Raw genomic sequence first — 57,671 nt, 5'->3', positions numbered from 1 at the left:
TCGATCTTCTTGTTCTGACCATCGTTGCTTCGCACTGTGATGCCCCACACAATCAACCAAAGCCCTCCTGTCAGAACGGTCAGGATCAGGTGCAGGATGTGGTTTGTCTTCTTCTTACGACTGGTCAGCACGAACAGTTTTTCGTTCATTTCGTTGGTCTCTCAGGACTAGGAGTTCGCTTCCCCAGCGTATGGGGCTTGAGATCATTGTATCAGTTAGTGTGTCATCATTTGGAGTGTAATCACTCAGTGTGTTCACGATCAGGGTGCATCCAACCATCATGCTGGCATGCAGACAAACCAACACCTCCGAAAGGCCTTTGGCCAACGAATCCGAAACCTACGCAGCAGCCAAGGCTTCAGCCAAGAAGCATTCGCTGACAAGTGCGGCTTTGTTCGCACCTACATGTCTCGCATTGAGACGGGTACGGCCAACCCCAGCCTCGAAGCGGCCAAGGTGCTTGCTGACGGGCTGAGCATGTCCCTATCAGAGCTGCTTGAGGGTCTGTAGCCACATAGATCGACGCTACACTCAGGCTCGCCCCCTCACAGGACCTACATACATGGATGACCGTATTCCAATCACAGCTGACACGCTTGAATTGCTGCACCTCAATCAAATCGCCATACGTGCAGCTTTGGAAGAGGTGAGCCTATGGATCAGTCAACGCGGGTCAACCCAAGTGCATGACAATGTATTGAGTGCACTGGCCACTCTCGATGCGAATGCCGAAGGCATCACCAAGGGAATCGATTCGCTTCGATCCTGACCTACCCTTACTATCTAAGAGGTCTACCCAACTGGTAGTACGGAGACTGCCGCATTGGCGCTATCAGATATCTATTGAATATAGCTATATGATTCAATTATCATTGACCTATCAAATTCAAGAGTAAAGGATAGTCAGCGATGAATTCCCACCTCTACCTTCGAGCATCAACCAAAGACCAAGACGCTCACCGTGCAAAGGCCGCTCTAGAGTTGTTCGCCGTCGAGAAGGGATTGAGCATCGTTGGTGTGTATGCTGAGAACATCAGTGGCACCAAGCTTAACCGCCCTCAGTTGCTTACCTTGCTCAACACCGCCCAGAGTGGAGATGTGCTATTGGTCGAGTCTGTAGACCGCCTCAGTCGCCTCTCACCAGCTGACTGGGACACTCTTAAAGCTACTATCAAGGCCAAGGGGTTGCGTCTGGTAGTGGCTGATCTACCCACCAGTCACATGCTGGTTGAGGCAAAGGGAATTACTGGCCAAATCATGGACGTGATCAACAGCATGCTGATCGACCTGATGGCAACAATGGCACGACTGGATCAAGAGAAGCGTGTGGAACGAATCAAGCAGGGCTTGGAAAACAAGAAGGCTGCTGATCCAGAATGGAAGCCATCAGGTAAAGGACGGAACGCTGCCAAGTGGGAAAAGGTACAGACGCTGATGCAGGACCATCCAACCATGTCTGCTGGCAATATCGCTAAGCTGGCTGATTGTGGTGTCGCTACGGTGTACAGGATCAAGAAAGAATCGAAAGTGGCGTGAAGGATGCACGCCTTGTAGCTGTTGTTCTGATTAGCAGCTACAGGGCAAGAGCAGAAGATTATTTTCAAATTGCGACGATTCTCATTTCGCCCCCTCGTGCTTGGCTAAGCACCTAGGACAAAACTGACAGATTATTTTTCAATCGGAGAATCCCAACGAGTATTGAAGTGTATCATTATTTTTGGCGGGGGCTTGGATATGTTCCAAAAACGCCCCTCGTCCTATCTGCTTGGGTCGTAGAGTGCCATCCTTGAATCGGATATTGTTCTATCCCATCTTTCAACGAATATCAAAAACTTATCGTAGCTATCAGCATACGTTTGAAGCCACTTGCCTATCCCTTCACACACAGCAAGATAGAATGAATGTAAATTGAAATACCACACATTATCGAATGTGCCTTGTGCGTCTTCTGGAACATTTCCTATGGAGATTGAAATTCGCCGCGTCTTTTTCTTTAGCACTTTATTTGAATCTAGATTCGACATATGCAGCATGCCATTCCTCAACTCCCAAAGTTCATCGGCAGTGACGCCTATAGGCTTCAAGTCAACGTACGCGTCAAGCCACTGGCTGAAAACTGCTCGTTCTGACCGTGTTTTTTCATATCCGTACTCCACGTGTGCAATGCTGTCGATACAGGACATTAATAGCTTAGCAGCAGATGCGTAGTGCTTGTTATTGAAGAGGAGTTTGTAGGCCAACAAAAAATCGTCATTGATAAGATCGGCATAGTTAAACGTATCGCCTCTTGTATATTTTGCCAACCAATCATCCATGACACTTTTCTCCCCCATGGTTTGATTCACATTATCCATGTCTAACGGAGAATGATCAGAGATGTAGTTTATCGCGGGTTTGCCATCCATGATGATAGTGATCCCGAATAATGGAGTTCGCGTTGCGTGCGACTCAAACGCATACTCAAACAGCTCAAGAGCTGTGCCCAACCGACAACGCGCGGTATATGCACCGATTGTCAAATCCGCTGGAGCCTTTGTGAATGTAGCCTTTTCGAAATCTTGTTCTGCCGCTACTTTCAAGAAAGCTAACTTCTCTTCATCTGTACCATCCACCTCATAGAGTATATGGCCAAGGAGGCTAACCCGCTCTTGTGCATCCGCAAACAGGAAGAAGTTGAAGATTGTTTCTTTCATTTGATGCTCCATGCTGATTTTGGTAGGGACACATTAGAGGGCTTCGTACCCTGCGTGGTAGTGAGTTCAACGCTACTGCTGTACGTCGTCGAATGCTTTCTCTGAACGTATCATCCAAGCAAAAAAGATTTATAAAACAGAATGTTATTTCTTTATTTTGGCGGTTTCGGTTTGCCCGCATCCTGTTGCGCTAAGCGATCCGGGCCGAACTCCGGCCAAATGTTATACTTTATTTATGCCCCCAAAAGCTGGGGGCATCATCGAATGGGGTCCTTTTTCGGAGCAAATCCAAATTTCAATTGCTCTTAACTCTCGCTTTGCTAGCTCTCACTGTTTGACGGCGTGAATTCGCCATCCTCAAACTCGTCTTCAAAAAACAAAAAACCTTCCATTGCTCTGACTGAGAACAATACCCCCAACCTGCTCAGTTTTTCGTTGTAACCCAAGTCTCGATGACTCATGAGCACATCAATTCCTTCACTTACCTTCGGTGATAGCAGTGACATAAGGTAAGTAATGAATGTCTGCACAGCTGAATAATTGCTCTCAATTCGCTCAAGCTTAACGCTGGCAATTGTTACGCCGATAGTATCCCCCCACAAATCCTCATACTTTTGCTTAACCGGCGTTTTTCCATTGAAATATACATCTCCAATCTTCAACCTATTAATATTGAAATTACCGTGCAGCAAGTCGTTTCGATCAGCCATCAGTTGGTAGAAGTTTCTACATGCTTCATGGGCGTGGTCTACAGGTTTGTCAAAGCCTATGCAGTTCGTGTGTAAAAGGTTCAGTCTGCCTGTGATTGTGTCTGATACGAAGGCTCTGTACTTAGACTCATTATCTCTTATATCTTTTTTTGCAAGCACGAATATCAACAGATTTAGAAATGTTTCAGCCAACACAGGCATCATACAACGCAGGCCGAAAGCGAGCCCAGTTCCAAATGTGTACTTCTCAGCCATTACAGAAAACCGTTCTGCGTAGGTGGCCATTTCATCCCTTGACGTAGGGGTGTGTACCTTATCTTCGGATGGTTGTAGATTGAGTTCTCGCAGCTTCTTGATTTGAATATCAATAGTAGATTGGATGGTTTGAAAGGGATTGACAAACTCAATCCATTTTTCAAGCTGCAAACGAATATCTTTCATTTGCTTGCCGTATTTCTTGAGATCGCTGCGAAACTGCTCGATAAGCGATTGTTTTGTAATAGCTGGACGATTGAATACCCCAAGAAGATGGATTTCTGTTTTATATAATTGCCCTTGTATCTGAATCAACCCATCATCGTTTATCAGCGTCCACTCCCAATGGACCAGATTGTCAGACGAGTTGCTTTTCAAAAAATTCATGAAGCCATTTGGCGGCCCATACTTGGCATAGAGATAGCAATACATATCCACTGGTTTAATCTCATTCTTGAGAATCCAACCCTTGAATCCTTTTGGATATTTCTTTTCTAAAAAAATCTGAGCTACAATTTTTGGATGTACATAATCCAATCGAAGAAAATAATTGGCATCATCAATTGGCATTAAACGGTGTCCTTGTCCGCTAGGTTACAGGCGGCTTTACCAGCCTTCATCAACTGCATAGAATAGCCATTTGCCATGCTTGGGGATAGCAGATGGACGTAAAGGGTAGCTTAGGACAGGTGCGAACGTGGCTGTGGCTTGCCCTTGGTGGCTCTATGCTAACGGTTTTCAAGTACACCCTTGAGAATAGCGCCCCCCCCAAATGGGTTTCTAAGCTGTTTGGCGTGTCTGGTGCTGCTTTTGACACATTCGCCGCAAAGGCTGTCCCCCTATGGTCTGTCTTAGTAGTAGGCCTGCTGGTGATTCTGATTGCAGTGTCCTCCATACTGATACTGATCTTGAGCGTCAGGTTATATCGAACAAATAGACAAATTACTAGCTTGAGCAGTACCAGCCAAGAAATTCGTCTGTCTCGTGACAAGTTAGAGCAGATTGACAATGAACGAGCACCCCAAAGAACCGTGCTGTCCAAAGATTTGGCCTCTGCTCATAAAGCATTGGATGAAGCTAAGGAGGAACGCGATAGTGCCAGAAAAAAGCTTGATCGGATTACTAGTGATGCAAAGAAGCTTGTCTTTACGCTTGAAGGATTAGCCTCCGCTGGCGCCTTTAAAAATCCGAGCGGCTCCAGCCTACTTCCTAAATTTGCGAAGCTTTTTTCTAATAGTGAAATCGTGCTGAAAACTAAAGCTGAAATCCTCAAGGCTGTAATGCTACTTACCAAAACAGAACTATCCGCCGCAAAGGCGACGCAAATAGATGATTTGATAGGGCTGGGAAATGAACATATTGAAAGATATGCAAACCCCTTAGTTTCCGATGGATACTTAACCCTGTCGAGAGTTGGACTTCAAGCAACCTATAAGCTCACGCCTAAAGCCAATACGTACTTCAAGTGCGTGGGAAATAAAATTCCGTCAGAGTTGCAATTCAACTAAGCTCTTTGCATAGGTGGCACCATGGGAGATTTCGCCAAGCGGCTAACTGAGCGACGCATGCACACTGAGATTGTCCAAGGTCACTGCTTGATTTGTGGCAGCTATGGCAGGCTCAGCTGGGATCATGTGCCGCCGCAAGGCAGCATCACAATCTCGAAGGTTGAGCAAGTCCATTTGACTGAGGTTATGGGTGTTGATGCAGTGCCGATTAAAGGAGTGAAGTCGCCTAACGGCAGTAAATTTAAGACCATTTGCAAAGCCTGTAACAGCAATCATCTCGGTGCAAATGATCAAGAGGTAGCGAGAGTTTATAAGGGGATAACACAACTAGTAACTCATTACTTCACTTACGCTAATAGCCCCCTCAGCTATGTAACAATTCCATTTAATGCTGTTCGATTCTGCCGGGCAATGATAGGGCACGTATTATCAGCCACTTCGGTAAACGAGTGCATTAGAACGCCAGTAGAAACACCGTATTTCACACCATTGCAAAACTTTGTGATGGGTGATGATGCTGCGATAGAGAACACTCACGATCTCTACTGTTGGTTTTTCCCACATCGTCATCATCTGAGTGCAAAGATGTTTGCGTGCTGGAATAAAGGGAATTTATGTACCGTTAGCGTGCTTTCGTTCTTCCCACTGGCGTTTTCCATCACTGAAAAGGGTAAGGGAATCTTCCCATCTGGGGCCACCAAAGTAGAGCTCACAGACGATAGACTATTTGTAAACCTTTCATCCGGGCACCTCCCATACTCGGGATTCCCACTCATTGGTTTGTCAGGCGATCAAATGATGGCCATGGCGAGTTCTCAAGCGATTATAAGCTATCCAATCAATAGCTAGTATTATATGAGTAGCAAGAGAACATCTGAATAATGCTTAAACTATATCTAGCCCCCACGCAAACACTGTAAACCGAAAGGAGCAACGCAATCCGAGCCGGACGTTACCGAATCATTGACATGAATTCTAAGCCCTAGAGGAAAAAATATCCCGAAAATACCGCATAAGGCCTTGCAGTGGCTGGTATAACGGCAGCCAACAATACTTGTATGGCGAATCTGCCCCCTGCGGACAAGTACTGTAGACAATGATAGTATCCATCTGCCATCATCGCGTGCGCGTAGGTCATGCAGTTAATATCAGGAGATATCAGTTTTGAAAACGCTTTTGGGTGTGGTGTCTGTCTCTCTGCTGCTGGCAGGGTGTGGAAAGACTACAGATCAGATTTGTAATGAAACCAACCTAGCATTGGCTCAAGCCACTGGACAAGGCTTCGTTGATGTTGGTTGGATTGGGTGCCTCAAACAATCTCCATCCGAGGCTCAGAAAAGCTTGGACGGCCTAAAGAAGGAGTTGGCAGCTAAGGGTATCCATACTCCGAAACCAATTTCTCATGATGAAATGCAGGCGTTTGTTGACTCTGCAGACCCATTGGAAGTGATACTTAAACTTGGCCCGGCAAGCAGTGCAACTTGGGTTGCTAAAGACGCACAGGGTAAGAACATCCCAGTGAAAATTGAGATTACCCCCGGTGTTGAGCGTGATGGAAGCTTGATGGTGTCCTACTCGTCTGGCCGAAATGCACCTGCAAACGAGCGTCGTCCAGAGCTGCTTAAGGAAGTCGAAGGAAAGCTAGCAATCCGTGAGAATGGTGATTACCACTTCTACTGGTCTAAACCACTGACTTATGGCCTTCTCGGTATTGAAGATGATCATATGAGCTTTCATTTCCAAGTTAGGAATGGTAAAGCTCTCAATACATCCTTGCTCTTCCCAAAGCATCTTTGGCAGAACTGGTTCTAATTAAAAATTTGGGACGCCACTAGATACTGGTGGCGTTTGCCTCTTAACTATGGTAGCGGTATGGACTTCCCTACACCTTTTTGTAAGCATCTCAGCTTTTGTGAGGAGCGCTTTTACCATTTTCCGTCAGCTTGATATGGTTTTTCATGAGCTGAAAGAATCGGTTGCTTTCTGCTGTTATCGGCGTCACATCCCAGAGCGTATCGTAATGGAGCCCGACAATCTCACGGATTTCATTCAGATCGCGGCCTTTGCCATACTCAGCTTCTAAGCGTTCGCGAAATTCAGCATGCGACATTTTAAGCTCGATTGCACCATGAGCCATCATAATTATTCTTTGTAAAGACTCGGCAAGTACAGGTTCAAAATAGACTGAAAACAGGGCAAACGTGCTGCCCAACTCAACAATCAACTCCCTGAAATTAGAGTACAGAGCTGCTGCCTTGTCTTTGTGCTCAAGGTACTTATCCCAGCTCGCCTTCTCTACCTTCTCATTTCCTTTGTCATGGGCCATTTGTGCAATCGCAGAATCCATCTCGCCACTGGAAGAGTGCAATTGGTAGATGTTGATGAGGTCAGTGAGTTTAGCCACATCCACTACGGCCTTTTTGAAAGTGTCCATTTTCAACTTTGTTTCTTCCTGCATTTGCAGGTATCGCTGTTGTGCCTGCCAAACATTAGACTTGTATAGCTCAAGCTGCTTGGCATACTCTACTTTCACTTGTTCAATCTTGTGTGTGATCTCAGCAATGTCTTCCTTCGTCGCTAGATTCTTACCTTTCTCCCCCATGTATCTTGGGAGGTAGAATCTGATCAGCCAACCCACGACAACAATTGAAATAAACAATCCAAGATTAGCCGTTAGATAAATATCCATACCTATCACTCCTTCGTCAAATCTGGTTTGGCAAGGTCTAATGCAACATGGCCAACACCGATAGCCAGTCCCGTAGCAACATCAATAAACTCTTCGCCATTCCATTGTAATGACTGTCTCAACAGCTCACCAGACTCATACTTAGCTTCTTGCTCAAGTTGTGCAGCGATTTCCGCTTTCTGCACTTTGGAATCAAGGTTAGGTAGGTCAGCAACCCGCTCATCGTTGATAGCTAGCTTGTACGTCCCAATGACACGGTTTGGGCCAAGGTACTCATAAACCTGAGTTGTAGAATCGCTATAAACACTGGTTTCATTCACAGTTATCTTACGGTCATCTACAAGCATTGTATAACCAACACCCTGTAGAAGAGCGTTCAGCTTCACAGTGTCACCTTCGTTAATCATGTCATCCTCGATTGACACCATGTCATCAATCGTCAGCTTTACAGGTGTTGTTTGCAATAACACTCTCTCTGCCTCCAACTGATCAATCTGAGCTGTCACGCGATCTAGAACATCTGTGATGGATTTCACCATGCCATACCTCACCAGCCCCTCAGCCGCGTGCTCAGATTGCTTTCGTAGCTCTGCCAGCTCTCCATCAATTTCAATCTGACGCCTCTCGTTTGCAGTCAGGTTCTGGCTTTGTGAAGCCCTTATCAGTGCGGCATGTGCAGTCTGACTCCTGATGAAGTCAAACACGGCATAGGGAATTGATCGTTTGTTCGTACATCCACCAACGCCAGCCCCAAACCTATGACGGCTGACACACAACATTACTAATGCTCCTTTCTGACCGCCGACGCAGTAGTTCTTGCCACACCTCGCACACTTCACCAGTCCTGACAGCAGATACTTGGATGCTGCTAGGCGTGGTGTATGGTTATCGTTCAACCGCTTCTGCACACGAAACCACAGCTCCTTGCTAATGACAGCAGGCCAAACATCTTCAATATCATTCCATCGACCAACAGCAACAGGGTTTCTCAGCCACCGGCGAAAGGTCGAAGGGCTGATGGTTTCGAAATCTGGATGCTGACCTTTAAGCCTTCCAAGGATTCGACGCTCACCAATACCAGCAGCGAAATCTTCAAATACCTGAGCCACGAAAGGTGCAATGTCATCCCGCAATTTCCCGTCACGAATCCACAAAGGCATCCGGCGTGTGGCACCTTCACCAGCAGCAGCTCTATCTCGTTTGGTCTGATAAGCAGCTTTTAAGCGACGGCTCAGTGAGTCTGAATACTGGTGTGCTTGTTGAACCTTCGCAACCAGCAAGAACAAGTGGTTACTGTTCAATGACGCCCTGTCGTAAACGATTCCATCATCCAGTGTCACAAGGTCAACACCAGAGTTCACAATACGGGAGAGCAGCGGGAGCATTTCCATCGGCTCCATCCGTCCTGCACGGTCGATTTGCTCAATCAGAACGGCAGAACCTTTAGGAATCGTGCCATTCTCAACAGCAGCTAGCAGCCTGCCAAACGCATTGTCCAAGTGCTCCCCGCTGTACCCCGATTTGCCCAAATCTTGGTAGCTCGCCTCGCTCAGCTTGTACTCTGGGTGCGTCAACAGCCACCTAGCAACCATACCCTGCTGACGCTTGAGGCTATCGCCATGCCTCTGCTTGAGACTCGAAAATCTGACGTATGAGAACGCTAACCTCGGTTGCTTAGCCACTTTGAAGCCCTTGAAAATTGAATTCCCAAAATTGTGCCACTAATCGCGGTGATCGGCATGCTCGAACTGGCAGTGAAACGCGCCGATCAAGGCCGCGTCGACCGCAACGCCCTGGAGCTGGCCTACCACTCAGCCAAAGACCTGCTGGGCCTCATTGGCGATATCCTCGACATCATACGGATTGAATCCGGCCACCTGACCTTGGTGCCCGAGGCTGTCGACCTGGCCGCACTGGTCGAGTCCGTGGGGCGTATATTCGAAGGGCAGGCGCGGCAAAAAGGGCTGGCACTCGAAGTAATCATCGAGCCTGGCGCACGCTGCCACGCCCTGCTTGATCCACTTCGTTTCAAGCAGGTCTTGTCCAACTTGGTCAGCAATGCCATCAAATTCACGGAGCACGGCCATGTACGTATTCGTGTCAGCCTGCAAGACGGCGCCGACGGGGCTAGTGTGCTGGACCTGGAAGTGCGTGACAGTGGCATCGGCATCCCACCTGAGGACATCCAGCGGCTGTTCAACCCGTTCGTGCAGGCCAACCCTCACAGCCAAGGGGCCCGCGCCGGGACGGGCCTGGGGCTGACCATCTGCCGGAACCTGTGTGAAATGATGGGCGGTGACCTGGCCATCAAGAGCCTGGAGGGGGTGGGTACACAGGTACGGTTGAAGATGCCGTTGCACAGGGTTGACGCAGCAGTCCAGCCGGCCCCTGTCAGCGAGCCGCTCGTGGTACCAGACCCAGGCTTGCGCGTGCTGGTGATCGATGACCACCCAGCCAACCTGCAACTGATGGCACAGCAGTTGGGGTACCTGGGCATCGACCACACCAGCGCGGGGGATGGTCGTGAAGGCCTCGCCACCTGGCGTGGAGGCGACTTCGACGTGCTGGTGCTCGACTGCAACATGCCCCACATGAACGGTTACCAACTGGCAGCGGCGGTACGCAATGAAGAACGCACTGCCGGGCGACCGCGCTGTACCATCCTTGGCTACACCGCCAACGCGCAACCGGAGGTGCGGCGCAAATGCCTGAGCGCGGGCATGGATGACTGCCTGCTGAAGCCGATCAGCCTGGGCACCCTCAGCCAACGCCTGGCCGGCATCCGGCCGCTTGACCGAAAAAAAGCACCCGCCAAGCCCTATCGCCTGGACGGGCTCACGGGCGTCGTGGGCCATGACCCAGCAGACCGCCTGCGGTTCATGCAAGCGCTGCAGCAAAGCCTGCAGGCCGACTTTGCCACCTTGATGGCGGCAGACCCTGAGCACGACGGCCCTGCCATCGCGGCGCAGGCACACAAGGTGCTGAGCGCTGCACGCATGCTCGAGGCCTGTGAACTGATGGAAGCCTGTGAAGCGCTGGACCACCCGGGCATTACGCCTGTGCAGCTGCGGCGCAAGCGTCAGGCGCTTGCGCGCCATATGCGAAGGGTTGAGCGAGCCCTCGCACGGGATCTGGAAACCTGTACGCAGGCAGGCACCTGAGCGCGTTAACTGATAGACTGCGCGGCGTTATTACCTAAGAGGATTGTTTCATGGCCACAAACCGCTCCCGTCGTCTGCGCAAAAAGCTGTGTGTCGACGAGTTTCAGGAATTGGGCTTCGAGCTGAACCTGGAATTCAAGGAAGATCTGGATGACCAGGCAATCGATGCTTTCCTCGACGCGTTCCTGGCAGAAGCCATGGACGCCAATGGCCTGGACTATGTAGGCGGTGACGATTTCGGCCTGGTGTGCTCGGTCAAACGTGGCTCGGTCAGCGAAGAACAGCGTGCCGCCGTAGAGTCCTGGCTCAAAGGCCGCAGCGAACTGACCAAAGTCGAAGTCAGCCCGCTGCTGGACGCCTGGTACCCGGAAAAGCCGATCAACAAGGCAGAATAATCCCTGCCTGACGTGATCGCAGCGCACGACCTGTAGCAACATCAAGGTGTGCATGTGGGGCTGCTTTGCAGCCATCGCCGGCAAACCGGCCCCCACGGGTTCCCCACGAACCTTGCAGGGGCTGGCTTGCCGGCGATGAGCCGCGAAGCGGCCCCAACTCGTTTATATGACGCGACTTTGCATACAGCGTGCATCGAACCTGACCCAACCAGGCAACGCTTGGGGCATAATGCGTATTCTTTAATCCTGGGGCCATCATCTTCTTATCGCCCCAATGCCCTTTCTCCTCGTTGTAGGGTATCCATCTATCATGATCAAAACGCTTCGCCCCCTCGTTCTCGCCGGCTTGCTTCTGCCGTTTGCACTGACCAGCCAGGCTGCTGCCGTCAATACCACCCTGCCCGCCAAAGTGCAGCAGGCCCTCAAGGCCAACAAACTGCAGGACAATGCCCTGTCGCTGGTCATGCTGCCGCTGGATGGGCCCGGTACCGCCACGGTGTTCAACGCCGATGTGTCGGTCAACCCGGCATCGACCATGAAGCTGGTCACCACCTATGCAGCCCTTGAGCTGCTCGGCCCCACGTACCAGTGGAAAACCGAGTTCTACACGGATGGCCCTCTCAGCAATGGCGTGCTCAACGGCAACCTGTACCTTAAAGGTGGCGGTGACCCGAAGTTGAACATGGAAAAGCTGTGGCTGCTGATGCGTGACCTGCGTGCCAATGGCGTGCGCACCATCACCGGCGACCTAGTGCTGGACCGCAGCCACTTCGTGCAGCCTAACCTGCCGCAGTTCAACGACGACGGTGGCGATCAGAACAAGCCGTTCCTGGTCAAGCCCGACTCGCTGCTTATCAACCTCAAGGCGCTGCGGTTCGTGGCCCGCAACGATGGCGGCAAGGTCACCATCGCGGTTGAGCCGCCCATCGCCAGTATTCGCATCGACAACCAGGTCAAGGCGGTGGCGTCGAAGAACTGCGCAGGCGACGTGCGCTACAACCCGGTACCCCAGGCTGACGGCATCAGCGTCACGGTCAGCGGCCAACTGGGCGACGGCTGCAACTCGCAAACCTACCTGTCGCTGCTCGATCACCCCACTTACGCTGCAGGCGCTGTGCGCGCCATCTGGGCAGAGCTGGGCGGGACCATCCAGGGCGGCAACCGCGTCGAAAACGTACCCAAAAGCGCCCGCCTGCTGGCGCGCGCATTTTCGCCAGACCTGGTGGAAGTGATCCGCGACATCAACAAATACAGCAACAACACCATGGCTCAGCAGCTGTTCCTGAGCCTGGGCGCGCAGTTCCGTACCGATGCCGATGGCGATGACGCCCGCGCTGCGCAGCGGGTAGTGCGTCAATGGCTGGCCAAGAAAGGGATCACCGCCCCGCACCTGGTGATGGAAAACGGCTCTGGCCTGTCCCGCGCCGAGCGGGTCAGCACACGGGAAATGGCGGCTATGCTGCAGGCCGCCTGGCACAGCCCCTACGCTGCAGAGTTCATGAGTTCGATGCCACTGGTGGGCATGGATGGCACCATGCGAAAACGCCTCAAGCGTACGGCCATGGCCGGCGAAGGCCACATCAAGACCGGCACGCTCAATACGGTACGGGCCATTGCGGGTTTCAGCCGCGACAGCAACGGCCACACCTGGGCGGTGGCGGCGATCCTGAACGATCCTAAACCGTGGGGCGCCTCCCAGGTACTCGACCAGGTACTGCTCGACCTGTACCGCCAGCCAAAGCTGACCACCGGTACGGCGGCCAACTGATACCGCAGTGCCGGGCCCCGCGGATAGGGCCCGGCATCACCCGGGTTCAGCGCAGTTGCAAGCGCCAGGCCCGGTGAATACGGTTGTTGCGCGCGAAATCAGGGTCAAGGGTCTGTGCCGTGATTTCTTCCACCGCATACCGCGCCGTCAAGTGCTCGTCCAGCTGAAACTTGCGGAAGTTGTTGGAGAAGTACAGCACACCACCTGGTGCCAGGCGCGCCATGGCCAGGTCCAGTAACTGTACATGGTCACGCTGCACATCAAATACCCCTTCCATACGCTTGGAGTTGGAGAAGGTCGGCGGGTCGATGAAGATCAGGTCGTAGCTTTCGCGCTCGGCTTCCAGCCAGGCCATCACGTCACCCTGGGCCAGGCGGTTACGCTCTGAAAAACCGTTCAGTGCCAGGTTGCGCCGCGCCCAGTCCAGATACGTTTTGGACAAGTCCACGCTGGTGGTGCTGCGTGCGCCGCCCTTGGCCGCGTGTACGGTTGCGGTCGCGGTATAGCAGAACAGGTTCAGGAAACGCTTGCCGGCCGCCTCACGCTGAATGCGCAGGCGCATGGGGCGGTGGTCGAGGAACAGGCCAGTGTCGAGGTAGTCGGTCAGGTTGACCAGCAACTTCACCCCACCCTCCGTGACTTCCTGGAAGCGGCCTTCAGTGGCCTGGCGTTCATACTGGCGTGTACCGCTCTGGCGCTCACGGCGCTTGAGCACCACACGCTGCGGCGAAATGCCCAACGCCTGAGGAATGGCCGCCAGCGCATCCAGCAAGCGCGCTTGCGCTTTATCCGGGTCTACGGACTTGGGCGCAGCATACTCCTGCACATGCACCCAGTCTTCGTACAGGTCTACCGCCAGTGCATATTCGGGCATGTCGGCATCGTACAGGCGGTAGCAACTGACCTGCTCGCGACGCGCCCACTTGCCAAGCTGGCGGAGGTTTTTCTGCAGCCGGTTGGCAAACATCTGCGCGCCTTCAGACAAGCGCGCCGGCTCACTGGCCTGCGGCGCCTGCGCAGGCTCCGGCGCTGCGTCTACGCCGGAGTCACGACGCTCACCCGTCACGAACTGGTCAGGCTGCACTTTCAACAGCAGCAGCTTGCACGGCAAGGCACCGTTCCAGAACGCGTATTGCTTGTGGCTACGCAACCCCATGCGCTTGCCGAGCTGCGGGGCACCGGTAAAGACCGCCGCTTCCCAGCCCATGCACGCCTGCCGCAGGCGTTCGCCCAGGTTCTGGTAGAGGTACAGCAGGCTGGCCTCGTCACCCAGGCGCTCGCCATACGGTGGGTTACTGATCACCAGGCCCTTCTGGTTCTGGTCCGGTCGCGGCTCGAAGGTACTGACCTCACCCTGGTAGATCTTCACCCAATCGCTGAGGCCGGCACGCTCGACGTTATTGCGACCGGGCTGGATCAGCCGCGGGTCGGCTTCATAGCCACGGATCCACAGCGGCGGCTTGGCCAGCCCAGCCTTGGCGCGGGCCTGGCCCTGCTCGTGAACCTTGCGCCACAACGCTGGCACATGGCCCAACCAGGCAGTGAAGCCCCAGCGTTCACGCTTGAGGTTAGGTGCAATGTCGGCAGCGATCATTGCGGCCTCCACCAGGAACGTACCCACGCCACACATCGGGTCAGCCAGCGCGCCGCCTTCAGCGGCGATGCGCGGCCAGCCGGCACGTATCAGCACCGCGGCCGCCAGGTTCTCTTTCAGCGGCGCAGCGCCCTGCTGCAGGCGGTAGCCCCGCTGGTGCAGGCTGTGGCCGGAAAGGTCCAGGGACAGGATGGCCTCGCCACGGTCTAGGCGCAGGTGCACGCGCACGTCAGGGTCGATTTTCTCTACAGAAGGGCGAAGCCCCTCCCGGTTGCGCAGCTTGTCGACAATGGCGTCCTTGACCTTGAGGGCGCCAAAGTGGGTGTTGTCGATACCCGACCCGTGGCCGCTGAACTCAACCGCCAGCGTGCCGTCGGCAGCCAGGTGGTCGGCCCAGTCCACGGCGTGTACCCCCTCATAAAGGTCATCAGCGTTCTTCATGGAAAAACGCTTGAGGACCAGCAGTACACGGTTGGCCAGGCGCGACCACAGGCACAGGCGGTAGGCAGTTTCCATGTCGGCGGCGCCGCGAATGGCCGAGGTGTGTTCGCGCACCTCTTCAAGGCCAAGGCCACGCGCCTCTTCAGCGAGCAGCCCTTCCAGGCCTTTGGGACAGGTGAGGTAGAGTTCGAAACGGTCCGACATGAGTAATCCAGCGCCTTTGGCTATTTGACAGACGAGGCAACGCATCACCCCGCGATGTTTGCCCGCAAACCTTTCCAACAGGCCTGCGGGTGGCCCTGCACACCCCCTTGGGTGCCACTAGGGCCGGGCCGCCTGATGGATGCGCGCTTGGCCACGGGGCAAAGACAGCTTAGATCATCAGGCAGTACGTAAAATTCTGGCAACGTCAGGGGCACATGTGACCCTTCGTCGCATTTCAAGTTATTTCCTGGCACCGCCATCAGCGGTGGCAAAATGACGTCAACGTTCAGCAAACCCCGGTCATACCGGCCTCAAGGCCAAATAAGGTTGAGTCGCATTTATTTACTTATCCCCTGACCCTTGGAAAGGTTACGTGCTTATGACAAATCGATCATTCACACGCTGTCCTGCATTGGTTAGAACTGGTCTCAGGCCGCTTCGCAACGAGGCGGCACAACACGCTCGCGACGCCGGCAGCGAGCGAACACCGGCAGAACGATTCTGCCCGGCCTCTTGGAGGCCGACGGGACATTACAGTCAACAAGTGAGGGCAACACCCTATGAGAAGACTTAAGCGTGATCCGTTGGAAAGAGCATATTCACGTGGCTACCAATACGGGGTCACCGGCAAATCCCGCGAGCTTTGCCCCTTCAATCTTCCTTCTGTGCGCCAAGCCTGGATCAACGGCTGGCGGGAGGGCCGCGGCGATAACTGGGACGGCATGACGGGCACCGCTGGCATCCATAGACTCAACGAAAATCACGCCGTTGGCTGATCGAGGACGCTGAATTCGATTTACCATGCACGCCCCATCCGGGCGGCGGGCTGAGACCCAGGGGCCCCTTCAAGGGGCCCTTCTTTTGGGCCATTCAAGGCCGGGGCATGGCTGCTATGGCATCGACTGCCTCGCGCACCAGCGCCGGGCCCTTGTAAATGAAGCCGGAATAGACCTGAACCAGGCTGGCTCCCGCAGCGATTTTCTCAGCCGCATGCCGGCCCTCGGTGATACCACCCGCAGCGATGATGGGCAACTTGCCACCCAACTCCCCCGCCATCACCTTGACGATATGCGTGCTCTTCTGCAAAACCGGAGCACCCGACAACCCGCCCGCCTCTGCGCCATACGGCAACGCTTCGACGCCCTCACGGCCCAGTGTGGTGTTGGTGGCGATCACTGCATCCATGCCTGACGCCACCAGCGCAGCGGCCACCAGTGCAGTCTCCTCGTCGGTCATGTCCGGTGCGATCTTGATGGCCAGCGGCACACGCTTGCCACTTGCTGACGCCAATTGCTCACGGCGCTCGGCCAAGGCATCGAGCAATTGCTTGAGTGAATCACCGAACTGCAGGCTGCGCAGGCCGGGTGTATTGGGCGAGCTGACGTTGACGGTGATATAGCTGGCCGCGTTGTACACCTTGTCCAGGCAGATGAGGTAATCATCCACGGCGCGTTCAACCGGTGTATCGAAGTTCTTGCCGATATTGATGCCCAGCACACCGCGGTACCGCGCAGCACGCACGCGCGCCAGCAAATGGTCGACACCCAGGTTGTTGAAGCCCATGCGGTTGATGATGGCAGTGGCTTCAGGCAGGCGGAACAGCCTGGGCTTGGGATTACCCGGCTGTGGGCGCGGGGTAACCGTACCGACCTCGACAAAGCCGAAGCCAAGCTGGGCGAAGCCATCGATGGCCGTGCCATTCTTGTCCAGGCCTGCAGCCAGGCCGACCGGGTTGGCGAAGTTCAGGCCCATCACGGTGACCGGCAACGCTGCTGGCTGTTTACATAGCTTACCGTTGAGCCCCAGGCGGCCACCTGCACCGATCAGGTCCAGCGACAGGTCGTGAGAGGTTTCCGGGGAAAGCTTGAACAGCAGCTGGCGGGCCAGGTTATACATGGGCGGGCAAGGCTCGGGGTATGGGTGAGGGGCGATTATAGCCAGCGAAGGCCTGACAGGACAGCACATCGTGCCCCGAATGCCTGCTCACCCGCCCACTCGCCTGCCCCCTAATCACACATTACAGGCAGGCAAAGAAAAACCCGGCCTGAGCCGGGTTTTTCATGAAGCTTCAACCAATTACTTGGCTTGGGCTTCTACCTGAGCTTCAACGCGACGGTTGATAGCACGGCCTTCTTCGGTGGCGTTGTCAGCAACCGGACGGGTTTCGCCGTAGCCAACCGAGTCAACACGGCTGGATTCTACGCCGTACTGCTGGGTCAGGACTTGCTTGACAGCGTTGGCACGACGCTCGGACAGCTTCTGGTTGTAAGCGTCTGGACCCACGGAGTCAGTGTGACCTTCAACCACGGTGGTGGTTTGTGGGTACTGCTTCATGAAGTCAGCCAGGTTTTTGATGTCGCCGTAGCTGTTAGGCTTGACGACCGACTTGTCGAAGTCGAACTTGACGTCCAGCTCAACGCGAACGACTTCAGCAACAGCTGGGCAGCCATCGGCGTCAACGGTGACGTTGGCCGGGGTGTCCGGGCACTTGTCAACGTTGTCGCAAACGCCGTCGTTGTCGGAGTCGGTGCACACTTCAGCCACTGGAGCAGGTGCTGGAGCAGCTTGGTTTTTCGGGCTACCGCCGAAGTTCAGACCAACACCAACGCTTGGTGCCCACTCGGTGTCACCCTGGTCGATGTTGTACTGAGCTTCTACGCCGGCACGGGCGTAGAACATGTCAGTGATGTACCACTTGGCGCCTGCGCCAACGTTGGCGAAGGTGGAGTGGTTACGACCACCACGGCCGGTCTGGCCGATCGACTGGTGCGAGAAACCAGCGGAAACGTACGGGCGGATAGCGTCGTACGGGTTGTTGAAGTGGTAAACGGCGTCCAGGGCGGTGTTGGAGCCCTTGATGTTCTTGCCGTCGTCGCCACGAGCGTTGTGGACTTCGTCGTAGCCCAGACGCAGCTCGACGTCGTCGGTCAGGAAGTAACCGATCGAACCGCCGAACAGGTTACCGTCGTTTTTGAAGTCGCGCTGGCTGTCGAAGAATTCTTTCTTGTAGAAGATTTCAGTCTCGACGGCGCCTTGACCTTGTGCCATAGCGCCAATCGAAGTGGCGGCTACGAGCGAACCAATGGCCAAGCCCAAGGTGTTTTTCAGTTTCATCCGTTAAATCCCCATCTGGTGATAGTTAAGCAGTCCCACCAAAAACAAGGGGGACAACTCGACGGCAAGTCTAGCAGAACTCGCCGGTTGGTTAGAGATATTTGCTGGCCACTAAGTTTCATCGAGACCGGCAAATTTCTCTCGAAGCTTGTCGAGCGCACGCTTGTAACGCATTTTGGTTGCGCTCAAGCCCATGTGCATGATATCGGCGATTTCCTGGAACTCCAGTTCTGCGACAAAGCGCAGCACCAGGATTTCCCGGTCAATCGGGTTCACATGAACCAGCCACTTATCCAGGCCCCCTTTTTCTTCGGCTTTCGGCGCCTTGTCCTCGGACGCCTCTTCAACAGGGTCGAGACTCAACGCATCCATCAGTCGACGCTTGCGACGCTCCTTGCGGTACTGCGTGATGCACTCGTTGTAGGTGATGCTATACAACCAGGTCTTGAACTTGGATTTCCCTTCGAAATTCTTCAGGCCGTACAGCACCTTCAGCATCACTTCCTGACAGACATCGTCGGCGTCACGGTCGTTCCCCAAATAACGTGCACACACGTTGAACAGGGTTCGCTGGTAGCGCCGCATGAGCTCCTCATAGGCGCGCGTAACGTGGTACAGCTCCTCATGCGATCGCGCCACCAACTCTTCGTCGGTGAGCTCGCGGGGTTCATAACGCATGGGCGGCGAAGGCACTTTATTCAAAACGGATCTGGCCGACAGTCAGGTCAATGTCGCCGCGAAACCCCATCAGGTCTGTTTTCGCGGCGGCATACATTAACAGCTTTGGGCGCTCAGCGGCTATTGACCCGCTGCTCCAGCAACGCACGGTTGGACAGTGACACCAGCTCGCCTTCATCTGTGAGCAAGGTTGTCTTGACCGTGCCGATTTCCTCGATGTGCCCTTCGACCTCGCCAATCCGCACGTGCTGGCCTACCTGGAACAGCTCGCGCACATAGATGCCGGCGATGATTTGCCCGGCAATCTCGCGGCTGCCCAGGCCCATGGCGAGCGCCACGGCCAGACCAACGGTAATCAGGCCAATCACGATCACGTGGTTGAGCAGATCGGTCTTGACCTCCAGCTGGCTGATCGCGACGGAAATGCTGATGATGATCACCAAGCCCTGGGTAATGCGCCCCAGGCCTGCGGAGTATTCGAGGCCGATGCCTTCGGCAGCGCCACGCACCAGCCCGTTGGCCACCTGGGCCAGCAGCACCCCGGCCAGCAGCACCAGGGCTGCGCCGAACACCTTGGGCAGGTACAGGGCGAGCATGTCGAGTGTTGCCGACACACGCTCCAGGCCCAGGGACTCGGCGGCCGACACCAGGAATACCAGCAGCACGAACCAGTAGACGATCTTGCCGATCAGGGTGGAGATGGGCACCTGAATGCCCACGCGACCCAGCATCTTTGTCAAGCCGGTTCCGGCCATCAGGCGGTCCAGGCCAAACTTCGCCAACAGCTTGGAAAGCAGCGTGTCGAGCAGCTTGGCCACGACAAAGCCGAGCAATACCACGACCAGTGCGCCAAACAGGTTAGGGATGAAGTTCGCCACTTTGGTCCAAAGGGCGGTCATCGCGGTAACCAGGCTCTGGGTCCAGAGATCGAGTTCCATATTCAATCGGCCTTATCTGCTTTGCTGCCGTTGGCAGCGTTGCGGGAAGAATGTCTACGCACCGGCGCCACATGCGCCGAGCCATTGTTGACGGCGATCAGCAGCGCCTGGCTCCAGCGGCCAAGCAGGCTGAACAGGTCACCGGCACCCACCTGACGGTTGGCGGTTTTCAGCACACGACCCAGGCAGGCAGCGTCGTCGCTGTCATGGCGATCGTTGCCGGACGGTGACGCCTTGAGCAGGTCACGCAGGGATTGTTCAAACGGATCGTGCATGGGCACCTCGCGCAGTATCAGCAAGAGACGAGGCCGCCGGCCAATGGGTCACAACCGGCGTCGCCAGCACGGCCCCACACGCATCTGTCACACCCATTGCAGCCGCCTGAACAGCCACCATTGCCCGACCGCAAGCCCTAGCACGACAAGGCACGCGAACAGGAAGCCATAAGGGTTCTGAGCCCCCGGAATGCCACCCACGTTGATACCCAACAGCCCGGTAATGAAGCTCATGGGCAGGAAGATGCAGGTAATGATGCCAAAGCGGTACATGGTGCGGTTCATCCGCTCGCTGCGCCGCCGGTCCTCGCTTTCCAGCACCAGCGCTGCCCGCTCGCGGGTCAGCTCCAGCTCCTCCAGGTAGCGAATGAGGCTGTTGTTGAGCTCGTTCCAGTAGTCGGCATCGGCATCGGCGAACCACGCCCACTTACTGCGGGACAGGTGCGCATAGATATCCCGCTGGGGCGCCAGGAAGCGTCGCAGGCCAGCCGCACGCCGACGGATCTGCTGCAAACTGCCTTGCTCAGGTGTATGCCGCTCGTCGGACTCCACCTTTTCTTCTTCCATGTCTACCAGCTCGGCCAGGTCGCTGACCAGCCCCTGGACCTTTTCGGTCAGCAGTTCCCCCATCAGCAACAGCAGTTCGGAGGCCGACTTCGGCCCCCTCCCCTGTTCCAGCAGTTGCAAGATTTCGTCGCTGGCGCGAAGCGGCCGCAGCCGCAGGGATATCACCCGCTGGGCCTGGGCGAAGATGCGCACCGATACCATGTCTTCAGGTTCGGCACCCGGGTTCAGGTTTACCCCTCGCAAGAACAGCAACAGCTGCTCGTCCGCCATCGGCAGCAGGCGCGGCCGGGTGTTTTCTTCAAGCAGCAGCTCGCAGGCGAACTCGCTCAGGCCACTGTCGCGCATCAGCCAGGAGCGGGTCTGGGGGTGGCTGCGGTCCCAGTGCAGCCACAGGCTCTGCTCCGGCTGCAGCTGGAGCGCATCCAGTTCGGTACGGGCAATCGTGTGTGCGCCACCTTTACCATCGAGCACCAGGGCGTGCACCAGCCCCCACTGCGCGTTGTCTTCCTCGAACATCAAAGCTCCATCAGCGCGCGTGGCGCGTCACTCCGGCATCTGCAACGGGCTGGGCGAAACCAACACGCCATTGTTGTCGGCATAGACATACTCACCCGGGCGGAACGTGACGCCTGCGAATGTGACGACCACGTTCAGGTCGCCGATGCCTCGCTTGTCGGTTTTCATCGGGTGGCTGGCCAGCGCCTGCACGCCGACGTCGGTCTGGATCAGCACGTCGACATCGCGCACGCAGCCATAGATGACCAGGCCCTCCCAACCGTTCTTTGCAGCCTTTTCCGCGAGCATGTCACCCAGCAGCGCGCGGCGCAGCGAACCGCCGCCGTCCACCACCAGCACCTTGCCCTTGCCATCGAGGTCCACTTGCTCCCGGACCAGTGAGTTGTCCTCGAAGCATTTGATCGTGACGATCTGGCCACCGAAGGAATCACGGCCGCCAAAATTGCTGAACATCGGTTCCACCACCTGCACCAGGTCGGGGTAGGCGTCACACAGGTCAGGCGTTACGTAATGCTGCATGGGAAGCTCCTGTCAGTCACAACGAAAACGGGTATCGGCCAAGGCTACACCGCCGAGGCCGCCGCAGTCATCCCGGACCGCACAGTCATGTGTTGCCTGCGGTGACGCTGCAAGCACTGCCGAGCACCGGTCAGCTGGCGGTCAAGGGCTGCGATGCGTCGCAAGCGCGCTGCACCGCCGCAGGCGATTCACGCAGCCAGCGCGCCACCAGCGGCCATACCTGTGCCTGCGCTGCCTTGCTCACCAGCATGTCGACATGCCCGAAGGCTTCGAACCCCTCTTCGGGCCCCAGGCAAATGAACTGCTTGCGCGCGTCACCCCATTGCGCGAACAGCTGGCGGCAGGCCCACACCGGGTCTTGCGCGTCGGCCGCACCGGCAACGGCCAGCAGCGGCACACTCACTTGGGCAAGCCCGGCCCACCAATCCTGGTGCCTGTCGCCAAAGCGACCGAACAGGCCGTGCCAGCGCAGGCTTTCGAACGCCAGGCCGATGGGCTCGTCCTCCGGCCCGCGCTTGAAACGCGGGCCGGATAACTGCCCCCAGCGCCTGAGCAGCATTTTTGCACCCCACACCACAGGCGGGAGTTTCAATGGCCAGTAGCGGCGGCTGACCTGGGTGCCGAACAGTGCCACCCCAGCCACCTGCCCCTCACTCAAGAACCCGCCACCCAATGCCGCTGCCAGCGTGGTCCCCCCCAGGGAGTGGCCTACCCAATAGGGCACCTGCCCTGCCTGCTCGCGCACGAATGCGGCAATGGCCGGCAAGTCATCGCGGGCGTAGGCGGCGACGCAGTTATGTGACCAGTCGCGGTTGCGCGGCGACAGGCCATGCCCTCGCATTTCCGGGATCCACACGTCGAAGCCCGCGCGCGCCAGGTAAGCGCCCAGGCCAAGGCCTTTGGGCGAGTACCAGAAGCGTCGATTGGAGAAGCTGCCGTGCAGCAGAATGATCGGGGTGCCCTGGACCACGCGCTGGTCCGCCAGCCCCAGGCGCGTTACCGCCAGTTCCACGGTGGGGTCGGGGCCATTGCCGGCTTTGATTCGGTAGACGTCTTCGCTGAGATCACCGCGGCGCTCGGCACTGAGCAAGGCTACGGGAAAAAGAGTGCTGCTGCTTTGCATAAGGTCAGATGGCTTGGTGCACAAAAAAGGGCGGGATCCATTGCTGGAACTCGCCCTGGAAATACCAGGCGGGGCTACGCCAGACGCTGCCCCGCGTTTCGTTGGATCAGGCTGCGCCCTGGCCTTCGGCCAGGTAGAACCAGGTTTCGAGCACCGAGTCCGGGTTCAGCGACACGCTGTCGATGCCCTGCTCCATCAGCCATTTGGCGAGGTCAGGGTGGTCCGATGGGCCCTGACCACAGATGCCGATGTACTTGCCGGCCTTGTTGCAGGCGGCAATGGCATTGGCCAGCAGCTTCTTGACGGCCGGGTTACGCTCGTCGAACAGGTGGGCAATGATGCCCGAATCACGGTCCAGGCCCAAGGTCAGCTGGGTCAGGTCGTTGGAACCGATCGAGAAGCCGTCGAAGTACTCGAGGAACTCGTCGGCCAGAATGGCGTTGGACGGCAGCTCGCACATCATGATCACGCGCAGGCCGTTATCGCCACGGGCCAGGCCATTCTCGGCCAGCAGGTCGACCACCTGGCTCGCTTCACCGAGGGTACGCACGAACGGCACCATGATCTCGACGTTGGTCAGGCCCATCTCGTTGCGCACCCGCTTGAGCGCACGGCACTCGAGCTCGAAGCAGTCACGGAAGGCTTCGCTGATGTAGCGCGAGGCACCGCGGAAGCCCAGCATCGGGTTCTCTTCTTCCGGCTCGTACAGCTTGCCGCCGATCAAGTTGGCGTACTCGTTGGACTTGAAGTCCGACAGGCGCACGATGACCTTCTTCGGGTAGAACGCGGCTGCCAGGGTGCTGATGCCTTCAACCAGCTTCTCGACGTAGAAGCCGACCGGGTCATCGTAGCCGGCGATGCGTTTGTCGACGCTGTCTTTGAGCTCTGGCGGCAACCCGGCGTAGTTCAGCAAGGCCTTGGGGTGCACGCCGATCATGCGGTTGATGATGAACTCCAGACGTGCCAGGCCCACACCGGCGTTGGGCAACTGGGCGAAGTCGAAGGCGCGGTCGGGGTTGCCGACGTTCATCATGATCTTGAATGGCAGTTCGGGCATGGCATCGACCGAGTTCTGCTTGATGTCGAAGCCCAGCTCGCCCTCGAAGATGAAACCGGTGTCGCCCTCGGCGCAGGAAACCGTCACACCCTGGCCGTCCTTGAGGATCTGCGTGGCATTGCCGCACCCGACCACTGCCGGAATACCCAGCTCACGGGCAATGATCGCGGCGTGGCAGGTACGCCCGCCACGGTTGGTGACGATGGCACTGGCGCGCTTCATCACCGGCTCCCAATCCGGGTCGGTCATGTCGGAAACCAGCACATCACCTGGCTGTACCTTGTCCATTTCGGACACGTCATTGATGACGCGAACCTTGCCTGCACCAATACGCTGCCCAATGGCACGGCCCTCGACCAGCACAGTGCCCTTCTCTTTCAGCAGGTAGCGCTCCATCACGTTGGCGCTGGAACGGCTCTTGACCGTTTCAGGGCGCGCCTGAACGATATACAGCTGGCCGTCATCGCCGTCCTTGGCCCATTCGATGTCCATCGGGCGCTGGTAGTGCTGTTCGATGATCATGGCCTGCTTGGCCAGCTCGCTGACCTCGGCATCGCTCAGGCAGAAGCGCGCACGCTCGGCACGGTCCACGTCGACGGTTTTCACCGAACGACCGGCCTTGGCCTCGTCGCCGTAGATCATCTTGATGGCCTTGCTGCCCAGGTTGCGACGCAGGATGGCCGGGCGGCCGGCCTGCAGGGTGTTCTTGTGCACGTAGAATTCGTCAGGGTTCACCGCACCCTGCACCACGGTTTCGCCCAGGCCGTAGGCGCCGGTAATGAACACCACGTCACGGAAGCCGGACTCGGTGTCGAGGGTGAACATCACGCCGGCGGTACCGGTTTCCGAGCGCACCATGCGCTGCACGCCGGCCGACAGGGCTACCAGCTTGTGGTCGAAGCCCTGATGCACGCGGTAGGCGATGGCGCGGTCGTTGAACAGCGAGGCGAACACTTCCTTGGCCGCACGGATGACGTTGTCGACACCGCGGATGTTGAGGAAGGTTTCCTGCTGGCCAGCAAACGAGGCGTCTGGCAGGTCTTCGGCAGTGGCCGACGAGCGCACGGCCACCGCCATATTGTCGTTGCCCTTGGACATTTCGGCGAAGGCGGTGCGGATCTCGGCATCCAGGCGGGCCGGGAAGGGTGCATCCATCACCCACTGGCGGATCTGCGCACCGGTCTTGGCCAGGGCATTGACATCGTCTACGTCCAGGGCGTCCAGCGCAGCGTGGATCTGGTCGTTCAGGCCGCTTTGCTCGAGAAAGTCACGGTACGCCTGAGCCGTAGTGGCAAAGCCGCCCGGCACGGACACGCCGGCACCGGCAAGATTGCTGATCATCTCGCCCAGGGATGCGTTCTTGCCCCCCACATGCTCCACATCATGGACGCCGAGCTTTTCGAGGGAAACTACGTACTCTACCAAGGTGATCTCTCCACTAACTGTATTGGAAAAGCTCAAGGGCGCCGCCTGCCATCGTTGACTGGGCCGGACGCTTGTGGCCTGTACCTGGAAAATAAGTGAGAATGCCAACAGCCGCATTCGGCAAAGCGAACTTATCATATCCAAGAAACGTCATCATCTTAAGGCCCAGATCGCAAATGAAACGAACCGCGTTCTTCATCTCCGACGGCACCGGCATCACTGCCGAAACCCTGGGCCAGAGTCTGCTCGCGCAATTCGAGAGCATACCGTTCAACAAATTCACCCGTCCGTACATAGACTCGCCTGAAAAAGCCCGCAGCATGGTGCAGCAGATCAATACCGCTGCCGAACGTGATGGCGTTCGCCCGATCATCTTCGACACCATCGTCAACCAGGACATTCGCGAGATCCTGGCCACCTCCAACGGCTTCATGATCGATATCTTTTCATCGTTCCTGTCGCCGCTGGAGCAGGAACTGACCGCCCACTCGTCCTATTCGGTGGGCAAATCCCACTCGATCGGCGGCAATTCCAACTACATGGAGCGCATCGAGGCGGTCAACTTCGCCCTGGACAACGACGATGGGGCACGCACCCACTATTACGACAAGGCCGACCTGATCCTGGTGGGCGTGTCGCGCTGCGGCAAAACGCCCACCTGCCTGTACATGGCCATGCAGTTCGGCATCCGTGCAGCCAACTACCCGCTCACCGAAGACGACATGGAGCGCCTGCAGCTGCCACCAGTGCTGAAAAAGCACCATAACAAGCTGTTTGGCCTGACCATCGACCCCGACCGTCTCACCGCCATACGCCACGAGCGCAAGCCCAACAGCCGTTACTCAAGCTTTGCCCAGTGCGAGTTCGAGGTGCGCGAGGTCGAGAGCCTGTTCCGCCGGGAGAATATTCCGAACATCAATTCCACGCATTTCTCGGTTGAAGAGATTTCGGCGAAAATTCTGGTGGAGAAAGGCGTGGAGCGCAGGTTCAAGTAAGCCTGGGCGAACACCTTTCTGATTCATGGCACCACCCCATACATGAAAAAGCCCCGGCATCACTGCCGGGGCTTTTTCATTGCAGCTTTATTATCAGGACGGCAACACGGTCGCCTGCCCGCTCATGGCCAGGTCGACCAGCTCGCGGTTGGCCACCGCGTACATCGCATAGTCGTGCCCTGTGGCACTGCGCAGGTCGTCCAGCATGGCACGCCAGCGCTCCACCATCACCCGGTGCTGCTCGGCCCACAATGCCACCCGGGCGTCCATGTCCTGCGGTGCATCGACCATCTGCAGCACAGAAATGGTGATCGCCCGCTGCTGCAGGTCGATGTCGTCACGGAACGCCTCACGCGCCAGCGCCTGCCAGTTGTTCTCCACCGGCAGGTTGCTGATTTCCTGCAGATACCAGGTCAGGTCCAGGGCGCTGCCCACGGCGAAGAACGCCTTGGCCACCTGCGCCGGCTCATGGCCGGTGACATCAGCCGCTTCGATGATCGGCAGCAGCGTGTAGAGGTGGCTGGTACCGGCGACCATGCGCGCCAGCAGCTCGGGCACGCCGGCATCGACAAAGCTCTGGTAACGAACCATCCAGCGTTCCCGGGTCGGGCCCTCCAGCAGTTCGTCCAGCTTCAGCCCCAATTGCGCGATCTTCGGCCCGAAGTGCGCGCAATCGCGCCCGGCGTCCTGCTCGTTGCGGCGGCTGCGCAGGAACCAGCGGGTAGCACGGCGACCCAGGCGCATCAGCTCGTCCATCAGGGTCAGCTGGACCTCGGCAGGCACCTGGTAGTCCAGCGCCTCGATCTGGCGGAACCAGTGCGGCAGGTGGAAGATGTCACGCACGATCACATAAGCACCCGCGACGTTCGCCGGGCTCATGCCAGTGGACTCCTTCAAGCGCTGCACGAAGGTGATGCCCATGTTGTTGACCAGGTCATTGGCGATCTGGGTGCTGACGATTTCGCGCTTCAGACGGTGACGGCGCATGGCCTCGGCGAACTTGCTGACCAGCGACGGCGGGAAGGCGGTTTCCATGTCGCGGGTCAGGTAGTCGTCATCCGGCACCTGGGACTTGAGCAGTTGCTCCTTGAGGTCGATCTTGCTGTAGGAAATCAGCACCGACAATTCGGCACGGGTCAGGCCCTGCCCCGCAGCCAGCCGTTCGGCCAATTGCTCTTCGGACGGCAGGAACTCGATGGCGCGGTCCAGCTTGCCCCGGGCTTCCAGGTCTGCCATCAGGCGCTTGTATTCGGCAATGCGCTCGCGTACCCGGCGGGCCGCCAGCGACAGCGCCTGGGTCTGCTTGTAGTTGTTGCCCAGCACCAGGGCGCCGACTTCGTCAGTCATGCTGCCCAGCAGCTGGTTGCGCTGCTTCTCGGTCATGTCGCCACCCTGCACCACTTCGTTGAGCAGGATCTTGATGTTGACCTCGTGGTCGGAGCAGTCCACGCCGCCGGCGTTGTCGATGAAGTCGGTGTTGGTAGCACCGCCGTGCAGGCCAAATTCCACCCGACCAAGCTGGGTCATGCCCAGGTTGCCGCCCTCGCCCACCACCTTGCAGCGCAGCTCGTTACCGTTGACCCGCAGCGCATCGTTGGCTTTGTCGCCAACGTCGGCATGGCTTTCAGTGCTGGCCTTGACGTAGGTGCCGATGCCGCCGTTCCACAGCAGGTCCACTGGCGCCTTGAGCAGGGCGTTCAGCAGCTCGGTGGGGGTCAGCCGGTCGGCTTCGATGGCGAAACGTTCCTTCATCTGCGGGCTGATGGCAATGCTCTTGGCACTGCGGGGGAAGATGCCGCCGCCTTCGGACATGATGCTGGTGTCGTAGTCGGTCCAGGCCGAGCGCGGCAGCTCGAACAGGCGCTTGCGCTCGGCAAAGCTGGAGGCCGGCTCCGGGTTGGGGTCGATGAAGATGTGCAGGTGGTTGAACGCGGCCACCAGTTGCAGCTTGTCGGACATCAGCAAACCGTTGCCGAACACGTCGCCGGCCATGTCGCCCACACCGATGACAGTAACCGGGTCTTTCTGCACATCAATGCCGCGCTCACGGAAGTGGCGCTGCACACCCACCCAGGCACCCCGGGCGGTAATACCCATTTTCTTGTGGTCGTAGCCGGCCGAGCCGCCCGACGCAAAGGCGTCGCCCAGCCAGAAGCCGTAGTCGATGGCAATGCCGTTGGCGATGTCCGAGAAAGTGGCCGTGCCCTTGTCGGCCGCCACCACCAGGTAGGGGTCATCGTCGTCGTGGCGCACCACGTTGGCAGGCGGCACCACGCCACCGTCCTTGAGGTTGTCGGTGATGTCCAGCAGGCCGGAGATAAAGATGCGGTAGCACGCCACGCCTTCGGCGGCGATTTCGTCACGGCTGCCACCCAGCGGCAGGCGCCGGGGCAGGAAGCCGCCTTTGGCACCCACCGGCACGATGACCGAGTTCTTCACCTGCTGCGCCTTCACCAGGCCCAGCACTTCGGTGCGGTAGTCTTCTTCACGGTCCGACCAGCGCAGACCACCCCGGGCCACGTTGCCGAAGCGCAGGTGCACGCCCTCGACACGGGGGGAATAGACGAAAATCTCGAACTTGGGCACCGGCTTGGGCAACTCGGGCACCAGCTTCGGGTTGAACTTGAAGCTGAAGTAGGCCTTGTTCTGGCCGTTGGCGTCGGTCTGGTAGAAGTTGGTGCGCAGGGTGGCCTTGATCAGGTCCAGGTAGCGCCGCAGGATGCGGTCCTCGTTGAGCACCTGCACGTCATCCAGTGCGCTCAGGATGGCCTGCTCGAGGCGCTGCTGCTTGTCATCCAGGTCGTCCAGGGTGAGCTTGCGCGCCAGGTAGAAGCGCGTCTTGAACAGGCGGGTGAGCTCGCGCGCGATATCGGTGTGGTTGTTCAGCGTGCTGGCGATATAGCCCAGGTCGAAGCCCAGGCGAATCTGCTTCATGTAACGGGCGTAGGCACGCAGCAATGCCACGTCACGCCATGGCAGGCCGGCAGTCAGCACCAGGCGGTTGAAGGCGTCGTTCTCGGCATCGCCACCAACGATGTGGATAAAGGCATCCTGGAAGGTATCGTTGAGCTGCTGGATATCCAGGCTCAGGCCTTCGCTGTAGGTGAAGGCGAAGTCGTGGATCCAGTACTCGCGGCCATTGGCATGGCGCAGGCGGTAGGGGAATTCACCCAGCACGCGCAGGCCGAGGTTCTCCAGGATCGGCAGCACGTCGGACAGTGCCAGCGGGGTATCGGCATGGTACAGCTTGCAGTGCAAGGTGCGCTCGCCCACCCGCGTCAGCGGCTGGTAGAAGCTCATGGCCAGCGGCTTGCTTTCCGACAAGGCCAGCACATGCTGCAGGTCGACCACCGCCGAGTGGGCGGCGAAGCGTTCACGGTAACCCGCCGGGAACCCTTTGGGGAAATCGGCAAGGATGTTGGTGCCCTGGGCCTCGCCGAAGTTTTCCACCACCAGGGCAGAGAAATCGTCCTGCCACGAACGGCAGGCCTGCACCACTTCGCGCTCAAGCTGCTGCGGGTCGATGTCGATGCGGTTTTTCGGGTCCACCCGCAGAATCAACTGCACACGGGCCAGTACCGACTCCGAGAAGAACGTCCAGAACTCGCAGTCGCTGGCCTTCAGGCGCTCCATCAGCACCTGCTGGATCTTCTGCCGCACTTCGGTGGAGTACACCTCGCGGGGCACGTAGGCCAGGCAGTAACAGAAGCGCCCGTAAGGGTCCTTGCGCAGGAACACGCGGATCTTGTTGCGCTCCTGGATCTGCACGATGGCCATGACCGTGCTGAACAGCTCATCGATCGGGGTCTGGAACAGGTCGTCACGGGGCAGCACTTCCAGTACCTGGGCCAGCTCCTTGCCCAGGTGCGCCTTGGCGTCGAAACCGGAACGGCGCTCCACTTCGGCAACCTTGCCGCGGATGTAGGGGATGGCATGCACGCTCTCGCCATACACCGACGAGGTGTACAGGCCCATGAAGCGGTGCTCCTTGAGCACCCGCCCGTCGGCGTCCAGCTGGCGGATGGACACATAGTCTGGGTACGCCGGGCGGTGCACGCGGCTAGGCAGGGCAGCCTTGGCGAACGACAGCAGCAGCGGCTCGTTCAGGTAGGCTACCGCGTAGTCTTCGATACGCAGCTCTTCGGCCGTGAGGCCCACCCGCAGGCGCCGGGGCAGGCCCAGGAACGACTGTTCGTCATACACCATCTGGCCGCCATCGGCGGTTTGCTGGACGGTGAACTCTTCGTAGCCCAGGAAGGTGAAGTGGTTGTCCAGCAGCCATTCGAGAAACGCCGTTACCTCGGCTTTTTCGTGCTGTGCCGGGCCGAACGCGGTCTGCTCGACCTGGGCAACCACCTCACGCAACTTGGCCTTCATCGGCTCGAAGTCGGCCACCGCAACGCGCACTTCAGCCAGCACCTGCTCGATCTCGCGGGCCAGTACATTCAGCTCGGCGGCGTTCGCGCAGCGGTCGATCTCCAGGTACATCAGCGACTCGTGGCCGACGCCCTCGCCCTGGCTGCCTTTTGGCAGCAGTTCGAGCAGTTCGCCCTTGGCGCCACGGCGCACGCTCAGCACGGTGGTTTGCAGGGTATGAATGCTGTAGCCGCGGCGGTTGAGCTCGGTGCGTACCGAATCCACCAGGAACGGCAGGTCGTCGTGCAACACCTCGACCACGGTATGGGTCGATTGCCAGCCATTGCGTTCGTATTCGGGGTTGTACACGCGCACCACGGGCTGGGCGGGGTCGAACCGCTCGATGACGCGCCAGGCCGAGAGGGTGCAGCCGGCCAGGTCGGAAAGCCTGCGCTGGGTGAGTTCGTCCAGTGAGATGATGCCGAAGAACTGCTCGGCGAACAGCGCCACTTGTGGCAGGGACTGTTCGCTGATGTGCTGCGCCAGGGCCGCTTGCAGTTGATGCTGGAAGTCGGCTTTGCTGGCTGCGGTGAAGAACGCCATCTGTGGTACTCCGCTTGGGCTTTGTAGTAGTTGAAGCGTCGCTGCGTGCGCCGTGCACGGGTCTACCATAGCCAACCCGTGCCAAGGCGAACGGTGAAATCAGGCGTTGAACGTGCGCAGGCACGCCCAGGGCTGGGCGAAGCTTACCGACTGACCGGTCATCAAGGCTTGCAGCGCTGCGACAATTTCGTTCAAGGGGCGGTAACTTTACGTTTATGCCTACCAGCAAGACTGTCAGAATTCCCTTCCGTTTCCTTTGATCCGAGCCCTTGCCATGCAAATCGATACCGCCCTGCTGTTCGCTACCCCTTGCGATGACGAGGAAGACAACATGGCTACCCTGTGCTGCCACAGTGACAAGGGCCAGATGTTCCTGCTGACCCGCTACCCGGACGAAGACACGGTGGACCTCACCCTGGACGACGAGCCGTCGACTCTGGATGGGCTGAAAGTGACCCTGAGCGCCCGTCGCCTGCTGATCGAAGTGGCCGCCGGCGACCGCGATGCCCTGAAGGGCGACGCGGTGCTGCAGATCAACCTGACCAGTGAGTTGAGCGACCTGGATGAGGTCAGGCAGACCCTGGAAAACATCCTGGATGGCACCGGTACGTTTGTCTGCGACCTTTGATGCCTAGCGCAGGGCGAGCTGCATGTGCCGGGCCTGCTCGCGCAAGGCTTCGCAGAACGGCGCCACGGCGGTGGAGGCCGGGCGGTGGTCTGGCCGGATCAACATGACCTTGTAGGGCACCTGCACCTGCAACCTTCTGATCGGCAACCCAGCCTGCGCCGCCTCCAACCCGCTCAGCGGGTTGATGATCGCTACACCCAGGCCTTGCCTGACCATCGCGCACACGGACGCTGCGCTGGTGGTTTCGATCACCGTACGCCGGTTTACCCCGGCCGCGCGGAACTGCTGGTCCAGCCGCTGGCGGTACGTGTCAAGGCTGGCCAGGTTGATGAAGTCGACCTCGTGGAAGTCACTGAGCGCGAGCTCGGCCTTGGCCTGCAGCGGGTGATGCTCGGGCAGCACGCACACCATGTTGGCGCTGAACAGCAACTCGCCATACGCGCCACGGGGTACCTGCTCGGTTTCTGTCAGGCCAAGATCGTGCTGCTGGGCAACCAGTGACTCCTCCAGCAGCGGTGACTCCTGCGCCAGGATGCTCACGCTGACGCCCCGGTGCTGCTGATGAAAGCGCTGGCAGGCTCTGGGCAATAACGTCTGCGAGAACAGGGGCAGGCAAGTGATGGCCAGCCGGCCTTGCTCGAAGTTGCGGATGGCCTGGGCGAAGCGGTCAATCCGCTCCAGCCCCACATACGCCCGCTCCACCTCCTGGATCAACAACAGCGCCTGGGCAGTGGCTACCAGCCGGCCACTTTCCCGCTCGAACAAGTGCAACCCCGAAACCTGCTCCAGGCGAGCAAGCTCGCGGCTGACAGTAGGCTGCGACGTGAAGAGCAGCCGCGCGGCGCCCGTGACGCTGCCGGCAGTCATGATGGCGCGAAACACTTCGATGTGGCGGGCAGTGAGTGGCATCGCAATCCCGGGAGTAATGGACGGGCATATCCAAAATGAATGATTAACAAAAGAAAAGCTATTTTTATGAATTGAAGGTTTCGCCCATGCTGCTTACCTTTGCCACCTATGAAGAACCTGACCATGACTGCACCCTTCACCCTGCTTGCCGACGCCGTTCGCCAGCATGGCTCGCCGCTTTGGGCCTATGATGCCGCCACCATCGCCGAGCGCATCAGCCAGTTGCAGGTGTTCGACACCGTGCGCTTTGCCCAAAAGGCCAACCCCAACCTGCATGTATTGCGCCTGATGCGTGCCCACGGGCTGGTGCTGGATGCCGTATCACTGGGTGAAATGGAACGCGCCTTTGCCGCGGGCGCTCGTGTGGATGGCGAGCCTGCCGGGGTGGTGCTGACCTGTGATGCACTGGACCGGGCCACCCTCGAGCGCGTGGTGGCCGAGCACATCGAGGTGAATGCAGGCTCCATCGACATGCTGCGCCAGTTGGGGGAACGTTCCCCAGGGCACCGGGTGTGGATCCGCATCAACCCGGGTTACGGGCATGGGCACAGCCGCAAGACCAATACCGGCGGTGAAAACAGCAAGCACGGTATCTGGCACGAAGAACTGGACGAGGCACTGGCGTGTATCCGGGCCTATGGTTTGCACCTGGTGGGCGTGCACATGCACATCGGCTCCGGGGTGGATTACCAGCACCTGGAGCAGGTGGCCAGGTCGATGATCGAGCTCGTGGGCCGCCTAGGCACCGATATCGAGGCGTTTTCCATCGGCGGCGGGCTGTCCACGCCATACCGCAGCACGGACAAACCGGTTGACCTGCAGCGCTATGCGCAAACCTGGGCCGTTGCCCGCAAGGAAGTCGAAGCCATGCTGGGCCACCCCGTGCGCATGGAAATAGAACCCGGGCGCTTTCTGGTAGCCGAGTCCGGCTACCTGGTGGCTGAAGTGCGCGCCGTGAAACAGGTGGGGCGCAACACGTTCGTTATGATCGACGCCGGCTTCAACGACTTGATGCGCCCTGCCATGTACGGGGCCTACCACCGCATGACGCTGCTGGACGCAAACGGCCAGCCCGTGGAGCGCCCACGGCAACCGACCGTCGTCGCCGGGCCGCTCTGCGAATCGGGTGACGTGTTCACCCAGGACGAGCACGAGCTGACGCCACAGGACCTGCCCCAGGCCCAGGTGGGCGACCTGCTGGTCATTCATGATGCCGGCGCTTATGGGGCGTCCATGTCGTCCAACTACAACAGCCGGCCGCTGCTGCCAGAGTTCCTGATCGAAGCCGGCACGTTGCGGATGATTCGACGCAGGCAGACCCTCGAGGATCTGCTCAAACTGGAGTCTGAATGCTGCTGAAACCCAAGGGGCGAGCGCGTAGGCGGTTCGCCCAGGCTTGCTTGAACAGTGTGCAGCCAAGCAATTGAACATCACTGATCGCTCCATTGGAGCGATATTTGATCAATAAACCCTAGCTATTAGCCATTCTGAGCAATCTTGAGCAGCCCTCACAGGCTTACAATTGGATCCATTATTGAGGATCCCCTGCATGCAAACGCTTGAAATGGACTACACCCACGGCGATGTCGTCGCCAGTCACTGCCACGCCCATGACCAGTTGATCTACGCGGCCAGTGGCGTGGTGCATGTCAGCAGCGAGCGCGGCAACTGGGTGATTCAGGGCGGCCATGCGCTATGGATGCCAGCCGGGGTCAGCCATGGCATCCGCACCGAGGGCGCGGTGTCCATGCGGTCCCTGTTGCTTGAAGCGCAGGTCGAAACCTGCCAAGTGATCGTGGTATCAGGCCTGCTGCGCGAACTGATACTCGCCGCCTCGCGCATGCTGGGCGTACAGGATGGCGACCACGTGCGGGCGCTGATCCTGGCCGAACTGGCCGGTGCCGTGCGCGTCGATACCTTCATCCCAATGCCCCGTCATGCACGCCTGCGCACCTGGTGCGAACGCTTCCTGCAGGCCCCCGCCCAGGACCTCACCCTGGAGCAATGCGGCCAGCAGCTGAACATGAGTGCGCGCAACGTGGCACGGCTGTTCCAGCGTGAACTGGGCATGTCCCATGGGCAATGGCGTGCCAGGGCGCGGGTCATGCTGAGCCAGCAATGCCTGGCGGCAGGCCAGCCCATTCTCGCTGTCGCCCTGGACCACGGCTACCAGAGCGCCAGCGCCTTCGCGGCGATGTTCAAGCGCATCCTTGGCTACGCCCCCAGCCAATGCCAGAACCCCCGCCCTGGCGAGCGCACATTGTCCTGCTGACGCACAGGGTTGTCCCGCTTGCGGCAGCGCCGCCTGTGGCGCCCTCGCTAACCTCGCATCACACCTTCCGAGAGCGTCGTGATGCGTTTACTGCCAACCCTGCCCTCCCCCACACGGCTGTGCACCGTGATCGGCTTGAGCCTGCTGGCAGCCTGCGCCCGGCAGCCTACACCCGACCCCACGTTCGCAGGCAGCCTGCCGAATCCGCTGACTTATACCTCGGCTAGCATCAGCCAGCAGCCATTGCCTGAGCGGTGGTGGCAGTTACTGCGCGACCCGCAACTCGACCGCTGGGTCGAACAGGCCCTCGCCAACAACCAGGACCTGGCGCAAGCCAAGGCGAACGTGCAGGCCATGCTGGCAGGTATGGGTGAACGCCAGGCGCAGCGCCTGCCTGCCACCTCGCTGAACCTTGCCGCCACCTACGGCAAAAGCACCGATGACCAGACCCTCGCCGAGGCGACCCATACCCATGCGGCGGCCCAATGGCAGTTCAGCCCCGGCGTCGAGCTGGCCTACCAGGTGGACGCCTGGGGCCAGGTGCGGGCCGCCATCGAGCGGGCCTCAGCGCACGCGCAGGCGAACGCGGCGGCCCACGATCTGCTGCGGTTGCAGGTAGTCGCCCAGACCACCCGGGCCTACGTGCAGCAGTGCGTCTACCAGGCCCGGATAGCAGCCGCGCACCAAGCCCTGAGCACGCTGGACAACAGCCTATGGCTCAGTGATCGTCAGCGCCAGGCTGGCGCCGCTACCGCATTGGACAGCGAACGGTTGCTCAGCCTGCGTGACCAGGTGCGGGCCCGGCTGCCAGTGCTTGAGGCCGGGCGCGACATTGCGCAGTTCGAGCTGAGCATGCTGGGCGGGCAGGCGACCGTTCAGCCGCAGCCGCCCTGTACAGCCATCCCCAGGCTCACAGGCCCGTTGCCAGCCGGCGATGGCTGGCACCTGCTTGCGCGCCGGCCGGACGTGCGCCAGGCCGAACGTGAGTTGCAGGCCGCGAGCCTGCAAACGCAGATCGCCAAGGCCGACCTGTACCCCAAAGTCAGTTTCGGTGCCCAACTCAGCGCCTCAGACCATCGGCTGGGCAATGTGGGGGGCAGCCGGGCGATTACCTTCGGCATCGGCCCGTTGATCCACTGGGAATTCCCCAACCTCAAGGCCAACCGTGCCCGCCTGAGCAAGGCCCAAGCGCTGCAGCAAGCCCAAGTTGCCCATTACCAGAGCGTGGCGCTGGGGGCTCTGAAAGACGTCCGCCAGGCGCTGGCGCGCCATGACGCCACGCAGCAACGCCTGCAGGCACTGGCCAGTGCCCTGGCGCATAGCCAGCGCGGCTATGACCTGGCCCGCAGCAACCACCGTGCTGGCACCGTGGACGGCCTGGCACTGCTCGACAGTGAGCGCGAGCTGATCCGCCTGCAAGACCGCAACATCGCCGCCCAAGGCAGTGTTGCCAGTGCCCAGATCGAGTTGTTCCGCGCACTGGGCGGCGGCTGGTAAGCCTCGTCCCCGGACGGTAGTTCCGTGCAACACACCCGCAACAGTCTCACCCAGGAAGCAACCACCATGAATGCTGCCGCACAAACCTCCACACCGGCGTCTACCGAGCCCCAGGCCCGCAGCCTGGCAAGCAGGCGCCTGATGTCAATGACTGCCGGTGCGGTGGGCCTGCTCGCCACGCTGGCGTTTACCTTTTACTGGGTGACCACAGGCCGCTACCTGGAAAGCACCGATGACGCCTATGTGCGTGCAGACTGGGTAGCACTCAGCCCGCGTGTGGCCGGTCATGTAGCCAAGGTGCAAGTGAACGACGACCAGCCGGTAAAAGCGGGCGATGTGCTGGTACGCCTGCAGGCACGCGACTATCGCGCCCGCCTGGGCAGCGCCATGGCCGCCGTGGCAGAAGCCAAGGCGGCAGTCACGGCGGCCCGGGCCCATCAGCAGGTGGCCGCCGAGCGCATCAACCAGCAACAACAGGCTGTGCTCCAGGCCGAAGCAGCGGTGCGCAGCGCCCGGGCCGAACGCCAGCGAAGCCAGCTGGACCTGCAGCGCTACCGTGGCCTGGTGCGCGACGAAGCCGCCACCCTGCAACGGCTGGAAAGCGCCAGCGCCCAGGCCAGCCAGGCGCTGGCCACCGAGCAAGGCGCCGAAGCAGCCTGGCGTGAGCAGCGGGCACAGCAGCGTGTGGCCAAGGCCCTTGCCGCTCAGGCCGATGCCACACTGGAGCAGCGCCAGGCTGCCCTGGCTCGTGCCCGCGCAGAACAGCAGTTGGCCGAGCTTGACGAGCAGGACACCGTTATCCGCGCCCCGATCGACGGCGTCGTCGGCCAACGCCGAGCGCGTGCCGGCCAGTACGTGGTGCCCGGCCAGCCGCTGCTGGCGGTTGTGCCGTTACAGCAGGCCTACGTGGTGGCCAACTACAAGGAAACCCAGTTGACCCGCATGCGCCCCGGGCAAGCAGTGCGCATTCAGGTGGACGGCTTCGCCGGTAAGCCACTGCAGGGGCACGTGGCGAGTTTCTCGCCTGCCTCGGGCAACGTCTTCGCCCTGCTGCCGTCCGATAACGCCACCGGCAACTTCACCAAGATCGTGCAGCGTTTTCCCGTGCGCATCCTGCTCGATTCACCGCTGCACGGCCCACTGCGGCCCGGCATGTCGGTGGTGGCCACCGTGGATACTCGCGATGCGGAGCCTGCCGATGCGCCCTGAACCTGCAGTGCCGCTGCGTGCCTGGGTGGCCGTGCTGGGGGGCCTGTTCGGCTGCTTCATGGCGGGCATGAACGTGCACGTCACCAGTGCTGCCCTGCCGGAAATTCGCGGCTCGCTGGGCGCCAGCTTCGAAGAAGGCTCATGGATTTCCACCGCCTACCTGGTGGCCGAGATCGTGATGATTCCGCTGACGGCATGGTTGGTTGAGGTGTTTTCGCTGCGCAGGGTGATGTGGACCGGCTCCCTGATCTTCCTGATCGCGTCGGTAGCCTGCTCCTGGGCGCCCAACCTGGAGGCAATGATTGCCATCCGGGTTATCCAGGGTGCCGCCGGGGCTGTGCTGATCCCGTTGTCGTTCCAGCTGATCATCACCGAACTGCCACCCAGCCGCATGGCCATGGGCATGGCGCTGTTCAGCCTGGCCAACAGTGTGGCACAGGCGGCAGGCCCGTCCATTGGCGGTTGGCTGACCGATGCCTACTCCTGGCGCTGGATCTTCTACCTGCAACTGTTCCCCGGCATCGCCCTGCTGGTGGCCATCGCCTGGTCGATCGACGCCAAACCCATGCAGTTGCAGTTGTTGCGCAAGGGTGACTGGCCTGGCATCGCGGCCATGGTGATCGGCCTGGGGGGCCTGCAGGTGGTGCTGGAGGAAGGCGGCCGGCTGGACTGGTTCGGCTCGCCCTTCATCACCGGCATGAGCGTGGTGTCGGCGGCCGCCCTGGTGGTGTTCGTGGCGACGCAGTTGCTTGGCCGCCGCGCCTTCATCAACCTGCGCTTGCTGGGCCGCTACAACTTCGGCGTGGCCAGCCTGGCGATGTTCATCTTCGGTGCCGCCACGTTTGGCCTGGTGTTTCTGGTGCCTAACTACCTGTCCCAGATACAGGGGTTCAGCGCCCACGATGTCGGGGTCACCTTGATTGCCTATGGGGTGGTGCAATTGGTACTGGCCCCGCTGATGCCGCGGCTGATGGGCTGGACCAGTGCCAAGTTCATGGTCGCCAGCGGCTTTCTGATCATGGCCCTCGGGTGCTGGCTGGGGGCCAGCCTGAGCGCGGACAGCGCCGACAACGTGATCATCCCATCCACGGTGGTGCGTGGCATCGGGCAGCCGTTCATCATGGTGGCCTTGTCGGTACTGGCCGTGGCCGGGCTGGACAAGCGGGAGGCCGGCTCGGCGTCTGCGGTGTTCTCGATGCTGCGCAACCTGGGCGGTGCCATTGGTACCGCAGGGCTAACCCAACTGGTGGCGAGCCGCGAGCGCTTTCACAGTGCGCGCATCCATGAGCACGTGACGGTATTCGAGCCCCAGGTGCAGGCCCGCCTCGGCCAAACGGTGCCCACCTGGCTGCCCCACCCGCAGCAGATGCTGGAAGGGCTGGCCGGGACCATTCGCCGCGAAGCCTACCTGATGGCCTACAGCGACGCGTTCTACCTGGCGTGCCTGGCACTGCTCGGCTGCGCGCTGGGGGCGTTGTTGCTCAGAACACGCCCGGCCAGGTGAATGCCTGGGGCGCAAGCGCCCCGGCACGTCTTGCTGGGTGAATCATGTCAAAGCACGGCACCTGGCGCTCGGCCCAGCACGCGGGTGTATTCCTCACGCGCCGACTGCTCTGTGAACTCCCCCGCCCACTTGGCCACCACTACGGTCGCCACGCTGTTGCCGATGGTGTTGCAGGCTGCCATGGCCATGGACATGAAGCGGTATACGCCAAACAGCAGTGCCAGCCCTTCCACCGGCAGTATGCCGATGGCCGTCACCGTGGCGGCGAATACCACAAAGCTGCCACCGGACACGGCGGCGGCGCCCTTGGAAGTCACCAGCATGATGGCCAGAATACCCAGTTGTTGCTCCCAGCCCAGCGGTACACCGTAGGCGTTGGCGATAAACAGCACGCACATCGACATGTAGATGGACGTACCGTCTAGGTTGAACGCGTAACCGGTGGGCAACACCAGGCCAACGCTCTGCTTGGAGCAGCCGAAGCGCTCGAGCTTCTGCAGCAAGCGCGGCAATGCGCTTTCCGACGAGGCCGTGCCCAGCACGATCAGGATCTCGTCCTTGATATAACGCAGGAAGCGCCACAGGCTGAAGCCCGAGACCCGGCACACGGCGCCCAGCACCACGAACAGGAAGAACGCGATGGCCAGGTAGAACATCAGCACCAGGTTGGCCAGCGACATGAGCACGGCCGAGCCATTGCTGCCCACCGCATAGGCAACGGAGCCAAATGCACCGAGGGGGGCGAACTTCATGATCAGGTTGATGAACTCGAAGAAGCATTCCGACACTCGGTTCAGGCCGTCCTCGATCACCACCCGGCGCTCCTGCTTGAGCGCCAGCAACGCGAAGCCGAACAACACCGCAATCACCAGCACCTGCAACAACTGCCCGCCGGCGAAGGCACCGACGAAGTTGTCGGGGAAGATGCCGTAGATGAACTCGACCGTGGACGTGGGCGCATGCCCTTTGGCCACCGCTGCGTTGGCCGCCGCCGTAGCCGCCCCGCTGGCGTGGGCCCCGTGCATGCCCGAGCCGATGCCGATCAGGTTGCCCCACAGCAGCCCCAGCGCCAGGGCGAAGGTGGACAACAGCTCGAAGTACACCAACGCCCGCCAGCCCACCTTGCCGACCCGCTTGATGTCGCCGGCGGAGGCAATACCGTGCACCACGGTGAAGAACACCAGGGGTGCTACGGCCGTCTTGATCAACTTGAGAAAGATGTCCCCGAGCATCTTGAACTTGGCAGCGAGTTCGGGGGCGATGAAGCCGAAGGCAATACCGAGCAGCATCGCCGCCAGCACCTGGAACGTGAGGTCCTTGTACAGCGGCTTTTTCGAAGTGGAAGCCATGGTAGCGTTCTCATTGTTTTTGTAGGAGGTCACCCGTCATGGCCCGACATGGCCGGGCAGCGGGCTTTCAGCGGGGTACGGCAGCGGGCCAGGCCAGTGCCTGGTCGACCATCTGTGGCGCCAGGCCCAGGTAGTTGCCCGGGTCGCACAGGTGCTCCAGCGTCGCCAGGTCCAGGCGCGCAGTCGCTTCACCCTGGGCTTTGAGGGCTTCCAGCAGGCTGATGCCCTGGTCGTTGGCCAGGCGGCAGGCGGCATACACCACGTCATGCGCCACCTGGCGGCCCAAGGCCGGGGCAAGCCCCATCATCACGGCTTCAGCAACGATAAGGCCCTGGGTCATGTCCAGGTTCTTGCGCATGCGCTCGGTGCGCACGTCCAGCCCGGCCAGCATGAACCGCGCCTGGCCCAGGGAGGCGGCGGTCAGCGCGAACGCTTCGGGGATGGCGATCCATTCGGCCTGCCATGGGCCGGTGGAGCGCTCGAAGTCCTGGATCATGGCATCGAGCATCAGGCCTGCCTGCTGGCGCACGCCCTTGGCCGCGGCGTACATCAGCTCGCAGGAGATGGGGTTGCGCTTCTGCGGCATGGTGCTGCTGGCGCCGCGGCCCTTGACGAACGGCTCGTAGGCTTCGCCCAACTCGCTGGTCATCATCATCATGATGTCCAGCGCCACCTTGCCCAGCGACGCGCTGACCAGGCCGAGGAAATTCAGCGCTTCGGCCAGCCCGTCGCGCGCCACGTGCCAGGTAGCCTGCGGTATGCCCAGGCCCAGTTCGTCCATCAGCGCGGCCTGCACCTCCAGGCCTTTGTCACCCAGCGAAGCCAGGGTACCGGCGGCACCGGCAAACTGCCCCACTTCTACCCGTGGGCGCAGTTGCACCAGGCGCTCGGCATGGCGGTCAAACATGCTCAGCCACACGGCACACTTGTAGCCAAAGGTGATGGGCAGCGCGTGCTGCAGGTGCGTGCGGCCGGCCATCGGCGTGTCACGGTAACGCTGCGCCAGCTCCGCCAGCAGGCCGCGCACGGCCTGGATATCCCGGCCGACGATGGCCAGTGCAGCGCGTACTTGCAGCACCACGGCCGTGTCCATGATGTCCTGTGTGGTGGCGCCCCAGTGCACGTAGCGGCCAGCCTCGCCGCAGAGCTTGGACAGCTGCTCCACCAGCGGCAGGATCGGGTAGCCGACAATCTCCGTTTCATGCTGCATCAGCGCCAAGTCCAGGTCTTCGTAGCGCGACAGCCGGGCGATCTGGGCGGCCGCTTCGGCAGGCACCACGCCGCAGCGCGCCTGGGCCTTGGCCAGGGCGACCTCCACTTCGATGTACCGCTCGATCAGCGATTTATCTGAGAACACGGCGCGCATTTCGGCAGTGCCGAACATGTCGCGGAACAGGGTGGAGTCGAAAACGGTGGTGGACATGGGCTGGAATCCTGAAATGTTATTTTTGACCGTACATATATCTAATGTACGTACATAATTCTTGCCCTGTCGCTGTTACACTGTCAACCGACGAAATTTGCGAGACAGACCAAAGGTATGAACAAGGCGCGCTATGCCATCGTGGCCAAGGACTTGATGGAGGCCATTGCCAGCGGCCGCTACCCGGTGGGCGGCTTGCTGCCCACCGAGTTCGAGCTGTGCGAGCTATACAGCGTGAGCCGCCACACGGTGCGGGCGGCGATTGACCAGTTGCTGGGCCAGGGCATGGTGTCGCGGCGCAAGCGCGTGGGTACCCGGGTCGAGGCCAGCAGCCCGCGTGGTGGTTACTCCCACTCACTGGCCAGCATTGCCGACCTCGCCCACCTTGCCGAGACCCAGCAGCGGGAAATCCAGAACGTGCGTCACTTTGTGGCGGACCTGAGCGAGGCGGCACGGCTGGGCCTGGTGCCGGGCGAGCATTACTTCTGTGTGTCCAGCATCCGTGTAGACCATCAGCAGAACGCCGCGCCGCTGTGCTGGACGGATGTGTACGCGCAACGGGACTACGAACAGGTCATCGAGAAGGCTCAGGCAAACCCCGATCAGCTGATTGCAGGGCTCATCGAGCAGCACTATGGCCGGGTGATCGCGGTGGTGGACCAGCAGGTACGGGCTGTGGTGCTCAGCGCCGAGGTGGCCCGTGCCCTGAAAGCCGAGGCTGGGGCGCCCGGGCTAGAGATCATCCGCCACTACCGTGAAGAAAACGGTGATTTGATGGCAGTCTCTGAAACGGTCCACCCTGCCGACCGTTTTAGCCTGGTGACGCAGATGCGCCGGGACCGCTCCCCCTCACCTGCCCCCTGACCCCTGGAGAAAAGACGCATGGCAGCGGACAAAACCCGGATGCTGACGGTGGGCGAAGTGGCCAGGCGCAGCGGCGTGGCCGTATCGGCGTTGCACTTCTACGAAAGCAAAGGCTTGATCGCCAGCACCCGCACGGCTGGCAACCAGCGCCGCTACCCGTCCCTGGTGCTGCGCACGCTGGCAATCATCAAAGTGGCCCAACGTACCGGCATCGCCCTGGAAGAAATCAAGCGCGCCCTGGGGCGCTATCCGCCCAACAGCAAGCTCACGGCCGCCCAGTGGGGTGAAATGTCCAGCGCCTGGCGCGAAGACCTGAACAGCCGCATTCGCATGCTGGAGGCCTTGCGCGACAACCTGGACAACTGCATAGGCTGCGGCTGCCTGTCACTGGATGAATGCCCGCTGCGTAACCCGCAGGACGTACTGGGCCAGCAAGGCAGCGGGGCGCGCCTGCTGGAAGACAAGGCACGCTGACGGCGAGATGGCCAACCCTGCACCGTTTACGCTGAGTTTGAACCATTCCACACCCTGGGCGCCCTAACCTTGTGCTGTTAACCCATGCCGTTCAGAGAAAGGATGACCAAACCATGAAGCGCGAACAGATCGAAGGTGTAGCAGAGAATCTTGCAGGCAAGGCACAGAGCGCTGTGGGCCGGCTGGTAGATGACCCGGCACTGGAAGCCGAAGGCGAAGGCCGCCAGGCGGCAGGCCAGGTGACCAAAAGCTACGGCGATGCCGTGGATTGCGTGTCGACCTTCGTCAAGGAAAAACCTATTGCCGCACTGGCAATTACCGCAGCCATCACCCTGGTGGTGTCGCGCCTGCTGCGCCGCTGATCGAACGCACCAGGCCCGCACGACTGCGCGGGCCTGGCACTTGATCAGTCGTCCAACTCATCCTTGACGATGCGCCCATCGCGAGGGTCGACCTTGAATTCATACTGCTTGCCATCGGCCTTGATGCCCTCACCTTCCCAGTGACCATCGTCTGCCTCGATCTTGGTAATCTGGGTGTAGCCAGCACCTTTCAGGGCAGCCTCGGCCTGGTCCTTGTTCACTTTCCAGTCAGCGCCAGGCTGATCAGCCCAGGCCGAAGCAGCGCCCAGGGTGCCAATCAGGGCAAGGCCAGTGAACAGTTGCTTGATCGCTTTCATGACGCACATCCTTATTAAGTGGTGTAAAGATGCGACCGGGCAGCATTGCGCAACGTTCAGTTGGATGGGGCTGGCACTTCGATCAGCCAGGCTGCCCAGCCAACTCATTGCTGACACCACGCCCCAATACCAGCACGGTCACAAAGCCACACCCTGCAAGGGCAGTGGCCATGCTCAGCAATACGCCGGTGCCCAGGTGGTCGACCACCTGGCCGCCAAAGAACGACCCCACCGCGATAATCACCTGGAACATGGCCACGAACAGCGGCATGCCCCGCTCCACATCCTTGGGCGCTACCACGAACATCCAGATGTTGGCGCACGCGGGGAACGCGCCGAAGGCGAAGCCCCACAGGGCAATCAGCATCGCCGCACCGCTCATGTCGGTGGCGAAGTGCGGGAACAACGCAGTGCTCAGCGCAATCAGCAGCGCTACCAGCAACAGGCTGTGACGCACGCTTCGGTTGGCAGCGAACCCTGCAAAGATATTGCCCATGAAGCCAGCCACCCCGTAGAGCAGCAACAGTGAACCGATCGTGGGCCCGTCGAAACCCGCACTTTGCTTGAAGAACGGCGCGACGTAGGTGTAGGCGGCAAAGTGCGCCATGCCTATCAGCAGCACCGCAATAAGGCCGACACGCGCCTGCGGGTTGATGAACAGCGCGGGCAGGTCACGCACGCGGATGGCCTGCTCCGGCATCAGCCGTGGCAGCAGGAACACCTGGGCCAACAGCACCGGCACGCCGACCAGTGCAGTGACCAGAAAGGTCATGCGCCAGCCCATCAAGCCACTCAGCCAGGTACCTACCGGTACGCCCACCACCGTGGCCAGTGTGACACCGGCCATGATGATCGAGTTGGCCTTGGCCACGCCCATGCTGTCAGGTGCCAGGCGGCCGCTCAGCGCGATGGCGGTTGCCCAGAAGCCGCCGATGCTCACGCCCAGCAGCACGCGGCCGAGCAGCAACAGGTGGAAGTTGCTGGCGAAGGCCACTATCGCGTTGGCCAGGATCATCACCAGCGTCAGGCCGATCAGCAGGTAACGACGGTCGAGCCCGCCAACCCCTACGGAAATGGCCGGTGCCGCCAGGGCGGCCATGATACCGGGCAAGGTCACCATCAGCCCGGCAAGGCCGGCACTGATGCCCAGGTCGTTGGCCACATCGTTGAGCACCCCCACCGGCAGGAATTCACTGGTCACCAGGGCGAATGCGCCGACGGCGACCGAAAGAATTGCCAACCACTGCTGGGTCAGGCTCTGTTGATTGTGCTCGGGCAAACCGCGAGGGGCCGGGCTGGCGCTTGGCATTGGGCAAAATTCCATTACAGGGCGCCTGGAATAGGCGCAAGGCGGGTGACATCAGGGGGGGTGATTGTAGAGGGCTGGGCGGCAGAGCCCGAGGCACGCCAGTCGATAGTATTCATCAACGTGATCGATAGGTGGCGCCAACCCAGGCGCTCAGCCGCGCCCCGAACAGCCGCTAGACCGGGTTGGCAAGGATTACCCGGCCCGCCGCCGCGGGCCGGTTGATGAACAACGCGTCGAGTGCACTGCTGCGCAGCCCTTTGAGGGCATTCCAGTGCGCCGATGTATGCACGTAGCGGGCTTGCAGCAGGCGGGCTTCGGCGGCGTCCAGCCCCAGCTGCTTCTGCTCGCCCAACGCGTAAGCATGCAGTTTGCGACTTATGGCATGCAAGTCTTCAGGCACCTGGTGATGCGGGTCATTGCCCAGCGGCGCGAGGGGTACGCCGGCCCGCAGCGCCAATGCATGCATGATGCTCAGGTACACCCGCGACAGATGCCCCGCCACGTCTCGTGCTCGGCTCAGCGCCACATAGACCTGCTTCTGTTCCTCGCCCCGCGCGCCGCCAGGGACGGGGTGCTCCCAGGTCACCAGTTCCGGGGCCGGATCACCCAGCTTGCCAGCCAGGGCACTCTGCAAGGCAGCCACTCTGGCGTAGGCACCCGTGTTCTCGACACGCGTGGCCAACGGCACGTACTGGGACTCAGGCTTGCACAGCAATACCTGCTCATGGGTCGTGTCCGGGTAGCCCCCGCCGATGTTCGAATGCACACCCGGCAACCGGATGTCGTGGCCACTGAGTACCAACGGGAAGTTATGCCGCTGCTCATCGGCAGCCACCAACTGCACCACCTGCCGGGCAATGCCGGCACTCAGGCCCAGGCGCAGGCCACCCAGGCGTTCGTCAGCCGGGTCGAAGCCGCCTCGTAGCGGTGCGATGATGGCCGCCACCGTGTCGAACAGGCCGACGAAATTCACATTCACAGCGCAGTTCAGCGGTATCGCACCGCGATCATGCAACAGGTTGGCCAGGTGCCGCGCCGCTGCGGCGCCACGGCTGAAGCCAAACAGGTCGAACGCCACGCACTGCACGTTGGCGTGCGGGTGCTGCTGCCGCCACTGCGCCAACGCCCGGGCGATGTCGGCCAAGGTCTCCTCCACCCGCGCCTGCACCCCGCTACGGCCGCGGCCGGTCGCCGACGAATACGCATCGTCCGCCTCCCCGGCCTGGGTGCCGATACCGGCCACGTAAACTTTGAAGCACACTTGCAATGGTTTGCCCCGCAACGGATGCACCGGGTAGAGCGCGTGCAACAGGGCCACATTGGTCAGGGCGCTCTCGTAGCTCGCGCCCTTCCCGCCCTTGGGTGATGGCGCCAGCGCGTTGTGCTGGTTGTTACCCGTACCGTCGAAAAACACGCCAAAGCGCAGTGTGACTGGGCTGGTTGAGTCAAAGGTGGGGCTATCGGCTTTCATCATGGTCGCGCCTGCTCGCTGAAAAACACAAGCAAGCGCCGCCCGCCACCGCCCCACCATCAGCCAATGCCCCACCCTGGGCCGGATATTTCTGCAGTTGCCAGCGCACGGCCGCGGATAAATTTCCAAGCCGCCATTGGTCGCCGCCCCCCCGGATGGATTAAAGTATCAGCCCTTGCCAGGGCTGCTGCTATCAGCAGCCCGTGGCCCCCTACCAGGAACCGCCATCGATGGAACACCGTGAAGCGCTGATCGCGCTGCGCACCTTTCTCTCCACCCAGATCCTGGGCCAGGAAAAGCTGGTCGAGCGGCTGCTGATCGTCCTGCTCGCCGATGGCCACATGCTGGTAGAGGGCGCGCCGGGCCTGGCCAAGACCAAGGCCATCAAGGAACTGGCAGAGGGCATCGAAGCGCAGTTTCACCGCATCCAGTTCACCCCTGACCTGCTGCCGGCCGACATCACCGGTACGGAGATCTATCGCCCCGAAACCGGCAGCTTCGTGTTCCAGCAGGGGCCCATCTTCCATAACCTGGTGCTGGCCGACGAAATCAACCGGGCGCCGGCCAAGGTGCAGTCCGCCCTGCTCGAGGCCATGGCCGAACGCCAGGTCAGCGTGGGCCGCAGCACCTACGACCTGTCGCCGCTGTTCCTGGTGATGGCCACGCAGAACCCGATCGAGCAGGAAGGCACCTACCCGCTGCCCGAAGCCCAGCTCGACCGGTTTCTGATGCACGTCAAGATCGGCTTCCCCGACGCTGCTGTAGAGCGCCGTATCCTGGCCCAGGCCCGCGGCGAAGCCCTGGGCGGCGAAACCAAGCCCGAGCGCCGGGTCAGCCAGCAGGCCATTTTTGCCGCACGCAAGGAAATCCTGGGCCTGTACATGGCTGATGCGGTGGAGGAATACCTGGTACAGCTGGTGATGGCCACCCGCACCCCGGCCAAGTTCGACACCGAGCTGGCCGACTGGATCGCCTACGGGGCCAGCCCGCGTGGCTCCATCTCCCTGGACCGCTGCGCCCGCGCCCACGCCTGGCTGGCCGGGCGTGACTTTGTCAGCCCCGAGGACATCCAGGCGGTGCTGTTCGATGTGCTGCGCCACCGCATCATCCTCTCGTTCGAGGCCGAGGCAGCGGGGATCGACCAGGACCGGGTGGTCCAGCGCATCCTCGACGTCGTCGCCGTCGCCTGACCCATGCCGCCCTCCCAGCTGGCCGAACCCGGCATCCGCATCGGCCTTGCCGAGCTGATCGACATGCGCCACCGTGTGCGCGAGATCCAGCTGTTCTCCAAGCCAGGCCAACGCAGCCCGCTGGTGGGCCTGCACCACTCCAAGCTGCGTGGGCGCGGCGTGGACTTCGACCAGGTGCGGGTCTACCAGGCTGGCGACGACGTGCGCAACATCGACTGGCGGGTTACCGCACGTACCCAGGAACCGCATACCAAACTGTTCCATGAGGAGCGCGAGCGGCCCATCTTCATTCTGGTCGAGCAAAGCCAACGGTTGTTCTTTGGCTCGGGGCTGATGTTCAAGTCGGTGCTGGCGGCTCAGGCGGCGGCACTGTTCGGTTGGGCCGCGCTGGGCCATAACGACCGGATCGGCGGCCTGGTGTTCGGCGACAACGACCCGCACGAAATCAAGCCCAGGCGCAGCAAGCAGAGCCTGCTGCAACTGCTCAACCGGCTGGCCAAGGTCAACCAGTCGCTGCACACCGAGGGCGTTGCCCAGGCCGACAGCCTGGGCCTGGCCCTGCGCCGTGCACGCGAGGTCCTGCGCCCCGGCAGCCTGGCCATCGTGATCTGTGACGAGCGCTCGCTGACCCCTCAGTGCGAGCAGCACCTGGCCATGCTGTCACGGCATTGCGACCTGCTGCTGATGCCGGTGTCAGACCCGCTCGACCATGCCCTGCCGGCCGCTGGCCTGCTGCGCTTTGCCCAGCGTGGGGCGCAACTGGAGCTCGACACCCTGGACGATGGCCTGCGCCTGGCCTACCGGCAGCAGGCAGAGGCCCGTGTCGAACGCTGGGAGCTGATGGCGCAGAAGCTGCGGGTGCTGCTGATGCCGCTGAGCACCCAGAGCGAGATGATCGAACAATTGCGTGAATACCTGAGCGCACAGCGCAGGGGGAGCAACCCGTGACCCCCCTGGACCAGTTGCAGCCACTGATCACACCGGCCGCTGTAAGCCTGTGGCCACCGGCACCGGGCTGGTGGGTGTTGCTGGCGTTGCTGCCACTGACAGGCTGGGGCCTGTGGCGGGTGCGCCACTGGCGGCCGCGCAAGCGCCGCGTGGTGCGTGCCGAGCAACCCTTGGACCCGGCCCGTGTTGCCGCCCTCGACGAGCTGGCCCGCCTGGCGCGCCCCTACGACAACGCCCCGGCCGGTGCCTGGCTGCAGCAGCTCAATGCATTGCTCAAGCGCTTGTGCCGCAGCCACTACCCTTTCGCCAACAGTCATACGCTCAATGGCCGGCAATGGCTGGCGTTTCTCGACAACCGCTGCCCAGCGGCTGGCCTGACGCGCTGGATGGTGCTGGTAGAAGGCGCCTACAAGCCTGAGTGTCGGCTCGACGACAAGGCAATCGTCGGGCTCAGCCAGGCCGTCGAAACCTGGATCCGCAAACATGTTTGAGCTGGCCTGGCCGTGGGTCTTCGCGTTGTTGCCGCTGCCTTGGCTGGCACGGCTGCTGCTGCCGGCTGCCGACAGCGGCGAGCCGGTGCTGAAGGTGGGCTTCCTGCGCGAGCTGGAAGGCCTGGCCGGGCGCCGGGCGCGGCTGAACCTGCCCACCTGGCGCCACCAGGCACCCTTCATCATCATTTGGTCGCTGTTGCTGCTGGCGGCCGCACGCCCGCAATGGCTGGGCGAACCCGTGCCAGTGGCGGCCAGCGGTCGTGACTTGCTGGTAGCGGTGGACGTGTCGGGGTCGATGGACTTCCCCGACATGCAGTGGAAAAACGACGATATCAGCCGGCTGGACCTGGTGAAGGCGCTAATGGGCGACTTCTTGCAGGACCGCCGGGGCGATCGGGTTGGCCTGATCCTGTTTGGCAGCCAGGCGTACCTGCAAGCCCCGCTTACCTTCGACCGGCGCACCGTGCGCACCTTCCTTGACGAAGCGCAAATCGGCATCGCCGGCAAGAACACCGCGCTGGGCGACGCCATTGGCCTGGCGGTCAAGCGCCTGCGCCAGCGCCCCGCGCAAAGCCGGGTGCTGGTGCTGATCACCGACGGTGCCAACAACGGCGGGCAGATTCACCCGCTGACCGCTGCCCGGCTGGCAGCGCAGGAGGCCGTGCGTATCTACACCATCGGTATCGGTGCCAACCCGGACGCCACCGGCACGCCTGGCCTGCTCGGCCTCAACCCAAGCCTGGACCTGGATGAAGCCTCGCTGCGGGAAATCGCCGAGATTACCCACGGCGCGTATTTCCGCGCCCACGATGGCGCCGAGCTGAGCGCCATCGGCGATACCCTTGACCGGTTGGAACCGGTGGCCCAGCAGCCCACCCAGGCGCGTACGGCCAAGGCCTTGTATGCCTGGCCACTGGCGTTGGCGCTGCTACTGAGCGTGCTGCTGGTGGTGGCAGTGCAATGGCCCGACAACCTGTTGCAACGCCAGTTACGCAAGCCGCGCTTCCTGCAGCCGCACCCCGAATGGCGCCAGCGCCTCAAGCGCCTGCGCCTGAGGAAACCACGATGATCGAACTCTGGCCGCAATGGTTGCGCCCCCTGTGGCTGTTGACCGTCCCTGTGCTGGCCTGGCTGCTGTTCAAGCTCTGGCACCGGCGCAAGCGCGCCGGGCGCTGGCAGATGATCCTGCCAGCGGCGTTCCATGGTGTGCTGCTGGGGGGCGGCAGTGGCAGCACCAGCAAGCTGCCATGGGTGGCCCTGGGCCTGGCCTGGACACTGGCGGTACTGGCCCTGTTGGGCCCCAGCTGGCAACGCGTGGAAGAGAGCCGCCAGCGCCCCGCCGACCCGCTGGTGATCCTGCTGGAACTCACCCCGCAAATGCTCGCCGAGGACAGCCCGCCCAACCGCCTGGAGCAGGCTCGGCGCAAGGTGCTCGACCTGCTCGAGCACCGCCGCGACAGCCAGACTGCGCTGGTGGTCTATGCAGGTTCTGCGCACACCCTGGTGCCGCTGTCCGACGACCTGGCGACCACCCGCAACCTGCTTGAGGCCATCGACCCCTCGATCATGCCCAAGGCCGGCCAACGCGCTGACCTGGCCGTGCAGAAAGGCCTGGCATTACTGGCCCAGAGCGGCCTGGGCCAGGGGCGGCTGCTGTTGATCGGTTCGTCACTCAGCGCGGCAGAGCGCCAAGGTATCAGCCAGGCGCTGGGCCGCCAGGGGCCAAGCCTGCTGATGCTGGGGATTGGCAGCCGCGACGGCGCGCCCGTGCGGCAGGCCAACGGTGAGTATCTCAAGGACGATCAGGGGGGCATTCTGCTGCCCCGGCTGGACAACGCCGCCCTCAAGGGTTTTATCAGTGGTACCGGCGGGCGCTACCGGCATGCCCGTATCGACGACCTCGACCTGCGCGGCCTGGGGCTGTTCGACAACCCGCATACGGCGCGCAACGAGGGGCAGACGTTGCAGTTGGACAGCTGGGCCGACCAGGGTTACTGGTTGCTCATCCCCCTGCTGCTGCTGGCGGCCTGCGCCGGGCGGCGCGGCTGGTTGTTCTGCCTGCCGTTGTTGCTGGCCGTGCCTCAGCCCAGCCACGCCTTCGAGTTCACCGACCTGTGGCTGCGGCCCGACCAGCAAGGCCAGCACCTGCTTGAACAAAACCGCCCGGCCAGCGCCGCACGCCACTTCCAGAACTCGCAATGGCGCGGCATGGCGCTGTACCAGGCCGGAGACTATGCAGGGGCCGCCGAGGCATTTTCACAGGGGGATACAGCTGCCGACCACTACAACCGCGGCAACGCCTTGGCACGCAGCGGTGAACTGGAAGCCGCCCTGGATGCCTACGAACAGGCACTGGACCGCCAGCCGGACTTGCAGGCGGCACTGGCTAACCAGGCGCTGGTCGAGCAAATGCTGCAACAGCGCCAGGGCAAGGCCGAAGAACAGCCCGCCAGCGGCGAGGCCCAAGGCACGCCCGGCCGGGAAACCGACGGCAACAGCAGCTCGGCCAGCAGCCAAGCCGAAGGCACACCCGGCAACGACCCACAGGCAGGCGCAGACAACAGCGGGGACAGCAGCGACAATAGCCAGGCCAGCCCGGGCAACCAGGCCGGCGACGATGACAGCGTCGTCCAGCCCCCACAGCGCCCGGCATCCAATGCACTGGACGCCGAGCAGCGTCAGGCGCTGGAACAATGGCTGCGGGAAATCCCGGACAACCCGGCGCAGCTGCTGCGGCGCAAATTCTGGTATGAACAGCAATTGCATCAGGAAACCCCAACACAATGAGTCGCTACGGCGTCTTTCTCCTCAGTCTGCTGTGGGCCGTGCTGGCCCATGCCGAACCCTCGCTGACCGCCAGCGTCGACCGCAGCCGCCTGGAGGCCGGTGAAAGCCTTGAGCTGACGCTGGAAAGCCAGGATGTGACCGAGTTCGGCAAACCGGACCTGCGTGCCCTTGAGGGCGACTTCGACGTGCGCAGCACCCGCCAGCTCAACAGCCTGCACAGCCTGGACGGTGAAACCCGGGCCAGCACCCGCTGGATCATCACCCTGCTGCCGCGGCGCAGCGGTAGCCTGCGCATCCCGGCCCTGCAGCTGGGCCAGTCGTACAGCCAACCCATCGACCTGCAGGTGCTGCAAGCCGATGCCAGCCGCCAGGACAACGCCCAGGTATTCATCGAGGCCACGCTCGACACCCCCGACGTGTACGTGCAGGCCCAAGCGGTGCTGACGCTGCGCATCTACCACTCCGTAGCCCTGTACGACGACAGCAGCCTCAGCCCGCTGCAACTGGACAACGCCAAGGTGGAACCGCTGGGTGAATCGCGCACCTACGAGAAGGAAATCAACGGCGTCAGGCACGGTGTGATCGAAACGCGCTACGCCGTGTACGCCCAGCAAAGCGGCACCCTGGCTATCCCGTCACTGACCTTCACCGCCACTGCAGCGGCCAGCAACGAAGAGGCGCAGCCAACCACCGGTGCGCGCCCTGGCCGCCAGGTGCAGGTCAGCTCGCTGCCTCTGCGCCTGAATGTGCGGGCCATCCCGCCCGGCTGGCCTGCCGACAAGCCCTGGCTGCCGGCGCGTGGCCTGAGCCTGGAAGAGCGCTGGAGCCCCGACCCCGGCAGCCAGCAGGTGCAGATTGGCGACTCGCTGACCCGCAACGTGACGCTGCGCGCCGAAGGGTTGTCCAGCACCCAACTGCCGCCCCTGCCGGCTACCGAAGCCCCTGGCCTGCGGCGCTACCCCGACCAGCCCCTGCTGCGCAACGAAGTCAGCGAGCGCGGCATGACGGCCACCCGGGAGGAGCGCGAAGCGCTAGTCCCCACCCACAGCGGCGCGCTGGCCCTGCCTGCGCTGGAAGTCACCTGGTGGAATACCCGCGAGGATCACCTGGAGCACAGCAGCCTGCCGGCGCGGGCGATCACCGTGCTGGACAACCCGGCACTTACCGCCGAAACGCCGGTTGGCGACAACCGCAGCGCCAGCAACCCGTCGTGGCCCTGGCAACTGGCAACGATGGTGTTCGCCCTCACCACCCTGCTGGGCTTCACCCTGTGGTGGCGCGCCCGGTCGCAGCCCGCCGTGCTGCGCACCGCGCAGGCAGGCCCCAGCCCGCGCACCTTGCTGGACGACCTCAAACGTGCGTGCCTTGCCAACGACCCCCAGGCCACCCGCCAGGCCCTGGATGCATGGGCCCGCCAACAGCCAGAAACCCTGGCCGAGATGGCCGCGCGCTTCGTGCCCCTGTCGGACGCGCTGGATGGCCTGAATGGCGCGTTGTACAGTGAGAGCGGCCAGCATTGGCAGGGTGAAGACTTGTGGCGCGCAATCGGCACCATACCGCCAGCCGAACACGTGTTGTTGCCAACCACCGACACCGGCAGCCTACCGCCCCTCTACCCCAAATAACGCCCCACGCTCTGCCACGGGGTACCTGGCATGGCAGCAGGTAGCTCGCGATGGGTTACCATACGCCCCACTCCCAAAGCCAAGCCCCAACGCTTGCTCGACTCGACACCAACAGGTCACCCATGCGTCTGTTTCACACCTCCGACTGGCACCTGGGCCAAAGCCTGCACGGTCAGGAACGCGACTTCGAACACGCCTGTTTCCTTGACTGGCTGCTCGGCCAACTCCAACTGCGTCAGCCCGACGCGCTGCTGATTGCCGGCGATATCTTCGACACCGTCAACCCGCCGGTCAAAGCCCAGGAGCGGCTGTACGACTTCATCGTCAATGCCCATGAGCAACAGCCCAAACTGGACATCGTGATGATCGCCGGCAACCACGATTCCGGCTCGCGCATCGAGCTACCTGCGGCGCTGATGCGCCGCCTGCGTACCCACGCCCTGGGCCGCGTGCACTGGCTGGATGAAGGCCAGCTGGATGCCGAGCGGCTACTCATCCCGTTGACCAACAGCCGTGGCAAGGTCACGGCATGGTGCCTGGCCCTGCCCTTCCTGCGCCCAGCCGAAGTCACCGGCCTGCAATTGGGCGACGATTACCTGCAGGGCATCACCCAGGTGCACCAGCAGCTGATCGCCGCAGCCCAGGCCAGGCGCCGCAAGGATCAGGCGCTCATCGCCATCAGCCATGCGCACATGGCCGGCGGCGCGGTGTCGGAAGACTCCGAACGCAGCCTGATCATCGGCAATGCCGAAGCGCTGCCAGCCAGGCTGTTCGACAAAGCGATCAGCTACGTGGCGCTGGGCCATCTGCACAAACCACAAAAGGTCAACCGCGAAGACCGCATCCGCTACAGCGGCTCGCCCATCCCCTTGTCGTTTGCCGAGGTCAACTACCCCCATCAGGTGCTGGAAGTGGAGCTGGACGGTGCCGCGCTGGTCAGTGTGGAGCCGCGCCCGGTGCCACGTGCCGTGGCCTTGCAACGCCTGGGCCCGGCGCCGCTGGGCGAAGTGCTGGCGCAGTTGGCCGACCTGCCGGTGATCGACCTGCTGGATGACCCCAACCGCAAGCCCTGGCTTGAAGTGCGCGTTGTGCTGGACGAGCCGCAACCTGACCTGCGCCAGCAGATAGAGGCCGCGCTTGAAGGCAAGGCTGTGCGGCTGATCCGCATCGGCGTCGAATACGCCGGGCGCCACCAGGCCGATGACGACGAACAGGCCTTTGTCGAACTGGCCCAGATGACCCCGCAGGACCTGTTTGGCCGCGCCTGGGAACAGGCCTACGGCCAGCCTGCCGACGAACAGGCGCTGGCCGACTTCGCCCTGTTGCTGCAAGACGTGCTGCAGGAAGAGGAACAGCCATGAAAATTCTCGCCATTCGTTTGAAGAACCTCGCCTCGCTGGCAGGCCCCGTGGACATCGACTTCACGCGCGAACCTTTGGCCAGCGCCGGCCTGTTCGCCATCACCGGGCCAACCGGCGCCGGCAAGAGCACCTTGCTCGATGCCCTGTGCCTGGCGTTGTTCGGCACGGTGCCACGGCTGAACGACATTGGCCGTGAAGCCAAGGTGCCCGATACAGACGGTGAAATACCCACCTCCGACCCGCGCAACCTGCTGCGCCGGGGCACCGGCAGCGGCTTTGCAGAGGTGGACTTCGTCGGCATCGACGGGCGTCGCTACCGCGCCCGCTGGGAAGCCAACCGCGCCCGCGACAAGGCCAACGGCAAGTTGCAACTCAGCCGCCAGAGCTTCTACGACCTCGACAGTGAGCAGGTGCTGGCCAGCGCCAAGAATGAGTACAAAGCCTTGGTAGAGGCACGCCTGGGGTTGAATTTCGAGCAGTTCACCCGGGCAGTGATGCTGGCCCAAAGCGAATTCGGCGCCTTCCTCAAAGCCGACGACCGTGAGCGCAGCGAACTGCTGGAGAAGCTCACCAACACGTCTATTTATACTCGCCTGGGCCAACGCGCATTCAGCAAGGCACGCGAAGCCGGCGATGCCCACAATGCGCTGAAGGAGCGTGCCAGCCACCTCCTGCCTCTGGCTGCCGAAGCACGGGCGGCGCTCGACCAGCACCTGGAGCAGGCGCAGCAACAGCTCAAGGCCGATCAGGCTGCCGAGCGGCAACTGGAACTGCAACGCACCTGGCTGCATGAGCAACAGCAGCTGCAAATGCAGTTGACTGAAGCCAGTAGCGCTTTACAGGCCGCCGAGCAGCAGTGGCAGCAACTGGCCGATGCCCGGCTGGACCTGCAGCGCCTGCAACACCTGGCCCCGCAACGCCATGCGTTCATCCGCCGGCAGGCCTTGAGCGCACAGGTGGCGTCGATGGCGTCGAAAATCGGCCAGCAACAGCAGCAGGATGCGCAACTGCAGCGCGATGCCGCTGCACTCGAACAAACACTCGCCGCAGCAGCCAAGGCCTTGGTCGATAGCCAGGCCCATTACAGCGAAAGCACCCCGCGCTTGCGTCAGGCCTTTGCCGCCCAGGACACCGTGGCAAGGCTTGAACAAGAGCTGGCAGCGCAGCATGCCGCCCAGCTGCAGGCCGACCAGGAAGTCACCCAGGGCCAGGCGCAGGTTCAGCAACTGCAGGCCAACCAGCAGCGCAGCGAGCAGAACCTGGCGCAGATCGATGCCGCGCTTTCCAGCAGCCAGCACCTGGCTGAGCTGGCACAAGCCTGGCAAGCCTACCTGCCCCAGTTGAAGCAAGTGATGCTGGTGGGGGGCCGGTTGGCCAAGGGCCGCGAAGAGCTGCCGGGGCTGCAGGCCCAGGCCAGCCAGGCAACCGCCCAGTGGCAGGCCAAGCGTGATGCTTTCGACCTGCTGTTCCGCGAAGCCAATGCCGAACCCCACGCACTGGCCGAGCAAGTCGACCTGTTGGGCGGCATGTTGCAGGACAACCGCAAGCAGCACCGCGCCGTCGAGGAGCTGTCACGCCTGCATGCCCGCGAGCACGAGCTGCGCCAGCAACTGGACACCACCCGCCAGCGCCAGCAGCAGGCCATGCAGCAGCGCCAGCAACTGATTGCCCAAGGCACCGCGGCCAAGGCTGAACTGGACGCCGCGCAACAGGGGCTTACCCTGACCCGCCAATTGCTGGAGCGCCAGCGCCTGGCCCGCCACACCAGCGTCGAGGAGCTGCGCAGCCAGTTGCACGAGGGCGAGCCGTGCCCCGTGTGTGGCAGCGCCGAGCACCCGTTCCACCAGCCCGACGCCTTGCTCCAGAGCCTGGACCTCAACGACCAGGCAGAGCAGCAAAGCGCGCAGCAGCAGGTCGATACCCTTGGCGCCCAACTGGTCGAGCTGCGCACCCAACTGGGCGTCATCAACGCCCAGCTCAAGGAGCTGCACCAGCAGCAACAGCAGCTGACCGAGCACTTGCAGCCACTGCAGGCGCAGGTGCAGTCTCACAGCCTGTGGCACGCACTCGCCCCCCAGGACGATCAGGCCCGCAGCA

49 protein-coding genes and 1 pseudogene (2 of these 50 cut by a window edge) are annotated in these 57,671 nt (G+C 61.0%); 28 read left to right on the top strand and 22 right to left on the bottom strand.

What is annotated here, in order from left to right; genetic code table 11:
• Positions 1-149, bottom strand: the beginning of a protein-coding gene (locus PPA02S_RS04875; RefSeq protein WP_028632438.1) for a hypothetical protein. It extends 160 nt beyond the left edge of the window; 149 of the gene's 309 nt are visible here — the first part of the coding sequence; the start codon lies at positions 147-149; its stop codon lies beyond the left edge, outside the window.
• A 139-nt stretch (positions 150-288) separates the two neighbouring features.
• Between PPA02S_RS04875 and PPA02S_RS04870 the strand changes: the two genes are divergently transcribed.
• The 3 genes from PPA02S_RS04870 (at position 289) to PPA02S_RS04860 (ending at position 1,536) form a co-directional block, all read left to right on the top strand.
• Positions 289-510: a helix-turn-helix domain-containing protein gene (locus PPA02S_RS04870; protein WP_028632437.1), complete on the top strand. Its 222-nt coding sequence runs from the start codon at positions 289-291 to the stop codon at positions 508-510.
• 52 nt (positions 511-562) lie between these two features.
• Entirely contained in the window at positions 563-769 is a 207-nt protein-coding gene (locus tag PPA02S_RS04865; protein WP_028632436.1) for a hypothetical protein, read from the top strand.
• Positions 770-909: 140 nt separating this feature from the next.
• Positions 910-1,536 (top strand): recombinase family protein, encoded by a 627-nt coding sequence (locus tag PPA02S_RS04860; RefSeq protein ID WP_028632435.1) that lies wholly within the window; start codon positions 910-912, stop codon positions 1,534-1,536.
• Between the two features lie 221 nt (positions 1,537-1,757).
• On the opposite strand, the gene PPA02S_RS04855 is transcribed toward PPA02S_RS04860, so the two are convergent.
• Both PPA02S_RS04855 and PPA02S_RS04850 read right to left on the bottom strand, forming a co-directional pair.
• Positions 1,758-2,693 carry a hypothetical protein gene (locus tag PPA02S_RS04855; protein ID WP_028632434.1) on the bottom strand — a complete coding sequence of 312 codons (936 nt, stop codon included), beginning with the start codon at positions 2,691-2,693 and terminating at the stop codon, positions 1,758-1,760.
• A 320-nt stretch (positions 2,694-3,013) separates the two neighbouring features.
• The gene (locus PPA02S_RS04850) at positions 3,014-4,228 is read right to left on the bottom strand and encodes a hypothetical protein (protein ID WP_042141319.1); all 1,215 of its coding nucleotides are present in this window, start codon (positions 4,226-4,228) and stop codon (positions 3,014-3,016) included.
• 92 nt (positions 4,229-4,320) lie between these two features.
• Here PPA02S_RS04850 and PPA02S_RS04845 point away from each other — a divergent pair, with 92 nt between their 5' ends.
• The 3 genes from PPA02S_RS04845 (at position 4,321) to PPA02S_RS22930 (ending at position 6,978) form a co-directional block, all read left to right on the top strand.
• Positions 4,321-5,166, top strand: coding sequence for a hypothetical protein (locus PPA02S_RS04845; RefSeq protein WP_028632433.1), 846 nt, complete (start codon positions 4,321-4,323; stop codon positions 5,164-5,166).
• 21 nt (positions 5,167-5,187) lie between these two features.
• Entirely contained in the window at positions 5,188-6,015 is an 828-nt protein-coding gene (locus PPA02S_RS22495) for a metal-binding protein (protein ID WP_080667818.1), read from the top strand.
• Positions 6,016-6,330: 315 nt separating this feature from the next.
• A complete protein-coding gene (locus PPA02S_RS22930) occupies positions 6,331-6,978 on the top strand; it encodes a hypothetical protein (protein WP_154660048.1) in 648 nt (215 codons plus the stop codon).
• Positions 6,979-7,069: 91 nt separating this feature from the next.
• On the opposite strand, the gene PPA02S_RS22360 is transcribed toward PPA02S_RS22930, so the two are convergent.
• Positions 7,070-7,855 carry a hypothetical protein gene (locus tag PPA02S_RS22360; RefSeq protein WP_028632432.1) on the bottom strand — a complete coding sequence of 262 codons (786 nt, stop codon included), beginning with the start codon at positions 7,853-7,855 and terminating at the stop codon, positions 7,070-7,072.
• 5 nt (positions 7,856-7,860) lie between these two features.
• On the bottom strand, positions 7,861-9,537 hold the full coding sequence (locus PPA02S_RS04835) for a recombinase family protein (RefSeq protein WP_042141317.1): 1,677 nt from the start codon (positions 9,535-9,537) through the stop codon (positions 7,861-7,863).
• Positions 9,538-9,573: 36 nt separating this feature from the next.
• Between PPA02S_RS04835 and PPA02S_RS04830 the strand changes: the two are divergent.
• The 3 genes and pseudogenes from PPA02S_RS04830 to dacB all read left to right on the top strand — a co-directional run.
• A pseudogene (locus PPA02S_RS04830) lies at positions 9,574-11,016 on the top strand (ATP-binding protein); the annotation flags it as partial.
• A gap of 50 nt (positions 11,017-11,066) precedes the next feature.
• Positions 11,067-11,411 (top strand): YggL family protein, encoded by a 345-nt coding sequence (locus PPA02S_RS04825; RefSeq protein ID WP_028632430.1) that lies wholly within the window; start codon positions 11,067-11,069, stop codon positions 11,409-11,411.
• A gap of 310 nt (positions 11,412-11,721) precedes the next feature.
• A complete protein-coding gene (dacB, locus tag PPA02S_RS04820) occupies positions 11,722-13,179 on the top strand; it encodes a D-alanyl-D-alanine carboxypeptidase/D-alanyl-D-alanine endopeptidase (RefSeq protein ID WP_028632429.1) in 1,458 nt (485 codons plus the stop codon).
• Between the two features lie 46 nt (positions 13,180-13,225).
• Here the strand turns inward: dacB and rlmKL are convergent, their stop codons facing one another.
• Positions 13,226-15,418 carry a bifunctional 23S rRNA (guanine(2069)-N(7))-methyltransferase RlmK/23S rRNA (guanine(2445)-N(2))-methyltransferase RlmL gene (gene rlmKL / locus PPA02S_RS04815; protein WP_028632428.1) on the bottom strand — a complete coding sequence of 731 codons (2,193 nt, stop codon included), beginning with the start codon at positions 15,416-15,418 and terminating at the stop codon, positions 13,226-13,228.
• Positions 15,419-15,978: 560 nt separating this feature from the next.
• Here rlmKL and rmf point away from each other — a divergent pair.
• The gene (gene rmf / locus PPA02S_RS22490; RefSeq protein WP_003248687.1) at positions 15,979-16,194 is read left to right on the top strand and encodes a ribosome modulation factor; all 216 of its coding nucleotides are present in this window, start codon (positions 15,979-15,981) and stop codon (positions 16,192-16,194) included.
• Between the two features lie 94 nt (positions 16,195-16,288).
• Here rmf and PPA02S_RS04810 read toward each other — a convergent pair whose 3' ends face one another.
• The 9 genes from PPA02S_RS04810 to ppsA form a co-directional block, all read right to left on the bottom strand.
• The gene (locus PPA02S_RS04810) at positions 16,289-17,314 is read right to left on the bottom strand and encodes a quinone-dependent dihydroorotate dehydrogenase (protein ID WP_028632427.1); all 1,026 of its coding nucleotides are present in this window, start codon (positions 17,312-17,314) and stop codon (positions 16,289-16,291) included.
• A gap of 180 nt (positions 17,315-17,494) precedes the next feature.
• Positions 17,495-18,532, bottom strand: coding sequence for an OmpA family protein (locus tag PPA02S_RS04805; RefSeq protein ID WP_028632426.1), 1,038 nt, complete (start codon positions 18,530-18,532; stop codon positions 17,495-17,497).
• 111 nt (positions 18,533-18,643) lie between these two features.
• Complete coding sequence (sigX, locus tag PPA02S_RS04800) at positions 18,644-19,210, bottom strand: RNA polymerase sigma factor SigX (protein ID WP_033727927.1); 567 nt, start codon at positions 19,208-19,210, stop codon at positions 18,644-18,646.
• 113 nt (positions 19,211-19,323) lie between these two features.
• Entirely contained in the window at positions 19,324-20,148 is an 825-nt protein-coding gene (locus PPA02S_RS04795) for a mechanosensitive ion channel family protein (protein ID WP_028632424.1), read from the bottom strand.
• Between the two features lie 2 nt (positions 20,149-20,150).
• Positions 20,151-20,423, bottom strand: coding sequence for a hypothetical protein (locus PPA02S_RS04790; RefSeq protein WP_028632423.1), 273 nt, complete (start codon positions 20,421-20,423; stop codon positions 20,151-20,153).
• Between the two features lie 87 nt (positions 20,424-20,510).
• Positions 20,511-21,506: a divalent cation transporter CmaX gene (gene cmaX / locus PPA02S_RS04785; RefSeq protein ID WP_028632422.1), complete on the bottom strand. Its 996-nt coding sequence runs from the start codon at positions 21,504-21,506 to the stop codon at positions 20,511-20,513.
• Positions 21,507-21,533: 27 nt separating this feature from the next.
• Entirely contained in the window at positions 21,534-22,025 is a 492-nt protein-coding gene (gene rraA / locus PPA02S_RS04780; RefSeq protein ID WP_028632421.1) for a ribonuclease E activity regulator RraA, read from the bottom strand.
• 130 nt (positions 22,026-22,155) lie between these two features.
• On the bottom strand, positions 22,156-23,148 hold the full coding sequence (locus tag PPA02S_RS04775) for an alpha/beta fold hydrolase (protein WP_028632420.1): 993 nt from the start codon (positions 23,146-23,148) through the stop codon (positions 22,156-22,158).
• 106 nt (positions 23,149-23,254) lie between these two features.
• Positions 23,255-25,630, bottom strand: a complete 2,376-nt coding sequence (ppsA, locus tag PPA02S_RS04770; RefSeq protein ID WP_028632419.1) for a phosphoenolpyruvate synthase — start codon at positions 25,628-25,630, stop codon at positions 23,255-23,257.
• 176 nt (positions 25,631-25,806) lie between these two features.
• Between ppsA and ppsR the strand changes: the two genes are divergently transcribed.
• A complete protein-coding gene (gene ppsR / locus PPA02S_RS04765; RefSeq protein WP_028632418.1) occupies positions 25,807-26,625 on the top strand; it encodes a posphoenolpyruvate synthetase regulatory kinase/phosphorylase PpsR in 819 nt (272 codons plus the stop codon).
• A gap of 93 nt (positions 26,626-26,718) precedes the next feature.
• Here ppsR and PPA02S_RS04760 read toward each other — a convergent pair whose 3' ends face one another.
• The gene (locus PPA02S_RS04760) at positions 26,719-31,584 is read right to left on the bottom strand and encodes an NAD-glutamate dehydrogenase (protein ID WP_028632417.1); all 4,866 of its coding nucleotides are present in this window, start codon (positions 31,582-31,584) and stop codon (positions 26,719-26,721) included.
• Positions 31,585-31,858: 274 nt separating this feature from the next.
• Between PPA02S_RS04760 and PPA02S_RS04755 the strand changes: the two genes are divergently transcribed.
• On the top strand, positions 31,859-32,212 hold the full coding sequence (locus tag PPA02S_RS04755) for a hypothetical protein (protein WP_028632416.1): 354 nt from the start codon (positions 31,859-31,861) through the stop codon (positions 32,210-32,212).
• A 3-nt stretch (positions 32,213-32,215) separates the two neighbouring features.
• Here PPA02S_RS04755 and PPA02S_RS04750 read toward each other — a convergent pair whose 3' ends face one another.
• Complete coding sequence (locus tag PPA02S_RS04750; RefSeq protein ID WP_028632415.1) at positions 32,216-33,121, bottom strand: LysR family transcriptional regulator; 906 nt, start codon at positions 33,119-33,121, stop codon at positions 32,216-32,218.
• 123 nt (positions 33,122-33,244) lie between these two features.
• On the opposite strand from PPA02S_RS04750, the gene lysA reads away from it, so the two are divergent.
• The 5 genes from lysA to PPA02S_RS04725 all read left to right on the top strand — a co-directional run bounded on the left by lysA (position 33,245) and on the right by PPA02S_RS04725 (position 39,603).
• Complete coding sequence (gene lysA / locus PPA02S_RS04745) at positions 33,245-34,480, top strand: diaminopimelate decarboxylase (protein ID WP_028632414.1); 1,236 nt, start codon at positions 33,245-33,247, stop codon at positions 34,478-34,480.
• Between the two features lie 190 nt (positions 34,481-34,670).
• Positions 34,671-35,393, top strand: a complete 723-nt coding sequence (locus PPA02S_RS04740; RefSeq protein WP_028632413.1) for an AraC family transcriptional regulator — start codon at positions 34,671-34,673, stop codon at positions 35,391-35,393.
• A gap of 81 nt (positions 35,394-35,474) precedes the next feature.
• On the top strand, positions 35,475-36,890 hold the full coding sequence (locus PPA02S_RS04735) for a TolC family protein (protein WP_028632412.1): 1,416 nt from the start codon (positions 35,475-35,477) through the stop codon (positions 36,888-36,890).
• Positions 36,891-36,956: 66 nt separating this feature from the next.
• Positions 36,957-38,099, top strand: coding sequence for an HlyD family secretion protein (locus PPA02S_RS04730; protein ID WP_028632411.1), 1,143 nt, complete (start codon positions 36,957-36,959; stop codon positions 38,097-38,099).
• Positions 38,089-39,603: a DHA2 family efflux MFS transporter permease subunit gene (locus tag PPA02S_RS04725; protein WP_028632410.1), complete on the top strand. Its 1,515-nt coding sequence runs from the start codon at positions 38,089-38,091 to the stop codon at positions 39,601-39,603. The genes PPA02S_RS04730 and PPA02S_RS04725 overlap by 11 nt, the downstream gene beginning before the upstream one ends.
• A 47-nt stretch (positions 39,604-39,650) precedes the next feature.
• Here PPA02S_RS04725 and PPA02S_RS04720 read toward each other — a convergent pair whose 3' ends face one another.
• Together PPA02S_RS04720 and PPA02S_RS04715 are read right to left on the bottom strand one after the other, a co-directional pair.
• Positions 39,651-40,952 carry a cation:dicarboxylate symporter family transporter gene (locus tag PPA02S_RS04720; RefSeq protein ID WP_028632409.1) on the bottom strand — a complete coding sequence of 434 codons (1,302 nt, stop codon included), beginning with the start codon at positions 40,950-40,952 and terminating at the stop codon, positions 39,651-39,653.
• A gap of 67 nt (positions 40,953-41,019) precedes the next feature.
• Entirely contained in the window at positions 41,020-42,375 is a 1,356-nt protein-coding gene (locus PPA02S_RS04715; protein ID WP_028632408.1) for a class-II fumarase/aspartase family protein, read from the bottom strand.
• 117 nt (positions 42,376-42,492) lie between these two features.
• On the opposite strand from PPA02S_RS04715, the gene PPA02S_RS04710 reads away from it, so the two are divergent.
• The 3 genes from PPA02S_RS04710 to PPA02S_RS04700 all read left to right on the top strand — a co-directional run bounded on the left by PPA02S_RS04710 (position 42,493) and on the right by PPA02S_RS04700 (position 44,075).
• The gene (locus PPA02S_RS04710; protein ID WP_028632407.1) at positions 42,493-43,239 is read left to right on the top strand and encodes a GntR family transcriptional regulator; all 747 of its coding nucleotides are present in this window, start codon (positions 42,493-42,495) and stop codon (positions 43,237-43,239) included.
• Positions 43,240-43,257: 18 nt separating this feature from the next.
• Positions 43,258-43,713: a redox-sensitive transcriptional activator SoxR gene (gene soxR, locus PPA02S_RS04705; protein WP_028632406.1), complete on the top strand. Its 456-nt coding sequence runs from the start codon at positions 43,258-43,260 to the stop codon at positions 43,711-43,713.
• A 113-nt stretch (positions 43,714-43,826) separates the two neighbouring features.
• Positions 43,827-44,075 carry a CsbD family protein gene (locus tag PPA02S_RS04700; protein ID WP_028632405.1) on the top strand — a complete coding sequence of 83 codons (249 nt, stop codon included), beginning with the start codon at positions 43,827-43,829 and terminating at the stop codon, positions 44,073-44,075.
• A gap of 44 nt (positions 44,076-44,119) precedes the next feature.
• Here PPA02S_RS04700 and PPA02S_RS04695 read toward each other — a convergent pair whose 3' ends face one another.
• The 3 genes from PPA02S_RS04695 to PPA02S_RS04685 all read right to left on the bottom strand — a co-directional run bounded on the left by PPA02S_RS04695 (position 44,120) and on the right by PPA02S_RS04685 (position 47,175).
• Complete coding sequence (locus PPA02S_RS04695) at positions 44,120-44,392, bottom strand: PepSY domain-containing protein (RefSeq protein ID WP_028632404.1); 273 nt, start codon at positions 44,390-44,392, stop codon at positions 44,120-44,122.
• Positions 44,393-44,474: 82 nt separating this feature from the next.
• Positions 44,475-45,701: an MFS transporter gene (locus PPA02S_RS04690; protein WP_028632403.1), complete on the bottom strand. Its 1,227-nt coding sequence runs from the start codon at positions 45,699-45,701 to the stop codon at positions 44,475-44,477.
• Between the two features lie 172 nt (positions 45,702-45,873).
• A complete protein-coding gene (locus PPA02S_RS04685; RefSeq protein ID WP_028632402.1) occupies positions 45,874-47,175 on the bottom strand; it encodes a T6SS phospholipase effector Tle1-like catalytic domain-containing protein in 1,302 nt (433 codons plus the stop codon).
• A 227-nt stretch (positions 47,176-47,402) separates the two neighbouring features.
• Between PPA02S_RS04685 and PPA02S_RS04680 the strand changes: the two genes are divergently transcribed.
• The 8 genes from PPA02S_RS04680 to PPA02S_RS04645 all read left to right on the top strand — a co-directional run.
• Entirely contained in the window at positions 47,403-48,362 is a 960-nt protein-coding gene (locus PPA02S_RS04680; RefSeq protein ID WP_003247242.1) for an AAA family ATPase, read from the top strand.
• A 3-nt stretch (positions 48,363-48,365) separates the two neighbouring features.
• Positions 48,366-49,310: a DUF58 domain-containing protein gene (locus tag PPA02S_RS04675; RefSeq protein ID WP_028632401.1), complete on the top strand. Its 945-nt coding sequence runs from the start codon at positions 48,366-48,368 to the stop codon at positions 49,308-49,310.
• Entirely contained in the window at positions 49,307-49,801 is a 495-nt protein-coding gene (locus tag PPA02S_RS04670; RefSeq protein ID WP_028632400.1) for a DUF4381 domain-containing protein, read from the top strand. Before PPA02S_RS04675 ends, PPA02S_RS04670 begins: the two co-directional genes overlap by 4 nt.
• Entirely contained in the window at positions 49,794-50,870 is a 1,077-nt protein-coding gene (locus PPA02S_RS04665) for a vWA domain-containing protein (RefSeq protein ID WP_028632399.1), read from the top strand. Before PPA02S_RS04670 ends, PPA02S_RS04665 begins: the two co-directional genes overlap by 8 nt.
• Complete coding sequence (locus PPA02S_RS04660) at positions 50,867-52,588, top strand: tetratricopeptide repeat protein (protein WP_028632398.1); 1,722 nt, start codon at positions 50,867-50,869, stop codon at positions 52,586-52,588. The genes PPA02S_RS04665 and PPA02S_RS04660 overlap by 4 nt, the downstream gene beginning before the upstream one ends.
• Positions 52,585-54,213, top strand: coding sequence for a BatD family protein (locus PPA02S_RS04655; RefSeq protein WP_028632397.1), 1,629 nt, complete (start codon positions 52,585-52,587; stop codon positions 54,211-54,213). The genes PPA02S_RS04660 and PPA02S_RS04655 overlap by 4 nt, the downstream gene beginning before the upstream one ends.
• 122 nt (positions 54,214-54,335) lie before the next feature.
• Positions 54,336-55,574: an exonuclease SbcCD subunit D C-terminal domain-containing protein gene (locus PPA02S_RS04650; protein WP_028632396.1), complete on the top strand. Its 1,239-nt coding sequence runs from the start codon at positions 54,336-54,338 to the stop codon at positions 55,572-55,574.
• On the top strand, positions 55,571-57,671 hold the 5' portion of the coding sequence (locus tag PPA02S_RS04645) for an AAA family ATPase (protein WP_028632395.1). 1,544 nt of this gene lie beyond the right edge of the window; only the first 2,101 of its 3,645 coding nucleotides appear in the window; the start codon lies at positions 55,571-55,573; the stop codon falls past the right edge of the window. The genes PPA02S_RS04650 and PPA02S_RS04645 overlap by 4 nt, the downstream gene beginning before the upstream one ends.

The sequence above is a fragment of the Pseudomonas parafulva NBRC 16636 = DSM 17004 genome (assembly GCF_000730645.1).
Lineage (GTDB): Bacteria > Pseudomonadota > Gammaproteobacteria > Pseudomonadales > Pseudomonadaceae > Aquipseudomonas > Aquipseudomonas parafulva.
Note: the sequence above shows the minus strand (reverse complement) of the source record. Positions and strands in the feature narration are given on the sequence as shown.

Bases quoted from the DNA above. Each gene is read 5' to 3' on its own strand.
- PPA02S_RS04870 (WP_028632437.1), top strand. From the start codon at position 289: ATGCAGACAAACCAACACCTCCGAAAGGCCTTTGGCCAACGAATCCGA.
- PPA02S_RS04865 (WP_028632436.1), top strand. From the start codon at position 563: ATGGATGACCGTATTCCAATCACAGCTGACACGCTTGAATTGCTGCAC.
- PPA02S_RS04860 (WP_028632435.1), top strand. From the start codon at position 910: ATGAATTCCCACCTCTACCTTCGAGCATCAACCAAAGACCAAGACGCT.
- PPA02S_RS04855 (WP_028632434.1), bottom strand. From the start codon at position 2,693: ATGAAAGAAACAATCTTCAACTTCTTCCTGTTTGCGGATGCACAAGAG.
- PPA02S_RS04850 (WP_042141319.1), bottom strand. From the start codon at position 4,228: ATGCCAATTGATGATGCCAATTATTTTCTTCGATTGGATTATGTACAT.
- PPA02S_RS04845 (WP_028632433.1), top strand. From the start codon at position 4,321: ATGGACGTAAAGGGTAGCTTAGGACAGGTGCGAACGTGGCTGTGGCTT.
- PPA02S_RS22495 (WP_080667818.1), top strand. From the start codon at position 5,188: ATGGGAGATTTCGCCAAGCGGCTAACTGAGCGACGCATGCACACTGAG.
- PPA02S_RS22360 (WP_028632432.1), bottom strand. From the start codon at position 7,855: ATGGATATTTATCTAACGGCTAATCTTGGATTGTTTATTTCAATTGTT.
- PPA02S_RS04825 (WP_028632430.1), top strand. From the start codon at position 11,067: ATGGCCACAAACCGCTCCCGTCGTCTGCGCAAAAAGCTGTGTGTCGAC.
- dacB (WP_028632429.1), top strand. From the start codon at position 11,722: ATGATCAAAACGCTTCGCCCCCTCGTTCTCGCCGGCTTGCTTCTGCCG.
- rlmKL (WP_028632428.1), bottom strand. From the start codon at position 15,418: ATGTCGGACCGTTTCGAACTCTACCTCACCTGTCCCAAAGGCCTGGAA.
- rmf (WP_003248687.1), top strand. From the start codon at position 15,979: ATGAGAAGACTTAAGCGTGATCCGTTGGAAAGAGCATATTCACGTGGC.
- PPA02S_RS04810 (WP_028632427.1), bottom strand. From the start codon at position 17,314: ATGTATAACCTGGCCCGCCAGCTGCTGTTCAAGCTTTCCCCGGAAACC.
- PPA02S_RS04805 (WP_028632426.1), bottom strand. From the start codon at position 18,532: ATGAAACTGAAAAACACCTTGGGCTTGGCCATTGGTTCGCTCGTAGCC.
- sigX (WP_033727927.1), bottom strand. From the start codon at position 19,210: ATGCGTTATGAACCCCGCGAGCTCACCGACGAAGAGTTGGTGGCGCGA.
- PPA02S_RS04795 (WP_028632424.1), bottom strand. From the start codon at position 20,148: ATGGAACTCGATCTCTGGACCCAGAGCCTGGTTACCGCGATGACCGCC.
- PPA02S_RS04790 (WP_028632423.1), bottom strand. From the start codon at position 20,423: ATGCACGATCCGTTTGAACAATCCCTGCGTGACCTGCTCAAGGCGTCA.
- cmaX (WP_028632422.1), bottom strand. From the start codon at position 21,506: ATGTTCGAGGAAGACAACGCGCAGTGGGGGCTGGTGCACGCCCTGGTG.
- rraA (WP_028632421.1), bottom strand. From the start codon at position 22,025: ATGCAGCATTACGTAACGCCTGACCTGTGTGACGCCTACCCCGACCTG.
- PPA02S_RS04775 (WP_028632420.1), bottom strand. From the start codon at position 23,148: ATGCAAAGCAGCAGCACTCTTTTTCCCGTAGCCTTGCTCAGTGCCGAG.
- ppsR (WP_028632418.1), top strand. From the start codon at position 25,807: ATGAAACGAACCGCGTTCTTCATCTCCGACGGCACCGGCATCACTGCC.
- PPA02S_RS04760 (WP_028632417.1), bottom strand. From the start codon at position 31,584: ATGGCGTTCTTCACCGCAGCCAGCAAAGCCGACTTCCAGCATCAACTG.
- PPA02S_RS04755 (WP_028632416.1), top strand. From the start codon at position 31,859: ATGCAAATCGATACCGCCCTGCTGTTCGCTACCCCTTGCGATGACGAG.
- PPA02S_RS04750 (WP_028632415.1), bottom strand. From the start codon at position 33,121: ATGCCACTCACTGCCCGCCACATCGAAGTGTTTCGCGCCATCATGACT.
- lysA (WP_028632414.1), top strand. From the start codon at position 33,245: ATGACTGCACCCTTCACCCTGCTTGCCGACGCCGTTCGCCAGCATGGC.
- PPA02S_RS04740 (WP_028632413.1), top strand. From the start codon at position 34,671: ATGCAAACGCTTGAAATGGACTACACCCACGGCGATGTCGTCGCCAGT.
- PPA02S_RS04735 (WP_028632412.1), top strand. From the start codon at position 35,475: ATGCGTTTACTGCCAACCCTGCCCTCCCCCACACGGCTGTGCACCGTG.
- PPA02S_RS04730 (WP_028632411.1), top strand. From the start codon at position 36,957: ATGAATGCTGCCGCACAAACCTCCACACCGGCGTCTACCGAGCCCCAG.
- PPA02S_RS04725 (WP_028632410.1), top strand. From the start codon at position 38,089: ATGCGCCCTGAACCTGCAGTGCCGCTGCGTGCCTGGGTGGCCGTGCTG.
- PPA02S_RS04720 (WP_028632409.1), bottom strand. From the start codon at position 40,952: ATGGCTTCCACTTCGAAAAAGCCGCTGTACAAGGACCTCACGTTCCAG.
- PPA02S_RS04715 (WP_028632408.1), bottom strand. From the start codon at position 42,375: ATGTCCACCACCGTTTTCGACTCCACCCTGTTCCGCGACATGTTCGGC.
- PPA02S_RS04710 (WP_028632407.1), top strand. From the start codon at position 42,493: ATGAACAAGGCGCGCTATGCCATCGTGGCCAAGGACTTGATGGAGGCC.
- soxR (WP_028632406.1), top strand. From the start codon at position 43,258: ATGGCAGCGGACAAAACCCGGATGCTGACGGTGGGCGAAGTGGCCAGG.
- PPA02S_RS04700 (WP_028632405.1), top strand. From the start codon at position 43,827: ATGAAGCGCGAACAGATCGAAGGTGTAGCAGAGAATCTTGCAGGCAAG.
- PPA02S_RS04695 (WP_028632404.1), bottom strand. From the start codon at position 44,392: ATGAAAGCGATCAAGCAACTGTTCACTGGCCTTGCCCTGATTGGCACC.
- PPA02S_RS04690 (WP_028632403.1), bottom strand. From the start codon at position 45,701: ATGCCAAGCGCCAGCCCGGCCCCTCGCGGTTTGCCCGAGCACAATCAA.
- PPA02S_RS04685 (WP_028632402.1), bottom strand. From the start codon at position 47,175: ATGATGAAAGCCGATAGCCCCACCTTTGACTCAACCAGCCCAGTCACA.
- PPA02S_RS04680 (WP_003247242.1), top strand. From the start codon at position 47,403: ATGGAACACCGTGAAGCGCTGATCGCGCTGCGCACCTTTCTCTCCACC.
- PPA02S_RS04675 (WP_028632401.1), top strand. From the start codon at position 48,366: ATGCCGCCCTCCCAGCTGGCCGAACCCGGCATCCGCATCGGCCTTGCC.
- PPA02S_RS04665 (WP_028632399.1), top strand. From the start codon at position 49,794: ATGTTTGAGCTGGCCTGGCCGTGGGTCTTCGCGTTGTTGCCGCTGCCT.
- PPA02S_RS04660 (WP_028632398.1), top strand. From the start codon at position 50,867: ATGATCGAACTCTGGCCGCAATGGTTGCGCCCCCTGTGGCTGTTGACC.
- PPA02S_RS04655 (WP_028632397.1), top strand. From the start codon at position 52,585: ATGAGTCGCTACGGCGTCTTTCTCCTCAGTCTGCTGTGGGCCGTGCTG.
- PPA02S_RS04650 (WP_028632396.1), top strand. From the start codon at position 54,336: ATGCGTCTGTTTCACACCTCCGACTGGCACCTGGGCCAAAGCCTGCAC.